Annotated in this window: 48 protein-coding genes and 1 pseudogene (1 of these 49 running past the window's edge); 27 read left to right on the top strand and 22 right to left on the bottom strand. The window is 62.4% G+C overall.

Annotation, left to right across the window (positions count from 1 at the left end; genetic code table 11):
- Nucleotides 1-411: the 3' end of a formyltetrahydrofolate deformylase gene (gene purU / locus AQS8620_RS12115; protein WP_085837172.1), read on the top strand. Its footprint begins 447 nt before the window's first position; 411 of the gene's 858 nt are visible here — the last part of the coding sequence; its start codon lies beyond the left edge, outside the window; the stop codon is at nt 409-411.
- A gap of 90 nt (nt 412-501) precedes the next feature.
- A complete protein-coding gene (locus AQS8620_RS12110; protein ID WP_085837171.1) occupies nt 502-3,063 on the top strand; it encodes a GcvT family protein in 2,562 nt (853 codons plus the stop codon).
- A gap of 47 nt (nt 3,064-3,110) precedes the next feature.
- On the opposite strand, the gene betA is transcribed toward AQS8620_RS12110, so the two are convergent.
- From betA to betI, 4 genes are read right to left on the bottom strand one after another with little or no spacing between them, the layout of a single operon-like run.
- Nucleotides 3,111-4,769, bottom strand: coding sequence for a choline dehydrogenase (betA, locus tag AQS8620_RS12105; RefSeq protein ID WP_085837170.1), 1,659 nt, complete (start codon nt 4,767-4,769; stop codon nt 3,111-3,113).
- Nucleotides 4,770-4,780: 11 nt separating this feature from the next.
- Nucleotides 4,781-6,244: a betaine-aldehyde dehydrogenase gene (betB, locus tag AQS8620_RS12100; protein ID WP_085837169.1), complete on the bottom strand. Its 1,464-nt coding sequence runs from the start codon at nt 6,242-6,244 to the stop codon at nt 4,781-4,783.
- 1 nt (nt 6,245) lies between these two features.
- Nucleotides 6,246-7,757, bottom strand: a complete 1,512-nt coding sequence (betC, locus tag AQS8620_RS12095; protein ID WP_085837168.1) for a choline-sulfatase — start codon at nt 7,755-7,757, stop codon at nt 6,246-6,248.
- 1 nt (nt 7,758) lies between these two features.
- A complete protein-coding gene (gene betI, locus AQS8620_RS12090; protein ID WP_085837167.1) occupies nt 7,759-8,442 on the bottom strand; it encodes a transcriptional regulator BetI in 684 nt (227 codons plus the stop codon).
- Between the two features lie 95 nt (nt 8,443-8,537).
- Here betI and choX point away from each other — a divergent pair, with 95 nt between their 5' ends.
- The 3 genes from choX (at nt 8,538) to choV (ending at nt 11,410) form a co-directional block, all read left to right on the top strand.
- Entirely contained in the window at nt 8,538-9,449 is a 912-nt protein-coding gene (gene choX / locus AQS8620_RS12085) for a choline ABC transporter substrate-binding protein (protein ID WP_085837166.1), read from the top strand.
- A gap of 81 nt (nt 9,450-9,530) precedes the next feature.
- A complete protein-coding gene (gene choW / locus AQS8620_RS12080) occupies nt 9,531-10,367 on the top strand; it encodes a choline ABC transporter permease subunit (RefSeq protein ID WP_085837165.1) in 837 nt (278 codons plus the stop codon).
- Nucleotides 10,364-11,410, top strand: coding sequence for a choline ABC transporter ATP-binding protein (choV, locus tag AQS8620_RS12075; protein WP_234990476.1), 1,047 nt, complete (start codon nt 10,364-10,366; stop codon nt 11,408-11,410). The genes choW and choV overlap by 4 nt, the downstream gene beginning before the upstream one ends.
- Nucleotides 11,411-11,414: 4 nt before the next feature.
- Here choV and AQS8620_RS12070 read toward each other — a convergent pair whose 3' ends face one another.
- Entirely contained in the window at nt 11,415-12,248 is an 834-nt protein-coding gene (locus AQS8620_RS12070; protein ID WP_085837164.1) for an amidohydrolase family protein, read from the bottom strand.
- A 436-nt stretch (nt 12,249-12,684) separates the two neighbouring features.
- On the opposite strand from AQS8620_RS12070, the gene cyoA reads away from it, so the two are divergent.
- Genes cyoA through cyoD form a run of 4 tightly spaced genes read left to right on the top strand, consistent with a single transcriptional unit; the run spans nt 12,685 to nt 16,684 of the window.
- A complete protein-coding gene (gene cyoA / locus AQS8620_RS12065; RefSeq protein ID WP_085837163.1) occupies nt 12,685-13,731 on the top strand; it encodes a ubiquinol oxidase subunit II in 1,047 nt (348 codons plus the stop codon).
- 21 nt (nt 13,732-13,752) lie between these two features.
- Nucleotides 13,753-15,696, top strand: coding sequence for a cbb3-type cytochrome c oxidase subunit I (locus tag AQS8620_RS12060; protein WP_085837162.1), 1,944 nt, complete (start codon nt 13,753-13,755; stop codon nt 15,694-15,696).
- Nucleotides 15,693-16,319, top strand: coding sequence for a cytochrome c oxidase subunit 3 (locus AQS8620_RS12055; protein WP_085837161.1), 627 nt, complete (start codon nt 15,693-15,695; stop codon nt 16,317-16,319). Before AQS8620_RS12060 ends, AQS8620_RS12055 begins: the two co-directional genes overlap by 4 nt.
- Nucleotides 16,316-16,684, top strand: coding sequence for a cytochrome o ubiquinol oxidase subunit IV (cyoD, locus tag AQS8620_RS12050; protein ID WP_085837160.1), 369 nt, complete (start codon nt 16,316-16,318; stop codon nt 16,682-16,684). The genes AQS8620_RS12055 and cyoD overlap by 4 nt, the downstream gene beginning before the upstream one ends.
- A gap of 54 nt (nt 16,685-16,738) precedes the next feature.
- Here cyoD and cls read toward each other — a convergent pair whose 3' ends face one another.
- The 3 genes from cls to AQS8620_RS12035 form a co-directional block, all read right to left on the bottom strand.
- Nucleotides 16,739-18,211 (bottom strand): cardiolipin synthase, encoded by a 1,473-nt coding sequence (gene cls, locus AQS8620_RS12045; RefSeq protein WP_234990474.1) that lies wholly within the window; start codon nt 18,209-18,211, stop codon nt 16,739-16,741.
- Nucleotides 18,208-18,888 (bottom strand): endonuclease/exonuclease/phosphatase family protein, encoded by a 681-nt coding sequence (locus AQS8620_RS12040; RefSeq protein ID WP_085837296.1) that lies wholly within the window; start codon nt 18,886-18,888, stop codon nt 18,208-18,210. The genes cls and AQS8620_RS12040 overlap by 4 nt, the downstream gene beginning before the upstream one ends.
- An 80-nt stretch (nt 18,889-18,968) precedes the next feature.
- A complete protein-coding gene (locus AQS8620_RS12035; protein WP_085837295.1) occupies nt 18,969-20,417 on the bottom strand; it encodes an NAD-dependent succinate-semialdehyde dehydrogenase in 1,449 nt (482 codons plus the stop codon).
- Nucleotides 20,418-20,847: 430 nt separating this feature from the next.
- Between AQS8620_RS12035 and AQS8620_RS17155 the strand changes: the two genes are divergently transcribed.
- Together AQS8620_RS17155 and AQS8620_RS12025 are read left to right on the top strand one after the other, a co-directional pair.
- A complete protein-coding gene (locus AQS8620_RS17155) occupies nt 20,848-21,540 on the top strand; it encodes a heme oxygenase-like domain-containing protein (RefSeq protein WP_200809626.1) in 693 nt (230 codons plus the stop codon).
- Between the two features lie 10 nt (nt 21,541-21,550).
- Nucleotides 21,551-24,157: an HWE histidine kinase domain-containing protein gene (locus AQS8620_RS12025; RefSeq protein WP_085837159.1), complete on the top strand. Its 2,607-nt coding sequence runs from the start codon at nt 21,551-21,553 to the stop codon at nt 24,155-24,157.
- 113 nt (nt 24,158-24,270) lie between these two features.
- Here the strand turns inward: AQS8620_RS12025 and AQS8620_RS12020 are convergent, their stop codons facing one another.
- Entirely contained in the window at nt 24,271-24,774 is a 504-nt protein-coding gene (locus tag AQS8620_RS12020) for a GbsR/MarR family transcriptional regulator (protein WP_085837158.1), read from the bottom strand.
- A 198-nt stretch (nt 24,775-24,972) separates the two neighbouring features.
- Here AQS8620_RS12020 and AQS8620_RS12015 point away from each other — a divergent pair, with 198 nt between their 5' ends.
- Nucleotides 24,973-26,262 (top strand): efflux RND transporter periplasmic adaptor subunit, encoded by a 1,290-nt coding sequence (locus AQS8620_RS12015; protein ID WP_085837157.1) that lies wholly within the window; start codon nt 24,973-24,975, stop codon nt 26,260-26,262.
- Nucleotides 26,259-29,327 carry an efflux RND transporter permease subunit gene (locus AQS8620_RS12010; RefSeq protein WP_085837156.1) on the top strand — a complete coding sequence of 1,023 codons (3,069 nt, stop codon included), beginning with the start codon at nt 26,259-26,261 and terminating at the stop codon, nt 29,325-29,327. The genes AQS8620_RS12015 and AQS8620_RS12010 overlap by 4 nt, the downstream gene beginning before the upstream one ends.
- Before the next feature lie 96 nt (nt 29,328-29,423).
- Here AQS8620_RS12010 and AQS8620_RS12005 read toward each other — a convergent pair whose 3' ends face one another.
- Nucleotides 29,424-30,815 carry an extracellular solute-binding protein gene (locus AQS8620_RS12005; protein ID WP_085837155.1) on the bottom strand — a complete coding sequence of 464 codons (1,392 nt, stop codon included), beginning with the start codon at nt 30,813-30,815 and terminating at the stop codon, nt 29,424-29,426.
- Nucleotides 30,816-30,898: 83 nt separating this feature from the next.
- On the opposite strand from AQS8620_RS12005, the gene AQS8620_RS12000 reads away from it, so the two are divergent.
- Nucleotides 30,899-32,845 (top strand): ATP-binding protein, encoded by a 1,947-nt coding sequence (locus tag AQS8620_RS12000; RefSeq protein ID WP_085837154.1) that lies wholly within the window; start codon nt 30,899-30,901, stop codon nt 32,843-32,845.
- Nucleotides 32,842-33,222 carry a response regulator gene (locus AQS8620_RS11995; protein WP_085837153.1) on the top strand — a complete coding sequence of 127 codons (381 nt, stop codon included), beginning with the start codon at nt 32,842-32,844 and terminating at the stop codon, nt 33,220-33,222. The genes AQS8620_RS12000 and AQS8620_RS11995 overlap by 4 nt, the downstream gene beginning before the upstream one ends.
- Nucleotides 33,223-33,583: 361 nt before the next feature.
- On the opposite strand, the gene AQS8620_RS11990 is transcribed toward AQS8620_RS11995, so the two are convergent.
- The 4 genes from AQS8620_RS11990 to AQS8620_RS17085 form a co-directional block, all read right to left on the bottom strand.
- Nucleotides 33,584-33,940 (bottom strand): response regulator, encoded by a 357-nt coding sequence (locus AQS8620_RS11990; RefSeq protein ID WP_085837152.1) that lies wholly within the window; start codon nt 33,938-33,940, stop codon nt 33,584-33,586.
- A 209-nt stretch (nt 33,941-34,149) separates the two neighbouring features.
- On the bottom strand, nt 34,150-35,616 hold the full coding sequence (locus AQS8620_RS11985; RefSeq protein WP_085837151.1) for a sensor histidine kinase: 1,467 nt from the start codon (nt 35,614-35,616) through the stop codon (nt 34,150-34,152).
- Nucleotides 35,606-36,280, bottom strand: a complete 675-nt coding sequence (locus AQS8620_RS16905) for a winged helix-turn-helix domain-containing protein (RefSeq protein WP_143267514.1) — start codon at nt 36,278-36,280, stop codon at nt 35,606-35,608. Before AQS8620_RS16905 ends, AQS8620_RS11985 begins: the two co-directional genes overlap by 11 nt.
- Nucleotides 36,281-36,460: 180 nt before the next feature.
- A complete protein-coding gene (locus AQS8620_RS17085) occupies nt 36,461-36,658 on the bottom strand; it encodes a hypothetical protein (RefSeq protein WP_159453239.1) in 198 nt (65 codons plus the stop codon).
- A 165-nt stretch (nt 36,659-36,823) separates the two neighbouring features.
- On the opposite strand from AQS8620_RS17085, the gene AQS8620_RS11980 reads away from it, so the two are divergent.
- Both AQS8620_RS11980 and dusA read left to right on the top strand, forming a co-directional pair.
- On the top strand, nt 36,824-38,857 hold the full coding sequence (locus AQS8620_RS11980; RefSeq protein ID WP_159453238.1) for a phosphatase PAP2 family protein: 2,034 nt from the start codon (nt 36,824-36,826) through the stop codon (nt 38,855-38,857).
- A gap of 114 nt (nt 38,858-38,971) precedes the next feature.
- Nucleotides 38,972-40,006: a tRNA dihydrouridine(20/20a) synthase DusA gene (dusA, locus tag AQS8620_RS11975; protein WP_085837149.1), complete on the top strand. Its 1,035-nt coding sequence runs from the start codon at nt 38,972-38,974 to the stop codon at nt 40,004-40,006.
- On the opposite strand, the gene AQS8620_RS11970 is transcribed toward dusA, so the two are convergent.
- Nucleotides 40,003-40,908, bottom strand: a complete 906-nt coding sequence (locus AQS8620_RS11970) for a MurR/RpiR family transcriptional regulator (protein WP_200809625.1) — start codon at nt 40,906-40,908, stop codon at nt 40,003-40,005. The two genes, dusA and AQS8620_RS11970, sit on opposite strands and share 4 nt — an antisense overlap.
- Before the next feature lie 132 nt (nt 40,909-41,040).
- Here AQS8620_RS11970 and AQS8620_RS11965 point away from each other — a divergent pair, with 132 nt between their 5' ends.
- From AQS8620_RS11965 to AQS8620_RS11940, 6 genes are read left to right on the top strand one after another with little or no spacing between them, the layout of a single operon-like run.
- On the top strand, nt 41,041-42,081 hold the full coding sequence (locus tag AQS8620_RS11965; RefSeq protein ID WP_085837147.1) for an ABC transporter substrate-binding protein: 1,041 nt from the start codon (nt 41,041-41,043) through the stop codon (nt 42,079-42,081).
- A gap of 51 nt (nt 42,082-42,132) precedes the next feature.
- On the top strand, nt 42,133-42,921 hold the full coding sequence (locus AQS8620_RS11960) for an ABC transporter ATP-binding protein (RefSeq protein WP_085837146.1): 789 nt from the start codon (nt 42,133-42,135) through the stop codon (nt 42,919-42,921).
- A 13-nt stretch (nt 42,922-42,934) separates the two neighbouring features.
- Complete coding sequence (locus tag AQS8620_RS11955) at nt 42,935-43,714, top strand: ABC transporter permease (RefSeq protein WP_234990473.1); 780 nt, start codon at nt 42,935-42,937, stop codon at nt 43,712-43,714.
- Nucleotides 43,711-44,457 (top strand): ABC transporter permease, encoded by a 747-nt coding sequence (locus AQS8620_RS11950; protein ID WP_234990472.1) that lies wholly within the window; start codon nt 43,711-43,713, stop codon nt 44,455-44,457. The genes AQS8620_RS11955 and AQS8620_RS11950 overlap by 4 nt, the downstream gene beginning before the upstream one ends.
- Before the next feature lie 26 nt (nt 44,458-44,483).
- A complete protein-coding gene (locus AQS8620_RS11945; RefSeq protein WP_085837145.1) occupies nt 44,484-45,065 on the top strand; it encodes an AAA family ATPase in 582 nt (193 codons plus the stop codon).
- Nucleotides 45,062-45,673: a nucleoside 2-deoxyribosyltransferase gene (locus AQS8620_RS11940; RefSeq protein WP_085837144.1), complete on the top strand. Its 612-nt coding sequence runs from the start codon at nt 45,062-45,064 to the stop codon at nt 45,671-45,673. Before AQS8620_RS11945 ends, AQS8620_RS11940 begins: the two co-directional genes overlap by 4 nt.
- A gap of 170 nt (nt 45,674-45,843) precedes the next feature.
- Here AQS8620_RS11940 and AQS8620_RS11935 read toward each other — a convergent pair whose 3' ends face one another.
- Nucleotides 45,844-46,413, bottom strand: a complete 570-nt coding sequence (locus AQS8620_RS11935; protein ID WP_085837143.1) for a helix-turn-helix transcriptional regulator — start codon at nt 46,411-46,413, stop codon at nt 45,844-45,846.
- Between the two features lie 221 nt (nt 46,414-46,634).
- On the opposite strand from AQS8620_RS11935, the gene AQS8620_RS11930 reads away from it, so the two are divergent.
- Nucleotides 46,635-48,227 (top strand): alpha/beta fold hydrolase, encoded by a 1,593-nt coding sequence (locus tag AQS8620_RS11930; protein ID WP_085837142.1) that lies wholly within the window; start codon nt 46,635-46,637, stop codon nt 48,225-48,227.
- On the opposite strand, the gene AQS8620_RS11925 is transcribed toward AQS8620_RS11930, so the two are convergent.
- The 4 genes from AQS8620_RS11925 to AQS8620_RS11910 form a co-directional block, all read right to left on the bottom strand.
- Nucleotides 48,224-49,498 carry a porin family protein gene (locus AQS8620_RS11925; protein WP_085837141.1) on the bottom strand — a complete coding sequence of 425 codons (1,275 nt, stop codon included), beginning with the start codon at nt 49,496-49,498 and terminating at the stop codon, nt 48,224-48,226. The genes AQS8620_RS11930 and AQS8620_RS11925 overlap by 4 nt on opposite strands.
- A gap of 118 nt (nt 49,499-49,616) precedes the next feature.
- A complete protein-coding gene (locus AQS8620_RS11920; protein ID WP_085837140.1) occupies nt 49,617-50,183 on the bottom strand; it encodes a hypothetical protein in 567 nt (188 codons plus the stop codon).
- Between the two features lie 196 nt (nt 50,184-50,379).
- Nucleotides 50,380-51,183, bottom strand: coding sequence for an IclR family transcriptional regulator (locus AQS8620_RS11915; protein WP_085837139.1), 804 nt, complete (start codon nt 51,181-51,183; stop codon nt 50,380-50,382).
- A 259-nt stretch (nt 51,184-51,442) separates the two neighbouring features.
- The gene (locus AQS8620_RS11910; RefSeq protein WP_085837138.1) at nt 51,443-52,405 is read right to left on the bottom strand and encodes an AraC family transcriptional regulator; all 963 of its coding nucleotides are present in this window, start codon (nt 52,403-52,405) and stop codon (nt 51,443-51,445) included.
- Between the two features lie 105 nt (nt 52,406-52,510).
- On the opposite strand from AQS8620_RS11910, the gene AQS8620_RS11905 reads away from it, so the two are divergent.
- The 3 genes from AQS8620_RS11905 to AQS8620_RS11895 all read left to right on the top strand — a co-directional run bounded on the left by AQS8620_RS11905 (nt 52,511) and on the right by AQS8620_RS11895 (nt 56,618).
- Nucleotides 52,511-53,461, top strand: a complete 951-nt coding sequence (locus AQS8620_RS11905; protein WP_085837137.1) for an alpha/beta hydrolase family protein — start codon at nt 52,511-52,513, stop codon at nt 53,459-53,461.
- Nucleotides 53,462-53,729: 268 nt separating this feature from the next.
- Nucleotides 53,730-54,803, top strand: a complete 1,074-nt coding sequence (locus AQS8620_RS11900; protein WP_085837136.1) for a Gfo/Idh/MocA family protein — start codon at nt 53,730-53,732, stop codon at nt 54,801-54,803.
- A 114-nt stretch (nt 54,804-54,917) separates the two neighbouring features.
- On the top strand, nt 54,918-56,618 hold the full coding sequence (locus tag AQS8620_RS11895) for an FAD-dependent oxidoreductase (RefSeq protein WP_085837135.1): 1,701 nt from the start codon (nt 54,918-54,920) through the stop codon (nt 56,616-56,618).
- A 23-nt stretch (nt 56,619-56,641) separates the two neighbouring features.
- Here the strand turns inward: AQS8620_RS11895 and AQS8620_RS11890 are convergent.
- Nucleotides 56,642-57,232: pseudogene (locus AQS8620_RS11890) on the bottom strand (IS3 family transposase); the annotation flags it as partial.
- A 4-nt stretch (nt 57,233-57,236) separates the two neighbouring features.
- Nucleotides 57,237-57,671, bottom strand: a 435-nt coding sequence (locus AQS8620_RS11885; protein WP_143267511.1) for an integrase core domain-containing protein, incomplete at its 5' end; no start/stop codon positions are given.

Below are 57,671 nucleotides of genomic sequence, written 5' to 3'. Positions count from 1 at the left end.
GCCCAGGAGGCCAAGCTGCTGGAACTGGTGCACGAAACCGGCGCCGAACTGGTGGTGCTGGCGCGCTACATGCAGGTGCTCTCGAATGAGTTGTCCACGGCGCTTTTTGGCATGATCATCAACATCCATCATTCGTTCCTGCCCTCTTTCAAAGGCGCAAAACCCTATCACCAGGCCCATGAGCGCGGTGTGAAACTGATCGGGGCCACGGCGCATTACGTCACCCCCGATCTGGATGAAGGCCCGATCATCGAACAGGAAACCGAACGGGTAAGCCATGCGATGGACGCCGAGGATTTCGTCGCCACCGGGCGCGATATCGAAAGTCGCGTGCTCGCGCGCGCCGTCAAATACCACCTTGAAGGCCGCGTGATGCTCAATGCCCATCGCACAGTGGTGTTTGCGCCCTGATCCGTCATTTTCGGGGGTCACAGCGGCCCTCAAACCGCGCAGAATTGCCCAACCGCCGCGCCCTCGCTCACTCAACAGGATTTACGAAACATGTCATCCTTCCCCTCCAAGGCCAAAGTTGTCATCGTCGGTCTCGGCGGCATTGTCGGGGCCTCTGTGGCCCATCATCTGGTCGAAAACGGCTGGGACGATATCGTCGGGCTGGACACCTCGGGCATCCCCACGGATGTCGGATCGACCGCCCATGCCTCGGATTTCTGCTTTACCACGGGCCATGATCTGCTGACGACATGGACCACGATGTACTCGATGGATTTCTACGAAAAGATGGGCCATTACGAACGCATCGGCGGCATCGAAGTCGCGCGCGTGGGGGATGATGCGCGCCTGCAGGAACTCAAGCGGCGCATCGACAGCGGCAAGGCCTTTGGCAGCAATGTGCGCATGATGAGCACGGCCGAGGCCAAGGAAAAATTCCCCCTGCTCGAAGAGGACCAGATCCAGGGCGCGCTTTGGGACCCCGATGCGGGGCTTGTGGTGCCGCGCTCGCAAACCGTGGCCGGCAAGCTGGTGGATCAGGCCGTCAAGGCGGGCAAGTTGCAGGCCTTTGCCAATACGCCCGCGCTGGAATTGATCCATGAGGACGGGCGCATCACGGGGGTCAAAACCCGTCGTGGCACCATCATGGCCGATTACGTCGTGGTCTGCGCGGGGCTTTGGGGACGCTTGATCGCGGAAATGGCCGGCGAGGATTTGCCGGTGATGCCCGTCGATCACCCGCTGACCTTCTTTGGTCCCTACGATGAATTTGCCGGCACCGGCAAGGAAATCGGCCGCCCGCTTTTGCGCGATCAGGGCAATTCGGCCTATCTGCGCGACACGGGCGACCCCAAATCCACCGAGGGCGGGCAGATCGAATGGGGCTATTACTACGAGAAAGAGGCGCGCATGGTCCATCCGCGCGACCTGCAAACCAAGGAAGAGGCGCGCCTGTCCCCCTCGCAACGCGATCTCGAGCTTGACGATGTGATCGAGCCGCTCGAACGGGCGATGGAACTGACCCCCGTGTTGGGCGAACTTGGCTTTAACGAAAGTCATTCTTTCAACGGGTTATTGCAAACCACGACCGATGGTGGCCCCTCCATGGGCGAAAGCCGCAAGCTGCGCGGGCTGTGGTATGCGGTGGCGATCTGGGTCAAGGACGGTCCCGGCATGGGCAAGCTGCTTGCCGATTGGATGACCACGGGGCGCACCGATCTGGACCACCATTCGATCGACTACGCCCGCTTCAACGATTTCGCCCTGACCGAGGATTTCATCGCAGGGCGCTGCGCAGAAACGGCCGCGAAAATCTACAACCCGCCGGTCCATCCGCGCGAACCCTTTGGCAACGGGCGCGGTATCCGCCGCTCGCCGTTTTACGAGCGCGAAGTGGAACTGGGCGGCTATTTCATGGAACTTGGGGGCTGGGAACGCGCCCATGGCTACGCCGCCAACGAACATCTGCTCGAGACATATGCAGACAGCGTGCCGCTGCGCGAAAACGAATGGGACAGCCGCCATTTCTGGCGCGTCTCCAATGCCGAACAGCTGGCCATGTCGAACGATTGCGGCCTGATCAACCTGTCGCATTTTCACATGACCGATATTTCCGGCCCCGACCACGTGGCGCTGATGGAATATCTGTGTGCGGCGAAAATCGGCGGCGATGCAATGATCGGCAAAGGGATCTACACCCATATGCTGGACGACGAGGGCATGGTGCGCGCCGATTTCACCGTTTTCCGCATGGCCGACCGCTGTCGCCTTGTGAACGGGGCGGATGCAGGCCCGCGAGACCTGCAATACATGGCCCGTATGGCGCGCGATCGCGGGCTGGATGTGACGATCAGCGATGTGAGCGAAGCCTACACCACCATTGGCATCTGGGGACCGAATGCGCGCAAGAAGCTGCAACAAGTCGTGGCCGATCCTGCCGCGCTGGAGCTGGACAACTTTGCCTTTGCCGCGATAAAACCCATTGAAATCGCAAACAAAACCGTCACGGCGTTTCGCATTTCCTATGTCGGGGAACAGGGCTGGGAATTGCACATGCCCTACGAGGACGGGCTGGCCGTCTGGGATGCCTTGCGCGACATCGGCGTGATGGTCGTGGGGGTGGAAACCTATGCCAACTCGCGGCGGCTGGAAAAATCCCTGCGCCTGCAAAACGCCGATCTGCACACGCAATACAACCTTCTGGAAGCCGATCTGGCGCGCCCAAAAGTCAAAGAGGCCGATTTTCGCGGCAAGGCAAAACATCTGGAATACCGCGCGCGCGACCATCAGCCTGCGATGTTGTGCACGCTGGTGATGAGCGACAATATCGACGCGCAAGGCGTTGCCCGCTATCCCGTGGGCAGCCAGCCGGTGATCGACCCCGAGACCGGAAAAACGCTGGTCGATGCGCTGGGGCGGCGTTCCTTTACCAGCTCGATTGCCTATGGGCCGAGCGTAGGCAAAAACATCGCGCTGGCCTATCTGCCGTGGGACTATTGCGAACTGGGGCGGAAATTGCAGATTTCCTATTTCGACGAACTCTATCCCGTCGAGGTCGCAGGCGTGGGCTATGCGCCCCTCTACGATCCAAGCAACAGCAAACCGCGCAGCTAAAAGAACGGCCCGCAGAACCTGCGGGCCGGTTCGGATTTCGACAGGTTCTAGCGCTGGGAGTCCTGCCAGTCGGGATTGATCCACGGCTGGGCATTGTCGCGCGCAAGCGGTTGTTTTCCCAGAATATGATCGGCCGCTTTTTCGCCGGTCATGATCGACGGGCCGTTGAGGTTGCCGTTGGTGATCTGCGGGAAGATCGAACTGTCGGCAACCCGCAACCCTTCCACGCCGATCACGCGGCATTCGGGATCGACCACGGCCATGGGATCGTCCGGCGCGCCCATTTTACAGGTGCCGCAGGGGTGATAGGCGCTTTCGGCGTGATCGCGGATGAAGGCGTCGAGTTGCGCGTCACTGACTTCGTCCGCGCCCGGCTGGATTTCATGCCCGCGGTAGGGCGCGAAAGCCTCTTGGGCGAAAATTTCGCGGGTGAGGCGGATGCAGGTGCGAAAATCCTCCCAATCCTCGGGATGGGACATGTAGTTGAACTGCACCTTTGGCGCCGCCGCCGGATCGGCCGAGCGTAGCGTGACCGCCCCGCGCGATTTCGAACGCATCGGCCCGACATGGGCCTGAAACCCGTGCCCCTCGGCCGCCGCCTGCCCGTCGTAGCGCACCGCGATGGGCAAGAAATGATATTGGATATCAGGGTATTGCACGCCCGCCTTCGAGCGGATGAAGGCGGCACTTTCGAACTGGTTCGACGCGCCGACGCCGGTTTTGGTGAACAGCCAGCGCGCGCCCACCCAGGCTTTGCCCAGCAGGTTCCAATATTTGAACAGCGACACAGGCTTGATCGCCGCCTGCTGGATGTAGAGTTCCAGATGGTCTTGCAGGTTTTGCCCGACGCCGGCGCGATCCGCGACCACCGCGATGCCATGCGCGCCCAGATGTGCCGCAGGGCCGATGCCCGAAAGCATCAACAGTTTGGGCGAGTTGATGGAGGAGGCCGACAGGATGACCTCTTTGGATGCCGCAATGATCTCGACCGCGCCTTTGCGTTCGATTTCAACACCGGTTGCACGCCCGTCCTTGATTTCGACCCTGCGCACAAAGCCACGGATCAGGGTGACATTGCCCGTGGCCAGCGCGGGTTTGAGGTAGGCTTTGTAGGCCGACCAGCGTTCGCCCTTGTGAATCGTCGCGTCGTAAGGGCCAAAGCCCTCTTGTTGCTGGCCGTTGTAATCGTCGGTCAACGGATAGCCCGCTTGCGCCCCCGCCGTGACAAAGGCTTTGACCAGCGGGTTGTCGCGCTTGCCGCGCGAGATATGCATCGGGCCGCTTTTGCCGCGCCAGTCAGGATCGCCGCCGTGACCGCCCGCGTCCCAATTTTCCATGCGTTTGTAATAGGGCAGCACGTCGGCATAGGCCCAGCCGCGCGCGCCCATCGCATCCCATGTGTCGAAATCCAGCGCGTGCCCGCGCACATAGACCATCCCGTTGATCGAGGACGACCCGCCCAGCACCTTGCCGCGCGGGGTGGCCAGACGCCGCCCGCCCAGCCCCGCTTCGGGTTCACTTTCAAAGCCCCAATTGTAGCGCGTCATATTCATCGGATAGGACAGCGCACCGGGCATCTGGATCAGCGGTCCGGCATCGGTGCCGCCATGTTCGATCACGGTGACTTTGCGCCCGGCTTCGGCCAGACGATAGGCGATGGCGCAGCCCGCCGAGCCTGCGCCGACAATGACATATTCAGCTTGCATGGGGGCTCTCCTCAGAACGGGGCTTCGGTATCGCCAAGACCGACGTAGACGGTTTTGACCTGGCTGTAATGGGCGATGGCCGCCTTGGAGTTCTCACGCCCCACGCCCGAGAGTTTCGAACCGCCAAAGGGCGCTTCGACGGGGGTGAGGTTATAGGCGTTGATGTAGCAGGTGCCCGCCTCGAAGGCGGCTGCCACACGGTGCGCGCGGGTCAGATCATTGGTGAACACGCCGGCGGCCAGCCCGAACTCGGTGGCATTGGCGCGCCGGATTGCCTCGTCTTCGCTGGAGAATTTCAGCACCGACATGACGGGGCCAAAGATTTCCTCGCGCGCGATGGCCATGTCATCGGTGACATCGGCAAACAGGGTCGGTTCGATGTAGAACCCCTGCCCTTCGATCTTTTGCCCCCCTTTGACCAGACGCGCGCCTTCGGCCAGACCCTTGTCGATATAGCCCAGCACGATATCGCGCTGGCGGGCCGACACCATCGGGCCGATGGTGGTCGCCTGCGACATCGGGTCCCCGATCACGGCCCCTGCCATCCGCTCTGCCACGCGGGCGACGAATTGATCATAGAGTGCTTCGTGCACAAACACCCGCGTGCCGTTGGAACAGATCTGGCCCGTGGAATAGAAATTGCCGTTGATCGCCGCGGAGACGGCGTTTTCCAGATCTGCGTCGTCGAACACCACGATGGGGGATTTGCCCCCGAGTTCCATCGTGACATGGCGGATGCCCTCGGCCGCTGCCGCATAGACCTTGCGCCCTGTCGGCACGGAGCCCGTCAGCGACACTTTGTCGACGCGCGGATCGACGACCAGCGCCGCGCCGACATCGCCGTAGCCCTGCACCACGTTGAACAGGCCCGCAGGCGCGCCCGCCTCCATCAGGATTTCCGCCAGTTGCAACGCCGACAGCGGCGTCATTTCGGAGGGTTTGAACACCATCGCATTGCCGCAGGCCAGCGCGGGCGCGGCTTTCCAGCTGGCGATCTGGATCGGGTAGTTCCACGCGCCGATCCCGACGCAGACGCCCAGCGGCTCGACACGGGTGTAGACGAAATCGCCCCCCGGAACGGGGATGTGCTCGCCGGTCAGCGTCGCCGCCAGGCCGCCGAAATATTCCAGCGCATCGGCGCCCGAGGTGGCATCGGCCACAAGCGTTTCGGACATCGGCTTGCCCGTGTCATGGGTTTCGATCACCGACAACGCGTGGTTGCGCGCGCGCATCAGGTCGGCGGCGCGGCGCAGCACCCGGCCCCGCTCGACACCCGAAAGCGCCGCCCAAGCCGTTTGGGCCCTGCGCGCGGCGTCAAGCGCCTGTTCGATGATCGCGGGCGTGGCGCTGTGCAGCCGGGCAATCACCGCGCCCGTGTGGGGGTAGATCACCTCGATCAACGCGCCGCTGGTGTCCTCGACATAAGCGCCGTCGATGAAATGGCTGGCCTTGGGGGTAAAATCAGGATGGGTCATATCAGTCTCCGGCGGGAAAGCGTTTGCTGGCCTCAAGCACGTTGAGGTCCATGTGGTTGCGCATGTAGCGCTCGGAGGCATCGCGCAGCGGCTGGTAGTCCCACGGGTAGTAGCCCCCTTCGCGCAGCGCCTCATAGATCACCAGACGGCGGGCCTGACTTTTGCGCACATCGGCGTCAAAGCGCTCCAGATCCCAATAGGACAGCGCCTCGGCGCGCAGCGCAGCGTGGGTGTCGGCATGGGCAGGATCAGCGGCAAGGTTGGTTTGCTCCTGGGGGTCGGCCTCGAGGTCGAACAACTGGTCGGGGTCCAGCGCGCAGAGGTTCAGTTTGAACCGGCCGCGGCGCAGGCACACCAGCGGCGCTTCGGAGGCCTCGGCGGCATATTCGATGCGCACCGGCGTGCTGCGCGTGCCCCCCTTGGCCAGCGGCACAAGGCTTTCGCCATCCGTCCAAGGTTTCACCTCGTCCATGTCCACGCCCACCAGATCGCACAGCGTCGGGCACACATCGATGGTCGACACCGGCGTCGTTTCCAGACGCGGTTCCAGATCCGGTGCGCAGATCATCAGCGGGACGCGCGCCGATCCCTCAAAGAGGCTCATTTTGAACCAAAGCCCCTTTTCGCCCAGCATGTCGCCATGGTCGGACACGAAGAGAATGATTGCTTCCTGCTCGGTGTCTTCGAGCACTTGCAAAATCTGGCCGATCTTGTCGTCGAGATAGGAAATATTGGCGAAATAGGCCCGGCGCGCCCGCGCGATCTCGTTTTGCGTAATCGTGAAGTTCTTCCAGTCGTTCGCGTCGAAAATCCGCTTGGAATGCGGGTCATGCTCGGCGTAGGGCAAGGCGGCTTCCTTGGGGGCCAACCGGTCGCAATCGGCGTAGAGATCCCAGTAGCGTTTGCGCGCCACATAGGGATCGTGGGGATGGGTGAAACTGGCGGTCAGGCACCACGGACGATCGGCATTGGTGCTGCGCGCGGCATCGTAAATCCACTGCTGCGCCTGAAATGCAACGTCATCGTCATATTCAAGCTGGTTGGTGATTTCGCCCACGCCCGCCTGCGTCACCGAACCGAGGTTATGATACCACCAGTCGATCCGCTCGCCCGGCTTGCGGTAATCCGGCGTCCAGCCGAAATCGGCGGGGTAGATATCGGTGGTCAGGCGTTCTTCATACCCGTGCAACTGATCGGGGCCGACAAAATGCATCTTGCCCGACAGGGCCGTGCGATAGCCCGCGCGGCGCAGGTGGTGGGCAAAGGTCGGGATATCCGCACCGAATTCGGCCGCATTGTCATACACACCGGTGTGCGAGGGCAATTGCCCCGACATGAAAGCCGCCCGCCCCGGCGCGCACAGCGGCGATCCGGTGTAGGCATTGGCAAACCGCACCGAGCGCGCGGCAAGTTTGCGCAGGTTGGGGGTGTGCAGAAAATCGGCAGGGCCGTCGGCAAACAGCGTGCCGTTCAACTGGTCCACCATGAGGATCAGAATATTCGGTTTGGTCATCTCAGGTCCTCGGATTAGGGGCAAGAAGCGCCGGAGGGCGCGTCGAAATTGTCAGTTCGCTGGCATCGCGCAGCACCGCACATTCGGCGGCGATCGCCCGCAGCACGTCTTTGGCCCCTTCGGAGCCATCGACCTTGCCGATCAGCGCGCGGCCCGTGCGATGCGCGCTGGCGGTGTCGAGCGCATAGCGCAGGTACAGCCCGTCGATCAGACCCGCCGCACGGCGCGCCACATCGGGGGCGTGACCGTCGATTTTGGGGCGCAGCGCGTGCACAAGATTGGAATGCAAGCGGCGGTGGTAAATGTAGAGCAAGCGGCGCGCGGGCACGGAGCGCAGCGCAAGGGCATAAAAGTTGACCCAGGCCGAAATCGCCTCGCGCCGGAAACTGGTCATGCCGAAGCTCGCGTGGACGATGGCGCGCAGCCGCTCGTCCTCTGAGCGGGTGCCTTTCAGCGCCAGCCGCACGTCGCGGCCGTAATCGGTCAGGATCGAGCGCATCGCCGCCAGGAACAGCCCCTCCTTGTCGTTGAAATAGTGGAACGCAAGCCCCGGAGAGACGCCTGCGCTTTTGGCGATCTGGCTGGTCGTGACCTCCAAAGTGCCGGACGCACCGATCTCGCGAATCGTCGCCGCGATCAGTTCGGCGCGACGCACATCCTCTGATTTCCGTGACTTAACTGACATTTAGCACCCTTTACGCCAATCGCTTGCTTTTGTGAGATAGGTCATTATTAATTGACTCGTCAATCAATAACTAAAAATTCAAAACAGGGATCTGTATGAAAATCTTGGTATCTTCCTCCGTTCTGGCGCTCTGCGCGACCGCTGCATTTGCCGATTGCACCGAGGTGTCCTTTTCCGATGTGGGCTGGACCGACATCACCACCACCACCACGATCGCCAAGCAGATCCTTGAGCCGCTGGGCTATAAGGTCGATGTGTCGGTCCTGTCGGTTCCGGTGACCTTTGCCTCCCTCTCGGGTGGCGATACCGACATCTTCCTTGGCAACTGGATGCCCGCGCAATCGGGCGCTGTGACCCCCTACCTCGAAGATGGCACCATCGAGTCCCTGCATGAAAACCTGCAAGGCACCGTCTACACCCTCGCCGTGCCCGCCTATACCTATGAAAAAGGCCTCAAGGATTTCGCCGATATCGCGACCTTCTCCGACGCGCTGGACGACACGATCTACGGCATCGAGCCGGGCAATGAGGGCAACGATTACCTCATCAGCCTGACCGAAGCCGACACCCACGGCCTTGGCGGTTTCGATGTCAAGGAAAGCTCCGAGCAGGGCATGCTCAGCCAGGTGCGCCGTGCCTATGACAAGAACGAGGACATCGTTTTCCTCGGCTGGGCGCCCCATCCGATGAACGTCGAATTCGACCTTGAATACCTCACCGGCGGCGAAGATTTCTTTGGCGGCGTGGGCGTGGTGAACACGCTGACGCGCACCGGTTTTGCCCAAGAATGCCCCAATGTGGGCAAGCTGCTGACCAACCTCGACTTCACGGTTGAAATGGAAAGCCAGATCATGGGGGCGATCCTGACCGATGGCGAAGACGCCGATGACGCGGTAAGCGCCTATATCACAGCCAACCCCGGTGTCCTCGACGCATGGCTTGAGGGCGTAACGACGCTTGAGGGCGACGCGGGTCTGCCGGCTGTAAAAGCCGCCTACGGGCTCTGAACAACAGCACGTCTGATCAGGCCTCGCCCCAAGGGGCGGGGCCTTTTTCGGTGATTGGTGAAAAGAATAAAGGAACTGGCTGTGGAGTGGCTCACTGAACGAAAACTACCGGTTGGGGATATTGCCAGCGCGGTGTTCGAATGGATCCGCGACAATGCCGAGGGCGCGCTGGACGCCATGGCGGTCGCGATGGAAACCCTGATCGACGCGATCCTTTGGGTTTTGCAATCGCCCCCGCCGCTTCTGGTCGTGCTGGCCTTTGTCGCACTGACCTGGGGGATGCAGCGCAACTGGAAAACCTGCTTGCTGGTGCTTGTGGGCTTTTTGTTCATCCTCAACCAGGACTATTGGGAAGAAACCACCGAAAGCCTCACGCTGGTGCTTTCGGCCTGCGTGGTCTGTATGGCCATCGGGGTGCCGATCGGCATTGCGGCGGCGCATCGCCCGAAATTCTATCGCGGCCTGCGTCCTGTTCTGGACCTCATGCAAACCCTCCCCACCTTCGTCTATCTCATTCCGGCCATTGTATTTTTCGGCATTGGCATGGTGCCCGGCCTGATTGCCACGGTGATCTTTGTGCTGCCCGCGCCGATCCGCATGACCCAGCTTGGCGTCGCCTCGACGCCCGACCGCCTGACCGAAGCCGTGCTGGCCTTTGGCGGCACGAAACGCGATGTCCTTTTGAAAGCGGAACTGCCCTATGCCCTGCCCCAGATCAAAGCGGGGCTGAACCAGACCATCATGCTCGCCCTGTCGATGGTCGTCGTCGCAGCCCTTGTGGGGGCGGACGGGCTTGGCGTGCCGGTGGTGCGTGCGCTCAATCAGGTCAACACCTCGCTGGGCTTTGAAAGCGGGCTGGTGATCGTGGTTCTGGCGATCATTCTGGACCGGATGCTGAACAAGGGAGACGCGTCATGACGCAAGCAACCGCTATGACATCGGGCAAGAATATCGCCGTCAAAATCGACAATGTGTCCATCGTGTTTGGCGACCATCCCCAGCGCGCCCTGCCCCATATGGACGCCGGTCTGGACCGCAGCACCGTGCAGGAGGAATGCGGTCAGGTGCTGGGCGTGCACAACTGCTCGCTCGACATTGAAGAGGGGGAAATCCTCGTGCTCATGGGGCTGTCGGGCTCCGGGAAATCCACACTGCTGCGCGGCATCAACGGGTTGAACCCCGTGGTGCGCGGCGCGGTTCATGTGCGCGATGGCGCGGATCTGGTCAATGTCACCGCCGCCGCCCCGGCCGACCTGCGCCGCATCCGGCGCGAACGTCTGGCGATGGTGTTCCAGCAATTCGGTCTGCTGCCCTGGCGCAGCGTGGTCGAAAACGTCGGATTGGGGCTTGAACTTGGCGGCACCGACAAGAAAAAACTGCGCGCCAAGGCGTTGGAGCAACTGGATCTGGTCGGCCTGTCGGATTGGGCGGACAACAAGGTCAGCGAACTGTCGGGCGGCATGCAGCAACGGGTGGGCCTTGCGCGCGCCTTTGCCACGGATGCGCCGATCCTGCTGATGGACGAGCCGTTCTCGGCGCTGGATCCGCTGATCCGCACCAAGCTGCAAGACGAGCTTTTGGAACTTCAGACCAAGCTGAAACGCACCATCATTTTCGTTTCCCACGATCTGGACGAGGCCTTCAAACTTGGCAACCGCATCGCGATCATGGAGGGCGGGCGCATCATTCAATGCGGCACGCCCAATGATATCGCCAGCAACCCCGCCGACGCCTATGTTTCTGAATTCGTGGCCCATTCCAACCCGCTGACCTTTTTGCGGGCCAAGGATGTCATGCAGGAGGGCAGCGGCGAGGTGCAATTCAGCGTCGAGGCCGAAACCCCCGTGATGGCCTTTGCCCAACGCATGACCGAACAATCCCTGCCCGTTGGCGTGCACAGCGAAGGGGCGCAGATCGGCGTGGTGACGGCGAAATCCCTGCTGGACCGGTTGCTGCGCTAGGCGCTCAATCGCCCCAATACAGGCGGCGCGCGGTTCGCGACATCACCTTGGCCCGCGTCGCCGGATCGGGCAAAAGCCGCTCGGCAATCGTGATCTGCGTGGCGTAATCCACCCGCTCGGGAACGCGCAAAAACGGCCAGTCCGACCCCCACATGCAGCGCTCGGGCGTGAAAGCCTCCATCAGCGCCTGCAGATAGGGGTCGGCCTGTTCAAAGGGCCACGGGAAAGCCGCATATTTATGCTGGCCGCTGATTTTGATCGCCGTTTCGCCCGCGCGTTCCGACAGGGCCAACAGCGCGCGAAACGCCTTGGACGAAAGGCCTTGCGCAAGATCGGGACGACCTGCGTGGTCGATCACGCAGCGCACGGGCGTTTTGGCCAGCAGTTGGGCCGCCTCGAACACCCCATCCCCCTCGAACTGGATGTCGAGCACCATGTCGAGCGCCACAAGTTTTTCCGTCACCCCGGCAAAGGCATCGTAATAGCCCGGCGCGTAAAACGGCATGTTATAGGCAACGCCAACCACCCCCTGCGCCTTGAGCGCGGCGAGTGCGTCATAGCTGATATCGGCCTCGACCACGGCAATGCCGCGCCATGCCCCCTGCGAGCGTGCCAGCGCATCCAAAAGTGCGCGGTTGTCCGATCCATAGCCCGAGGTGGGCTGGACCAAGAGCGCGCGGGTCACGTTATGGGCGGCGAAGACCGCGCGCATCTGGGCGAGCGTTCCGATCTCCTGTCCCGCTGGGCGGTACTTTGTGTCCGTGCGATAGGCAAAGCGATCCGGGTCCAAAAGATGCAAATGGCAATCGATGATATCCGGGCGGTGTGTTTCAGGCATCTGCGCAATCCTTGGGGTCGTAAGCAATATTTTGGTCCTGAATCGGAGGTCAGAGGGGAACGGGTTGTTCCCGATCACACCTCAAGGCATTGAAACAAAAGAAACAACACCACGCACCGACTATGTTGTGCAGTGTGCGGGGAAACGCGCGCCACCTCCAGCCCTAATTGCACGCGCCGCGCGCTGAGTCGGTTTTGGGGCTGTCAAAAAGCACAGCCAAGAGACAACTGTTCTGCTTAGAAACAATGCAGGTGCTCGATTTCGGGCGTTTTTCGGATCTCTGTACCGCTGGGCGAGCAACTTTCTTACCGAGACCGCCGCAGGATGGAAAATTTAAACCCTTTGCCAAAATGTCGCAGGCCGGATCGGCGGGAAATCGCGCCTCTGCCCCTTTCCCCTCAAAAGCGCAGGTCTAGAACGAGCCACATAGAACAACATGCGGAACAGGACCTTGGCATTTGCAAAACGCAGCGCTTCTTGGGCGCTAGGCTTCTCATTCACCCTGTTGTCAGGGTGCTCTTTTCTTTCGTCTCCGGTGATAGACGCAAAAGGCCCCGTGGCAATCGCCCAGCGCGACCTGATGTTTACCGCCCTGGGCATGATGCTGGTGCTCGTGATCCCCGTGATCGTGCTCACCATCGTTTTCGCGGTGAAATACCGCGCAGACAAAGGCGCGAAATACACCCCGATGTGGGACAATTCGCATCTGATCGAAACCATCTGCTGGACGGTTCCCGCCATTCTGGTGGTGATCCTTGGCGTGATGGTGTGGAATTCCACCCATGCGCTCGACCCCTACAAGCCGCTGGCCAGCGACCAGGAGCCGCTGCGGGTGGATGTGATTTCGCTCGATTGGAAATACCTGTTTTTGTACCCCGATCAGGATATCGGCGCCGTGAACGAGTTGGTCTTTCCCGTCAACCGCCCGTTGGAATTGCACATGACCTCGGGCACGGTGATGACGGCGCTGATGATCCCGACCTTGGGCGGTCAGATTTATGCCATGGGCGGCATGGAAACCGAACTCAACCTCATGGCGCATGAGGAAGGCAGCTTTATGGGCCGCAACACGATGTTCAGCGGCGACGGCTTTTCGGCCATGTCCTTTGAAGCGCGCTCGGTCAGTGACACAGCCTTTGACGCCTGGGTCGCGGCGGCAAAATCGCAGGGCAGCGAGTTGGACATGGCGCGGTTCCAGGAGCTCGCCAAACCCACTCAGGACGTTGCCCCCGAAGTCTACGCCGATATTCCCGACACCCTGTTCAAAACGGTGATCTACAATCTGGGCGGGGCCAGCATGGGCATGGCCGATCCCAACGCGCACACGAACATGGGCGCGATGCCCGGAGACGGCGAAGGCGTCAGCGCACAGGACACCAGCGCCTATGAGACCGACGGCGTCGCGCCGCCCGACGCGCAGGGCACGGCCACCGCCCCCGCGACGCAAAGCGCCGCCCCCCACTCACCTGATACGACAGACTGACGCAGAGAAAGTGACCACCCTATGGGACGTCTAAATTGGGATGCACTCCCCTTTTATAGCTGGGTTGCCTTTACCGGCGCCCTCGTAACGGTCGGAGGCGGGCTTCTGGTTGTGGCCCTGATCCTCTACAAAGGCTGGACGCGCAAGCTCTGGACCGACTGGCTCACGACCGTGGACCACAAGAAAATCGGCATCATGTATATCGTTCTGGCGATGGTCATGCTGCTGCGCGGCTTTATCGATGCGCTGATGATGCGCGCCCAACAGGCCATCGCGATGGGCAACGAGGGCTATCTGCCCCCCGAACATTTCGACCAGATCTTTTCCTCCCACGGCACGATCATGATTTTCTTCATGGCGATGCCGTTCCTGACCGGTCTGATCAACTACGTCATGCCGCTGCAGATCGGCGCGCGCGATGTGGCCTTTCCGTTTCTGAACGCGGTGAGCTTTTTCATGACGGCGGCGGGCGCGGTTCTGATGCTGCTCAGCCTTGTCATCGGCGTGTTTTCCACCGCCGGCTGGACAGGCTACCCGCCCTATTCGGGCGCGCAATATTCGCCCGGCGTAGGGGTGGACTACTGGATCTGGTCGGTGATGATCAGCGGGATCGGCACAACGCTTTCGGGGGTGAACTTTGTCACCACCATCATGACACAGCGCGCTCCCGGCATGCGTCTGATGCAGATGCCGATGTTCGTGTGGACGGCGCTGTGTTCGTCGATCCTGATGGTTTTTGCCTTTCCGGCGCTCACGGTGGTGACGATGATGCTGGCGCTTGATCGCACCTTTGGCTTTCACTTTTTCACCAATGCGGCGGGCGGCAACCAGATGCAATACGCCAACCTGTTCTGGATGTGGGGCCACCCCGAGGTCTACATCCTGATCCTGCCCGCCTTCGGGGTATTTTCCGAAGTCGTATCCGTCTTTTCGTCCAAGCGCCTGTTTGGCTATGTCTCGATGGTCTGGGCGACGATGGCGATTGCGGTCCTGTCCTTTACGGTCTGGCTGCACCACTTTTTCACCATGGGTTCAAGCGCCAACGTCAATGCCGCATTCGGCATCGCGACGATGATCATCGCCATTCCCACCGGCGTCAAAGTGTTCGACTGGCTGTTTACCATGTATCGCGGACGCATCCGCATCACCTCGCCGATGCTCTGGACCATGGGCTTTATGGTCACCTTCGGGATCGGCGGGATGACGGGCGTATTGCTGGCCATTCCGGCAGCCGATTATGTGATGCATAACACCACCTTCCTTGTGGCGCATTTTCACAACATGCTGGTTCCGGGCGCGCTATTCGGCTTTTTCGCAGGCTATATGTACTGGTTCCCCAAAGCCTTCGGGTTCCAACTGTCCGAAGTCTGGGGCAAGCGCGCTTTCTGGTTCTGGTTCACCGGCTTTTACTGCGCCTTCATGCCGCTCTATGCCCTCGGGTTCATGGGCATGTCGCGCCGGATGGAACATTACGATGTGGCCACATGGCAGCCCTATCTGATCTTTGCCTGCTTTGGCGCGGTGCTGGTGCTGCTTGGGATCATCTGCCTGGGAATCCAGCTTTGGGTGTCGGTGCGCGACCGCGTGGCGCTGGCCGATACCACGGGCGATCCCTGGGACGGGCGCACGCTTGAATGGGCGACCTCCTCGCCCCCTCCCGAGTATAATTTTGCCCATATCCCCGACGTCAGCGATCTGGATGCCTTCTACGAGATGAAGCAAACGGCCCGCACCGCCCCTGCCCCCTATGAGGACATCCACCTGCCCGCAAGTTCGGTCTATGCGCCCCTGATGGGGGTCGCAGCGGCGATCTTCGGCTTTGCGGTGATCTGGTGGATCTGGTGGCTGGCGGCGCTGTCGCTGGCGGCACTGGTCGCCCTGACCATCGCCCGCAATGTGACCGGCGAGCCCCATGTCACCATTCACGCCGCTGAAGTGGCCAAAATCGAAGGAGCGCGCACATGAGTTCTGCCATGACGCCAGAGGCGCAACCCATCACCGCCCCCCACACCAGCGCGCATCTTGAAGACCGCGCGCGCACCGAACAGATGGGCTATTGGCTCTATCTGATGAGCGATGCGATCCTGTTTGTGGCCCTTTTTGCCACCTATGCGGTGCTGCACGCCAATAGCGCGGGCGGCCCCGAGGCATCCGATATTTTCGAATTTTCCCGCACGGCGCTGAACTCGGCGCTGCTGCTGACCTCGACGCTGGTGCTGGGGTTTTCGGGCATCGGCTTTGCCAAGGGCAACAAGGGCGCAGGCTTTGGCTGGCTTGCGGCCGCCTTTGCCTTGGGCGCGCTGTTCGTCGGACTGGAAGTGCAGGAATTTGCAGCGCTGGTCGCACAGGGCGCAAGCCCCCAGACCTCGGGTTTCCTGTCGGCCTATTTCGCGCTGGTGGCCACGCACGGGCTGCATGTCACGGTCGGGCTGATCTGGATGCTGACCTATGTCGCTCTGTTGCTTTACGAAGGGCCAACGCGGCGCGTACTGGCCAATGGCAACCGTCTGGCGGCCTTTTGGCACATGATCGGGATCGTCTGGATCGGGATTTATTCTGTCGTCTATTTGCCGGGAATTTTGCAATGAGCGCCTCGCACACCTCTCCCACCGCCAATCCCCAGAGCCCGACATACACGGGCTATCTTACGGGCTATGTTCTGGCCGCAGTGCTGAGCGTAATCCCCTTTGGGGCCGTGATGCTGGGGGGGCTTTCGACCCACGCTGTGATGGTCATCATCGGGCTTACCGCCCTGATCCAGGCCGCGGTGCAGCTGAAATATTTCCTGCATATCGACTTTAAACACAGCCCCAAGGAAAACCTCTTTGCACTCGCCTTTGCCGTTGTGCTGGTGGTGCTGATGATCGGCGGCTCGCTGTGGATTGTGAGCGATCTCAACGCCCGCATGATGCCGGCGATGGGCGCCAACATGGAGATGCCGCAGGAATTGTGAGCCATGGTGCTTGTGTCAGACAAAGGCCCCGCCAGATGTGCGGGGCCTTTATCATTAAAGAACCGGCCCGATCGTGGCGATGACATTGTGCCAGATACGGGTGTAGAACCGCCAGGCGAGGACCGCATCAAGGTTGATTTCCTGCGCCTGTGCCAGATACACGTCCTGACGCGCCTCAAGCTGCGCACAGAGTGGCGCGTCCTGTAACAACAGGTTGTTTTCATAGTTCAAATCGAAACTGCGCAGGTCGAGGTTGCTCGATCCAATCAAAACCACCTGCCCGTCCAGTGTCAGGGTTTTGGCGTGCAGCAGCCCTGCGTCATATTCGAAAATCCGACAGCCGGAGGTCAGCAAACGCCGATAGTAGCTGCGGCTGGCGGCACTTACGATCCAGCTGTCGTTGCGCGCCGGAAAGATCAGCCGCACATCGACCCCGCGCTCGGCACAGCCGCAAAGCGCCTCCAGCACCGCCGTGTCGGGCACGAAATAGGGCGTGGTGATGGTGACACGCGCGCCCGCGCAGCCCAACAGCGTTGCAAACATCTGGGGCATGGCCCCTTTGCGTTCCGTCGGCCCGTCCCCGATCACCGTGGCCGCGAACCCTTGGCCTTGTACGCCATCTGCGGGGCCGACACGCGCCGCCAGCACGTCGATATCCGCCAGCTCCTCGCCCGTAGCCTGCATCCAGTCGCTGGCAAACAGCAATTCCTGCTGCGCCACCACCGGCCCCGTCAGGCGCAACATCACATCAACCCAAGGGCCGAAACGGGCTTTGGGCAAAAACGCAGGATCGGCGGCATTGCGCGAGCCGATAAAGGTCACGCGCCCGTCGATGACGGTGATCTTGCGGTGATTGCGCAGGTCCAGACGGCTGGTCACCATGGTGTGCAGCGGCCGGTCCAGCGGTAGGGCCACCGCCACCTCGACCCCCTTGTCGCGCATCTCGCGCCACAGCGCACTGCGGATCAAACGCCGTGACCCCAGCCCGTCCGCAAGCGCGCGGCAGGTCACACCGCGCTGCGCCGCACGGATCAGGGCCTGTGCGATCTGCCCGCCTGTCTCATCCTCGAGCCAGATGTAGTAGAGCACATGGACGTGATGACGCGCGCTGTCGATGTCGCGGATCATCGCGCTCACCGTATCCTGCGCCGAGGCCATCAGGGCGGCGCGATTGCCCCGCTCGACCGGAAAGCCGTTGACGGAAGCCGCATGGCGAAAGGCCGGCCTGTAGACCGGCGCGATGTCGTCCAGCGCCCCGTCGATGGCCTGTGTCTGACCAAAAATCGCGCGGGTCCGGTTTTGCAGGGTTTGCGTGATCAGCGCATAGCGCCGGTTGGCCTCGCGGCCCAAGGACACCTCGCCAAACAGGAAATAGATCAACGATCCAAAATAGGGCACCGCGTTCAGCACGGCAAACCATGCAAGACGCGCGGGCGGGCTGAGGTCATCGCGCAGGAGAATGCGCAGGGTGAAAATCGCCAAAATCACCAGATGCGCGGCGACAAACAGGCTGATGTGCCAGCTCAACGGTTCACCTCGAAATCAAGCACCACCGGCAGGTGATCGGAGGCGCGTGCCGCCTGCGTCGAGTGGTGGACATGGCTGCCAAGAACGCGCAGCCCCCCGAAAACGGCAAAACGATCCAGCCGCGCGCGCGGTCGCGACGTGTGGAAACTGGGGCCCGGAATGATCAGCTGGCACACATCCGAAAGCGGTTCAAGGTGGGCCACGCGGGCGTTGAAATCGCCTGCAACGATGGCCGGAAAATGACCACGGGTGACATGGTCATGCAGGGCCTGCAATTGTTTGCGCCGCATTCCGGCGGTCAGCGCAAGATGGGTGCCAATCACTTCAAATTGCCCCAGGCGCACCGATACCGCGCCGCGCGGCTCAAGGGTCGGAATGGGGACGCGCGTGGCCACCTGGTCAGGCGCGCCCTTGGGGAAAAGCGCATCGCGCAAGAAGATCGCATTGCCGTGCCAGCCGTGACTGAGCGGACGTTGCGCGAGGGGGACGATGTGGTAGCCCTGCTGGGCAAGGGCCGCATCGCTAAACACCCCTGCCCGCGCTCCGACGCGTCGATCCGCCTCCTGAAGGACCACGATATCGGCGTCGATTTCCGCGAGCACCTGCAAAATCCGCGCCGGATCGCGTTTCCAGTCCAACCCGACCGCTTTGCGAATATTATAGCTGACGATGCGCATGGGCGGGCTCCTTTTGATCGCAACCTGCCCCGCGCAGATCATTGAGCAGTCACAGGGCAGTCACAGGACAACCTAGGTCGTTACCGGGAAATTGCGCTGCAAATATATTTGATTTCAAGGTATTCCTCGATCCCGAATTTCGACCCCTCGCGCCCCAGTCCCGATTGTTTCACCCCGCCAAAGGGCGCGACTTCGTTGGACACAAGTCCGGTGTTATGCCCGACCATGCCGTATTCAAGCGCCTCGGAGACGCGCACGAAGCGATCATGGCTTTGGGTGTAGAAATACGAGGCAAGCCCATAGATCGTGTCGTTGGCGCGCGCGACGACCTCCGCTTCGGTGTCGAATTTGAACAACGGCGCGACGGGACCGAAGGTTTCTTCTTCCGTCACGATCATATCCGATGTCACCCCCGACAGAACCGTGGGTTGGAAATATTGCCCCTCAAGGCGCGCGCCCCCCGCGATCACCTTGCCGCCCTTGTCGAGCGCATCCTTGATGTGGCTTTCGATCTTTTCAATGGCCTTCATTTCGATCATCGGGCCAACATCTGTGCCCTCTTTCGTGCCGTCGCCCACCTTGAGCGCGCTGACTTTCGCGGCGAGCTTTTGCGCGAAGGCCTCATAGACCCCCGCCTGAACGTAGATCCGGTTGGCGCAGACACAGGTCTGCCCGCCGTTGCGGAATTTGGCCACCATCGCCCCCTCGACCGCCGCGTCGATGTCGGCATCGTCAAAGACGATGAAGGGGGCGTTGCCGCCAAGTTCCAGCGACAGCCGTTTGATCGTGGGCGCGCATTGTTCCATCAGCAAGCGCCCCACTTCGGTCGAGCCGGTGAAGGAGAGTTTGCGCACCACCTCGCTTTGGGTCAGCACCTTGCCGATCACGCTGGAACGACCGGTGATGACCTGCAACACGCCGTTTGGCACACCGGCGCGCTGCGCGAGTTCGCCAAGGGCAAGGGCGGTCAGGGGCGTCAGATCCGCCGGGCGCACGATCATCGTACAGCCCGCAGCCAAGGCAGGCGCGGCCTTGCGGGTGATCATCGCGGCGGGGAAATTCCAGGGGGTGATGGCGGCGGTGACACCGACAGGCTGGCGAATGACGCTCAGGCGCTGGTTCGATTTGGGCGCAGGGATTGTGTCGCCGTAAACGCGTTTCGCTTCCTCGGCGAACCATTCAATGAAGGAGGCGGCATAGAGCACCTCGCCCTTGGCTTCGGCCAGCGGCTTGCCCTGCTCGCAGGTGATGATCATCGCAAGGTCATCGGCGTGCGCGACCATCAGGTCGAACCATTTGCGCAGGATTTTCGAGCGCTCCTGAGCCGGGCGCGCCGCCCAGGGGGCAAAGGCCGTTTGCGCCGCTGCGATGGCCTGCGTGGCCTGATCCTCGCCCATCACGGGCACGGTCGCGATCTGCGCGCCCGTCGCGGGGTTGATCACCGCTTTGGTGGCGCCATCTTGGGCCGCGACCCATGCGCCATCCAGCAGGCAGGACTGTTTCAAAAGGGTTTTGTCATTGAGATGCATGTGATTTCTCTCTTTTTTGCGACCATCCCAGACGGATCGCCGGCGCGGCGCGCTTGATTTGTGACGCAAACGCGCGACTTTGACCATTGGTTTCATCACAGGCCCCTCGATGGCGCAGCGCCGCGGGGCCATCAGGGCGCGCGCAAGCGGCTCGATGCAAGGGTTTGCAAATTCACCCGCATGACACGCATGAAAGCCGCACCAAGCCGACGTTTTTGCGCAACTAGCGGTGACAGAAGACCCCCCTCACAAAAAGGTGAGAACGCAGGGAACCATTCCTACGCTCGCGCGTTTCCACTTTTGAATTACCTGCACGCTCATGACTGGCAGGACTGTAGGGAGCAGGCTTGAGGCGGCCCATGAGGGGCGTTACCGACGCCCAAGCGCGCCAGAAGCGACAGTAAAGAAAAGCGAAAATGGTGGGGCCATTTTGACGAACAAGACAATCCACGACCTCCAGCCCGCGTCGCCGGAACCGCGCGCGCGCCGTGATGCCGCCCAGACGGAGGCGACATTTCGCCACCGTTTGCGCCGCGAGACCGCGGTGCAACATGCGCAAACGGAAGACGCCTTTGCCCCGTTCATGGCCGATCCCCAGCCCCATCTTGCGTGGTTTCTGGCCGCGCAGCGCGCTGGCCTTGTGGCTGTTTTTGACAGTCGCGAGGTTGCGAGCACCCCGGGTTGCACCGCTTTGATGGCCCAATTAACCGACAGGCTTGATGCCGATCTTGCGCAGCTTGGGGCCCGATGTGTCGCGACCCCGCCCGACAGCGGGCTTGACCCGCTGGCGGTTGACTACCTCGTGCTCGGGTCGCGTCTGGGCACCGAAGTCATGCGCCGCCAACTCTGGCCACAGGACACGGGCGCTCTTCCCCCAAGCTATTTTCTTGGCGGTGATGCACGCGATTTGTGGCGTGCGCATTGCAGCGCACTCGACGCCATTGCCCCCCAAAGCCCGCGCGCCGAGCGCGTCATTTTTGACTCCAGACGCGGGTTCGCGCTATTCCATCGCGCCGCTCTTGCGCAACGAACACCGTCCCCGCGCCCTGCCCCCAGCGGCGCACACCCCATTGAACTGCAAGGGCCGCGCGGCGCAGCGGCCCACCTGCGTGACGCAAGTTAAAGGACCTGACGTGAACCATCCCACCGGCCCTCATTCCGACTCTCTTTCCGGCTCTCATGCAACGCAGCCCGTCACCCTGACCAATTGCGACCGCGAGCCGATCCACCAATTGGGCCGCGTGCAATCCTACGGCGCGCTGGTAGCCGTGTCGCAAGACTGGATCGTCCAACACGCTTCGGAAAATCTTCCCGAAATTCTGGGAATTCCGCTGGAACACGCAATCGGCCTGCCCTTGGGGCAGTTGATTTCAGCCGAAGGGTTCCAGCGCATCCGGCGCAATCTGCGCAGTGTCGAACTCAAGGACGGCGCGGCGCGGCTGTTCGGGGTCGAGTTGCTTCAAACACAGGGACCGCAAAACGGCTTTGACGTTTGCCTGCACCAGTCGGGCCGGCATCTGATCATCGAATTCGAACCCAAGATCACGCGGCGCGACAGGGATGTCCTGACCGAGGTCTACCCGCAAATCGCGGCGCTGCGGCGCGAGAAAGGCATGGATATTCTTGCGCGCGACGCCGCGCGTGGCCTGCGCGAGATTTGCGGATTTGACTCAGTGATGGTCTATCAGTTCCAGCCCGATCATTCGGGCAAGGTGATTGCCGAACAGCGCGCCGACGGGCAAAGCAAATACAACGGCATGATGTTTCCCGCCTCCGATATTCCGGTGCAGGCGCGCGCGCTTTACAAACGCTCGCTGCTGCGGCTGATCGCGGATGTGAACGATCGCGGCAGCGCCGTTTACCCCGCTCAGGATATCAACGACGCGCCGCTGGATCTGTCGCTGGCCGTCACGCGGGCGGTTTCACCGATCCATGTCGAATACCTGCGCAACATGGGGGTTGCGGCCTCGATGTCCGTGTCGATCATGAAAGACGGCGAACTCTGGGGGCTTTTTGCCTGCCACCACCACAGCCCGCGCTATATCGACTATGAACGCCGCACCGCGATTGAAATGTTTGCGCATCTTTTTTCCTATGAAATCGCGCGCTTCGAGGAAGGTCTTCGCAAGAAAGTCGAAGCGCAAACCAGCCGGATGCAAAGCCGCCTGATGGCGCAGATGGCCGAAGGTGCCACGCTGTCGGACAGTCTTATGGCCGTCTCGCACGACATCGGGGATGTGATCGCCCATGACGGTCTGGTGCTCTATGAGAACGAGACGTTCCATGCCACCGGCGCGGCCCCCACCGAGGATGAATTTCGCGCGATTGCCCGCCTGCTCGACACCCGCGCGGGGGCTGGCACCTTCGCTACCGACAGGTTGGGTGCGTTGCACGATCCGGCGCGCGACTACGCCGATCGCTGCGCGGGGATGATGGCCATTCCCGTGTCAAAACGTCCCCGTGACTATCTGATTTTGTTTCGCAAACCAGTGGCAAGCACCGTTTCCTGGGCGGGCGATCCAAGCAAAGCGGTCGAAGTGGGCCCCAACGGCACGCGCCTGACGCCGCGCAAGAGTTTCGATGTCTGGCGCGAGACCGTAGAGGGGCAATCGGCCCCGTGGTCGGCGCAGGAGTTCCACGCGGCCGACCTGTTGCGCACGGTCCTGTTGGAAATTTTCCTCAAGGTGACGGATGCAGCCAATCTGGAACGCAAGCGGGCGCAGGAACAGCAACAGCTGCTGATTTCCGAGCTGAACCACCGCGTGCGCAACATTTTGAACCTGATGCGCGGGTTGCTTGCCCAGTCGCGATCCTCTGCCGGAACATTGGAAGAATTTACCAAGAACCTGGACGGGCGCATTCAGGCCCTGGCGCGTGCCCATGACCAGCTCACCTCGGAGCAATGGGAACCGACCTCGATCAAATCGCTGATTCAATGCGAATTTGACGCCTATGCCGATGCCAAAGCCAGCCGTGTCGAGATCAGCGGATCTGATGCGATGATCTCGCCCAATGCGTTCACAACCCTGGCGCTGGTGCTGCATGAGATGGCGACCAATTCGATCAAATACGGTGCGCTGTGCGATCGCAGCGGGCGCGTGCTTGTGTCCTTGCGCGAGGACGCCAGCGGCGGGCTTGTGATCGACTGGGTCGAGCGCGGCGGACCGCCCGTCACCCCGCCCAAGCGGCGCGGTTTCGGGTCGCTGATCATCGAAAGTTCGATCCCCCACGAGCTCAAAGGCGATGCGGAAGTCTCCTACAAAATGAGCGGGCTTGAGGCCAGGTTCCGCCTGCCCCCGGCAGTGATTTCCAGTTTCGAGCGCGAGATCGAAGATGCGGCGCCCGTTCCCGACGACGCCCCCCCGAGCGAGACCTTCACCCTTTCGGGTCAAGGCTTTGTGCTGGAGGATACGCTGATCATCGCCATGGATGCTGCGGGCATCATGGAGGATATGGGCGCACAGGAAGTGGCGATTATTTCCACCGTCGCGGCGGCGATGAAACATCTGGAAACCGCCCATGTCGATTTTGCGGTGCTGGATGTGAACCTGGGCGATGAACAATCCGTTTCGGTGGCCCATGCGCTCTACGAACGCGGCACGCCCTTTGTGCTTGCGACGGGCTATGGGGCGGCCGCGGATCTGATGGACACCTACCCGCCCTGCGTCGTGGTGCAAAAGCCTTTTTCCACCACCTCGCTGCAATCCGCGCTCGCGCAGGCCTTTGCCAAAGCGCGCTAGGGCTTCGTTTCAGAGCCGTCAAACCGCGCCCCTGTAGAGCGCGCGCACGGCGCCCGCGATTGGGAACGCGCGCAACAGGACGCGCCGTTTCTCACTCGACGCTGTCGCCGGTCTCACTCGACGCTGTCGCCGGGCCGCAGATGCGCGGTTTTGCCTTCGATTTCGTCCGAGGCGGTCGCAATGGCCTTGGCGACGATATGGTGAAACGCGGCGTAGTCGCGCAGCCGGGCGCAGGCCCCGTGACCGCTGTCGCCGCCGCTGTGCGAAAGGCGCGCACAGATATCCTCGATCCCCGTTCCGGTCCGGTCGAGCCGTTGGGAAATTTCGCGCAGCAGCGTGGCGGAATGAACGTCAACCAGTTCGAAATAATCCTGCCGCTCGCCGCTGCGTTGCACCCGCGCCAGCACGCCGCGCGCCTCGAGGGTCCGTGTGTTGGTGCTGATGCTGCCCCGGCTGACGCCCAGCGCCACCGCAAGTTCCCCAAAAGACAGCGCGCGCCCCTCGAACACCAAAAGCGCAATGATCTGGCCGGAAATGCGCGATTTGCCCTCCGCTTCCGATGCGGCGCCGATCAGCGCAAGAAACTCTTGTTGTGCGGTGGAAATATGATCTGTCATCGGCTCTGGCTCGTAGGTTGAGGGACTGTAGCGGATGGGGTTTGTTTACTCAAGACTGAACGCGCCATTGACAGTTCCGCGCCACGTTCCTATCTACCGTTCAGTCAGAATTGAACAAACCGCGCACCGCCTGTTTTTTCGCCCGCCCGCGCCGCACCGCTTCATTTTATTTCGCCGCAAATCTTTTCGGAGACCACCATGCCGACCTTTTCCCTTTCTCGCGGCGCCGTCGCATTTGTCCTTGTTGGTCTGCTGGCGCCCCTGCCCGCAGTGCTTTTGCCCGCCAGTGCCGCAGCCGAGGACGCGCAAAAGCCCGCCAGCCAGAGCAGCGCACGCATTCCCACCGTCACCACCGCACAGGCGCAGCCGCGCGATCTGGTAGCCCGCGTGCCCGTGACCGGAAGCCTCGTGGCGCGCGGCGAAGTGCTGGTGTATCCCGACACAGGCGGCTACGCGGTGACGGCCCTTGAGGCGGATATCGGTGACAGCGTGGCCAAGGGCGATGTCCTGGCAACGCTGGACGCGCGTACCCTGACCCAAAAACTTGCGCAGGCGCAGGCCGAACTTGCCCGCGCGCAGGCCGCCGCGCGTCAGGCCGAAAGTCAGGTGATTTCAGCACAATCGGCCCGCACGCAGGCCGCCCAGACCCTGTCGCGCAGCCAGAGCCTGCGCGACAGCGGCGCAACCACCCAAAGCGCGCTGGATGATGCGCTGACAGCCGACCAGACCGCACAGGCAACTTTGCAAAACGCGCAGGACGGTGTGGCTGTCGCACAGGCACAAACGCAACAGGCGGAGGTCGCGCTGGCCATCGCGCGGCAGGATCTCGACGCCGCGCAGATCAAAGCGCCCGCTTCCGGTATCATTTCCGCGCGCAACGGTCAGATCGGCGGCATCGCCTCGGCCAGTGGCGAACCGCTGTATCGCATCATTCGCGACGGCGAGGTGGAGGTCGAGGTGGAGGTCACCGAAACCGACCTTGCCCAGCTTGCGGTCGGCCAGAGGGCCACCCTCGACATCGCCGGTCTTGCGCCCGTCGAGGGCCGGTTGCGCCGCCTTGCCCCCGTGGTCGATGCCACCAGCCGCCTCGGTGCGGTGCGCATTGCGACCCCCGCCCAAGCCGGCCTGCGCCCCGGTCTGTTCGTGGGCGGCTGGATCACCACAGCCGAACGCAACAGTCTGGCCGTGCCCGCCACGGCGGTGATTTCGGATGCGAGGGGCGACTATGTGTTGCTGGTGCGCGAGAGCGCGCAAACTCCCGGGGTCGGCACGCTTGAGCGGCGCGATGTGACGGCGGGGCTTTTGTGGCAGGACTGGCGCGAAATCACCGACGGCCTGAGCGCGGGCGATGTGGTTCTGGCACGTGCGGGGGCATTTTTCGCCCCCGGCGACACGGTGCGCAGCGCGGCGGAATCCGCCCAAGACAGCGGCCCAACGACAGGCGCCGCCGCTGCAGATCAAACCGCTGACGCAGGGAGCGCCCAGTGAATATTTCCACCCTTTCGATCCGAAACCCCGTTCCGGCCATTGCGCTTTTCCTTGCACTGGTGCTTGTCGGGCTCGTCAGCTTTGCGCGGATGCCCGTCACCCAATATCCAAACGTCGATTTGCCCGTGGTCACGATCAGTGTCGGCCTGCCCGGTGCGGCCCCCGCCGAGATCACCTCGCAAGTCGTGCAACCCATTGAAAGCGAAGTCAGTGACATTGCCGGGATGCGCCATGTCACGGCCACGGCCTCCGATAGCGCGGCCAGCCTGACGGTGGAATTTGCCGTTGGCACCGACACCGACCGCGCCCTCAACGACGTCAAAGATGCCATTACCGCCGCGCGCAGCGAAATGCCCGAAACCATCACCGAACCGGTGGTCAAGCGCCTGGACTTCAGCGGTGCGCCGATCCTGACCTATGCGGTCTCCGATCCCACGCGCAGCACCGAGGACCTTTCGACCTTTGTCGACGACGTGATCGTGCGCGACCTGCAAACCGCCGGGGGCGTGGGCAGTGTCGCCCGTCTGGGCGGGGCCACCCGCGAAATCGCCGTCGATCTTGACCCTGACCGTTTGCTCGCTTTCGGGCTGACGGCCGCGCAGGTCAGCAGCCAGCTTGCCGATGTGAACCAGGATCAGGGCGGCGGCGGCGGCACGCTTGCGGGGCAGGACTATTCGATCCGTGCGCTTGGCTCTGCCGACAGCATTGCCGCGCTTGGCGCGACCCCGATCCGGCTGGGCGGCGGCGATGTGATCCGCCTTGACCAACTGGGCACCATCAGCGACGGGGCCCAGGAGGCCACCAGTTTTGCGCTGTTCAACGGGCGTCCGGTCGTGGCCTTTGGTGTGTTTCGCGCCACGGGGGCTTCGGATCTGGATGCGGGCGAAAACGCCAAGGCCCGCATCGCGGCGCTCAGCGCGCAATATCCCGATATGCAGATCGATCTGGTCGATGATGCGACGATCTACACCGAGGCCAATTTCCAAGCGGCCATGTCCACCCTTTACGAGGGCGCCATTCTCGCGATCATCGTGGTGTTCTTGTTCCTCAAGGACTGGCGCGCGACGGTGGTGGCCTTTGTGGCGCTGCCGCTCTCGGCCATTCCGACCTTTATCGTGATGGATATGCTGGGCTTTTCGCTCAACACCATCAGCCTGCTCGGGATCACCTTGGTGGTGGGTATTCTGGTCGATGACGCGATTGTGGAAATCGAGAACATCGTGCGCCACATCCACATGGGCACCCCAGCCTATCAGGCCTCCGAAGAAGCGGCCTCGGAAATCGGCATGACGGTGATCGCCATCTCGCTCACCATCGTCGCCGTCTTTGCCCCCGTCAGTTTCATGGGCGGCATCGCGGGACAGTTTTTCAAGCAGTTCGGCATCACGGTCGCCGTGGCTGTGTTGTTCTCGCTGCTCGTGGCGCGGATCATCACCCCGATGTTCGCCGCCTATTTCCTCAAAAGCAAAGCCGTGGTCGAAGAAACCAAGGACGGCTGGCTCATGCGCCGCTATCTGGGCGCTCTGGCCTGGACCCTGCGCAACCGCACGGTGACGCTGTTGCTGGGGGTTGCGATTTTTGCCGGTTCGATCTTTTCGGCGACGCTTTTGCCGACCGAATTTATCCCGCCCTCGGATACGGGGCGCGCGGTGGTCACGGTGCAATTGCCCCCCGGCACGACGCTGGCCCAAGCCCGCAGCACCGGTGCGCAGCTCAACAGCCTGATCCGCGAAACCCCGGAAGTTCAGGGCGTGTTTGTGGACGGAAGTTCGGCCACCTCGTTGAATGTGCAGGTCAATTTCGGCGACAAATCCCACCGCGACCGCAGCTCGGACGCGATCAAGGCCGAATTGGCGACCCGTCTTGCCGCGATCCCCGATGTGCGGCTGTTCGTGCTGGACGAGGACGCGGCACGCGCGCTGTCGATCAATGTTCTGGGCGATACCGAAGCACAGGCGGCCGAGGCAGCGGCCCAGTTGATGGCCCAGATGAAAACCCTGCCCGATCTGCGCGATGTCTCCTCGGATGCCGCCCTGATGCGCCCCGAGATCCAGATCACGCCCGATCCAGAACGTGCCGCAGAGCTGGGCGTCAGCGCGGCGACACTGGCCAATGCCATTCGCATCACCACCCAAGGCGACACAGATGCCAATCTGGCGCAGTTCAGCGCGGGCGAAAAACAAGTGCCGATCCGCGTGCGCATCGACGAGCAGGCCCGCGATGACCTCTCGCGTCTGGCGGGGTTGAAGGTGCAATCGAGCACCGGATCGCTGGTGGCGCTGGCCACAGTTGCCGATCTGCGACTCTCTACCGGCCCCGCTACGCTGGAACGCTACGACCGCCGCTACCGTGTCGCCATCGAGGCCGATCTGGCAGAGGGGGCGATTTTGGGACCGGCAACGCAGGCAGTCAGCGCACTGCCGCTGGCCCAAGACATGCCCGCGGGCACAACGCTGCAACCGGCGGGCGATGCGGAAACCATGAACGAGGTGTTTTCCAGCTTTGCACTGGCGATGGGCGCGGGCATCTTGTTGGTCTACGTGGTTCTGGTGCTGCTGTTTGGCAGTTTCGTGACCCCGATCACCATTCTCTTGTCCCTGCCCCTTGCCATCGGCGGCGCAATCTTTGCGCTTTATCTGTATGGCGCGGGCATTGGCCTGTCGGTGGTCATCGGCTTTTTGATGCTGATGGGGATCGTCACGAAAAACGCCATCATGCTGGTGGAATTCGCCCTTGAAGCCATGAAAGGCGGTGCAACGCGCGCCGAAGCCATGCTGGATGCGGGCCATAAACGCGCCCGCCCGATCATCATGACCACCATCGCGATGGTCGCGGGCATGATCCCCTCGGCGCTGGCCCATTCCACCGGCGGCGAGTTTCGCGCCCCGATGGCCATAGCGGTGATCGGCGGGCTGATCCTGTCGACCCTGCTGTCGCTTCTGTTTGTGCCGTCGCTGTTCAGCGTGCTGGACGGGCTGAAAACCCGTCTGCGCTGGGTGCTCGGACGGGTTTTGGGGGCCGACACCCATGCCCGCCCGCGCACCGGCGACACCCACCCAAACTAGGCACGCCCCCTCAGCCTCTCCCTGCGCCTGTCGCAATCGGGGCTGAGGGGTCAGTTTTTCACAGGTTCCGCCCTGTGACATCCGCCGCAGCCCCCGCTAGTCGATGGCCTTGAGATCCGACCAGCGTTGATGCTGGTTGCTTTGCCCGACCTCAAGGGTGATCAACCGCCACTCCGATGCTGCAAGCTCCAGTGCCACTTCGGGGCGATGCGTCCCCTCGATTGCGAGGGCAAGATATTCGTTCAACGAATTCATGTAGTTGGAATACCCCGGGACATAGAGGTTCAAACTGGCATTGCGCATCGCGGCGCGGTGGACCTTGAGGAAGGCACTCGAATAGACCTCCTCGATCACCGGATCGGCATAGTGAACCTCGTTGAAGGGGTCGAAATAGCCCTCCGCTTCGCGCACCGCCAAGGTCGACACGCTGTCAGACACCGCAAACCGGGCGAAAAGATAGCCAAGTTCTGCCAATTTTGCCGCGCGCGGAATGACGTAGGACCACCCCCAGTTGAAATAGGCCGACGACCTCCCCTGACCCGCAGGCAGCTGGGCGTGGATCATATTGCCCCGCAGCGGAGAGCCAGGCACGTTAAACATCTTTTGCGAGCCGCCCCACCCGACATTGGCGTAGATTTTCGTGTTGCGGTACAGGTCCCAATTTTCAAAGAGACCCGATGTTGCGGTCGCCGGATGGAGAAAGGCGGTCGCGCGGATCATGTCCTCAAGCGCCTCGACCGCCGCATCGCTTCCAAAATTCGGCTCGAACCCGGCACCGATGATGCGCGCGCCCTTGTCATTGAGGCGCGAAAGATATTCCCAAGCCAGATAGCCGGCATTTCGAAACAGCGCACCGCCGTAGCACCCTTCTGTCGGGTCATGAAAAAACGCCATCTGCCGGTCCAGTTCGGCCCATGTGTCTGGCGTTGCCAAAGGATAGCCATGCTGCGCCGCATAGGCCCCGGTTGCATTTGCCTGCTCTGCCAAATCCTTGCGATAAAAAGCAAGATAGACATCGCCATCGGTTTGGAACCCGTAGCGCGCGCCATCGACAAAATCTCCGTCGCTATAGAGCACCTGCGGACCGAGAGCCGGCGCCAAGCCCGCGGGCGCAAGCGCATCGAACGGTTGCAACGCATTGCCATGCACCAGATCGGCGATGCCGAAAGTCGCCGGAAGCGCCACATCATAGGTCGTCATACCGGTGAGGGAATCCGACAGAATGCGCCCGTTGATGTCATCAAGGCTCTCTGTTTCAAAGGTCACATCAAGCCCCGTCTGGCGGGTCCATTGCGCAAGGACGGCGTCTATGTTGGACTGGCTTCCTTCGGGAAAAAGGCAGTGCAAGACGGGCTTTGTCCCGCCGGCCAGGGCCTTCGCCGCCGCAGCTTCGGGCAGCAGGGGGTGCGCAACGCTTGACGCGCGCACAGCCGCGGGCATCGCGGCGGCAAGCGCGGCCGAGTTTACCAAAAACTTCCGTCTGTTCATTCTATGTCCTGCTCCCTCGGAAAATTTACCAGCAATTAACTCTCGCCCAGTATTGATGAAGGCGAGTTAATATTTGGCTAATCATGAAACATCTGAACGCGACCAGTCTTTTGCGCCTCTGCGTCATGCTGTTGACGGCCATCGGCCTTTTGCTTTTTTACGTTTCTTTCCTTGTAATTGCGGACGCAGGAACCCGTTTTCTTTCCCTGACGCAAAAAACCGTTCCCGTTTTGCTTGATCTCGATGAAATGAGCGAATCTGCCTTTGAAGGGGCCGGTTCGGCCGTTCTGATCATGTCGGCCAACTCGAAGGAGCAGCGCCTTGCCGCGCTTGAAGAGACACGTAAAAGTGTTGATCTGTTGAATGAGAAAGCCGTTGCCGCCCTTGAGGCCGATGCATCGCTTACGCCCGACATCCGCAACCATCTGGCAATCATCCAGACACAGGTCGATCAATTGTCTAACGACATCCAGCTATTGCCCGATGATAGGCATACAACGGTTGCGAACCTGCGGGAGATGGAGGCCAAGTTGAAACTTCTGTCGGAAAAACTTGAATATTCCAAATTGTCGGCGCGCAATATTCCAAATGGCACTGAAGCGCCCCTGTTGACCAGCACCCTGCAACGCCTTCTCAATGCCTCCGCCGATCTGGCATTCATCCAGGACGGGGTCCGCGATTTGATCGACGCGGAATCTCTGGGCCAGATTGCCCGCGTCAATGACTCCGTCAAGCGTCGGTTCGTGGATTTCTACGCCACGATCTCGCGGATGCCCGACACGCCGCTACGGACCGAATTGGGCACCACCATCGCCCCGTTTTACAGGGCCTTTTTAGACGGTTCCGCAACGCGCAACAAGGTCGAGGACCTCACACGCGAAGCCGACATTCTGGCGGCGGCAGGCAATCTGGTTGCGCAGTATTCCCTGTTGAAAGCCGATACCTCTGCCGTGGTCCAAGCCCAAAGGGCGTCGGTCAAAACCTCGACAACCGAATTGGAATCAAGCCTTCTGTCGAGCAAATTGTTTTTAATTTTTGCCGCATTCGTCTTTTTCGGCCTTTCGAGCCTTATCATCTTCTTTGTGATCGAACGTAAAATCGTGCGCCGTTTGCGCGGAGTCGAGCAGCAGGTATATGCGATTCAGCAGGATGATTTTTCCGATATGGGGCGTTTGAGCGGTCGCGATGAGATTTCCGCCTTGAGCGCTGCGGTAGATCAACTGCGGTGTCTCAGTCAGCAACGCAACGAATTTGAAGAACAGTTGAAAAAATCTAAAATTGAAGCGGAATCTGTCGCCAAAATTAAAACAGATTTCCTTGCGATGATGAGCCACGAAGTACGTACGCCCCTCAATGCCATTATGGGAATGTTCGAATTGATTGAAGCCGCCGACATTCCCGCGCGCCAGAAAAAGCGCGCCCATCACGGTCGTGCCGCCGCTGAAGGATTGTTTCATCTTTTGACGAATATTTTGGACGCAGCACGGATTGATGCCGGTCGCCTTGAGTTGAACGTGTCGGATTGCGCGTTGCGTGGGATCGCAGATCAGGTTGCCCTGCTGATGGAAGGGACAGTGGCCAAATCCCAAAAGCCAATCACCCCGAAAGTCGAGGTCGATCCCGGATTGCCGGAAACGATGCAATGCGATCAGGACCGGCTTATCCAGATTCTTGTCAATCTCGTCGATAATGCGGTGCGCTTTACGGATGAGGGCATGATCCGCATTCGCATTGCGCCCGCGATGCTCAGGGGCGCAGAGGCTGTTTTGTTCGAGATATCCGATAGCGGGATCGGCATCGAGGCGCATCTGCACGACCAGATTTTTGAAAAATTCCGCCAGATCGACGGAGGCCCGTCGCGTAGCGTTGGCGGAAGCGGTCTTGGCCTTCCGATCTCGCGCGAACTGATCGAGATGATGGGCGGAGAAATCCACCTGCAAAGCGCGCCCGGGCACGGGACCACCTTCTTTGTGTCCCTTCCCGTCCATGAAAGTCACATCAACCCGTTAAACATTGGGAAAGCTGCATGAAATCGCACATTCTAATCGTCGAAGATGATCCCACCAGCCGGTTTCTGATGAGCGAAATGCTTGATGATCTTGGCGTGGGGTGTGAAGAAGTCCCCAACGGCCAGGCCTGTCTGGAAACGCTCTCGCAAAATAGCGGTCGCTTTGACGCTATTTTCATGGACATCCACATGCCTGTCATGACCGGCGACCATGCCACGCGTGAAATTCGCCGCGCCCATGACGACCCGCCGCGCAACCTGACGGTCTTTGCGGTCACCGCAGATACATTTTGGCATGATTCCCAAGTTGCCAGCGCAGCAGGGTTCAACGGTGTCATTTCCAAGCCGATCACACGGGCAAAGATTGCGACGGTGCTGGAGAGTTTGCGCGCCACCTAAGGGTTCTGGCCGCCCCATGCGGGCGCAAGGCCCGTTTCGCGACTGCGGGGACGCGATAGGCTGGGTTTTAAACGATTGGGCTAAACGGGTCCGGGCTTAACAGGTCCGGGCTTCAACGGGTCCGGCGTTTAAAGGGTCCGGCGTCTAGCGGATCACTGACCGCCTGTGCGCGCCTGACAGGGCGCGCCATGCCCTCCGCCTTGACCATCGGGCGCTACTTCGCCCGGGCCGCTTGTGTCCATGTGGCTTGTGTCCATGTGGCTTGTGTCCATGTGGCTTGTGTCCATGTGGCTTGGGCCCGTGTCGCTTGTGCCCGTGTCGCTTGTGCCCGTGTCGCTTGTGCCCGGGCAGCGGCGGAAGTTCACCCGACCAGATAATTCGCCATCGCCGCAAGGTCCTTGGCCTGGACAGGCTTGCGCAAGAACCAGTCAGGACTTGAGGCGGTTTCAAAATGTTCGTTGTTCAAGAACACGTCCGATCCGGTCAGCATGATCATCTTGGTCGCGGGCGTGCGGATTTTTACCCAATCCGACAAGGCGATCGTATTGCCATCGGCCACAAACAGGTCCAGCACGACCAAATCAAAGGGACGGCGCAACAAGGCCTGCATCGCCAGACGGCAGGAATCGACCGACAACACCTCGAAGCCTTCGCCTTCAAGGGTTTCTTCCCACATGAATCGCAGATTTGGATCATCTTCGACTATGAGTGCCTGCATCGCTCGTTCCCACTTCCTGATGCACAATCTTTGTCCAAAAAACCTGAATTTCAGGTTAAGCCCCTTAGAACTGTTTCATTTTTTTGATTATGGCCTGAATCACGGCGCGCATCGCCGTCTGCATCGCCCCCCGCAGAAGGGCCTGCCAAGCGCGCCCTGACCGACCGGCAACGCCGCAGTGCGCCCTAGTTGCAAGGGGGCTGGGTGCGCTACTTCGGCAGCGCCGCAAACAGGATGCGCACCTGCAACCCGCGCCCCTTGGCGCTTCCCTGACCGTTCGGCGCCGCCTCAAGGGTCAGTTTTGCACCGTGCAAGGCGCAAATCGCCGCCACAAGGCTCAGGCCCAGCCCATTGCCCTCGGTGGTGCGGCTTTTTTCCATCCGGTACAGGCGGCGCAGCACTTTGTCGCGCTCACCCGCCGGAATGCCCGGCCCGTCGTCGCAGACCAACAGTTCAACCTGCCCTGCCGTCGCACCGGCGATCCGGCGCAGCGTAACGCTGATCAGCGCGCCGCGAGGCGTGTGCCGCATGCTGTTTTCGATCAAATTCGCCAGCACCTGCGCCAGCAAATGCCGATCCCCCGCCACCTCGAACGGCCCTGCCCCCGCGATATCCAGCGACAGGCGGTCGCCCAGCGCCTCGGCTTCGGCCTCAAGAAACTCAACCACATCCACCGTGACCTGACGCAGATCGGTGCGGGTCAGACGCTCGCGCACCGCGCCGCCTTCGATCTGGGCAAGTTGCAGCAGCGCCTGAAACGTTTTGACGATCTGGGCGGTTTGATCCTGCGCTTGCCCGACCAGCGCCTGCTGCGGCGCGCTCAGATCCGACTGGCGCTCAAGCCGGTCCAACAGCACCGCCACCCGCTGGATCGGTGTTTTCAAATCATGGGCAATGTCGGCGGTGACCTGGCGCATCGAGTCGATCAGCGCCTCCTGTGCGCTGGCCATCGTATTCACCGCCGCCCCGATTTGCGAAAGATCGTCGCGCGCGGGATGTGCGTGGGGGACGCGCGCGCGCATCTGGCCCGAGGTCAGTTGTTCCAGAACCGTTTGAATGCGCGCAATTTTACGGCCGGACACGCGGGCGAGAAATCCCCCCGAAACCGCGGCCACCGCGAGGCTTGGCAAGAGACCAAGCAGCACGACCCCGAGCATGATTTCCCCCATCTCGATCACCTGCGCGCGCGATTTGGCGATGATCAACTGGCCCGCGCCCACCCGCAGGCTTCGGGCCAGATAGCTGTCGGCAAGATCACCTCTTCGCCCCTTCAGCGCCCGCTCTGACAGGACGCGCGTTCCGTGAAACGGCGCAATCGGTGCGACATTCGCAAGGGTCATGCCCCTGTCGGGCTGGTACTGAAGCAGCGTCAGCTCGGGATCGCTGGTGCGGATATCGCTCGCCAGGCGCTGTTCCAGGGCTGCCTGCGTGCCAAGCTGTTGGTAGAGCGTGACCTGCTGCTCGATCTCGCTTGCAAACGCGCTGTCCAGAGTGCTGCGAATGACGAAATAGGCGCTTGCAAAACTTGCGCCAGAGGCGACCACGAAAATCGCCACAAGGATCATCGTCACCCGCATCGGGGTCGAGCGCGCCAACCAGTGGCGCGCGCCGCACAGGCGCGCCACTGCGCCACGGGGCGCGCGCAGGAGGGCGTGCAGAGCGGCGTCAGGGCGCATCAATACGATAGCCCGATCCGCGCACGGTCTCAATCAACTCGCGCGCAAAGGGTTTGTCCACCTTGCTGCGCAACCGGCTGATATGGGTGTCGACGACATTGGTCATCGGGTCGAAATGGATGTCCCAGACGCTTTCCATCAACATGGTGCGTGTCTGGACCCGTCCCTTGCGCCGCAGCAGCACCTCCAGCAGTGCAAACTCGCGCGGCAAGAGGTCGATCACCTGCCCTGCCCGCGTGACCTTGCGCGTCAAAAGGTTCATTTCCAAATCGCCCGCCGTCAAAACCGTCGGCGTGTCCTGCGGTTGCGGACGACGGCCCAGCGCCGCGATCCGCGCGCTCAATTCGCCAAAGGCGAAGGGTTTGACAAGATAGTCATCGCCCCCCGACTCCAGCCCCTCGATCCGGTCGTCCACACCGCCAAGCGAGGTCAAAAACAGCACAGGCGTCCAGTTTTTCGCACCGCGCAGGGTTTTCACAAGGCTGATGCCGTCAAGTTCGGGCAACATCCGGTCCACCACCAACACATCGTACTGGCCCACGGTCGCTTGGATCAGGCCCTGCGTTCCGGTGGTAAACAGATCAACCGAATGCCCCAGTTCGCGCAGCCCGTCGCAAATATAGGCGCCGGTTGTCGCGTCATCTTCGACCACGAGAATTTTCATATCACGTCCTGTCACATGCCACTGGCCAGTTTGCACCGCCGCCCACCGGAACCATCAGGGGCCATCGGGGGCCATCGGGGGCCGCCCTGCCGGCAAAGCATTGCCACGCTTTGCCCCCTGTATAGCAGATCCGCGCCCCTTTGGCAGAGCGCATGTGCCCGATCGGCCCCAAGCTTGCCCCTAGGCCGCAGCTTCTTCGCAGGGCGCGGGCGCCTCAGGCGCCGCTGCGGGGCGCGCGGCAAAGGTGATGCGCGCCGCCAAGGCCAACATCGCGCCGATGACAACCGCAGTGGCAACGAACAAGATCCCCGCCCCCAAGGCCGCCAATGCGGCAAGGCCAGCCAAAGTCGCGCCCAGAATGTTTTTCAGTTTCGTCATGTCAGATCTCCTGTGTGGTGTTGTGATAGATTTGCGCCCTGCCCGTTTCATTTACCCGTCAACGACATTACAAATTTGCAATGCCGCCGATCCGATTTGGTGAGAAACCGCGCGCAGATATCACAGGGCCGGAAACAGGTCCGGCCGCTTACCTTGGAGACCTCTGTGCCCCACAGCCTCGATCAACTTTTGCCGTCCTTGCAATCCCTGGGCATCTGGACCTACTGGTTTCTCGCGGCCTGCGCCTTGCTGGAGGCCGTCGTGCTGACAGGGATGATCGCCCCGGGCGCCTTGGCGGTGATCGCGGGTGGCATTCTCGTCCAGCGCGGCGTCATCGACTTTTTCGATCTGGCGTGGTTCGTCGCAGGTGGCACCATCCTTGGCAGCGAAATCAGCTATCGCCTCGGGCGTCTGGCGACCCGCGGCCTGGCCACAAAAGAGGGCGGCGCGCCCAAACTCCCGGGGGCCGCGCAACTGGTGCGCGCGCGCGGCCTGCTGCAACGCTACGGCGGCTTTGCCATGGTTGTGGGGCGGTTTTTGGGGCCACTGTCGGCCTTTGTGCCCTTTGCGGCCGCGATGGCGGGCATGGAGCGACGCCGCTTTACGCTGTGGAATATCGCCAGTGCGCTGCCCTATGCGCTTACCTTGCCGGCTTTGGGATATTTTTTCGGCAGTGCCGCGGCGACCATGGGCGCGGCCACGCCGCGCCTTCTGGCCTTTGGCGGGGCGGTGGCGCTGATCACCGGCGCGCTGTGGCTTTTGGTTTGGCAGGTCCGGCGCAGCCTGCCCCCTCTCATCGCGCTGTGCCGCTCCCTGTGGCACGAGATACGCACCCACCCGCGGGTCGAACAGAGCGTCGCGCGCCATCCCCGCAGCGCCGCCGCCCTCAAAGCGCGCCTGCGCAGCGACCGTTTCAGCGGCCTGCCTGCCACGTTTCTGGCGCTGGTCTTTGCGTATCTCTGCGCCGCCTATGCGGAATCGACCTTTGATTTCGTCACCTCAGCACAGGTCACCGAGACCGATTTGCGCGTGGCCAATGTGTTTTTCGCGCTGCGCAGCCCGCCGCTGATCACGCTCTTTGGAACGATCACCGATTTTGGCAGCTGGCGCATCCTTGTCACGCTGCTGATCGGCATGACCCTGACCCTTGCGCTTTTGCGCCGCCGCGCACTGGTTCTGGGGCTGTGGATCGTGGTGATCGGCAACCAATGCAGTGTCACCTTGCTCAAAATCCTGTTCAACCGCCCGCGCTCGCCCTTGGGGTATTTTGTCGAAACCTCCGGCAGCTTTCCCAGCGGCCATGCCGCCGCCTCGGTCGCGATCTGGGGGATGTTCTTTTATGTGCTGTGGAAAATTCGCGCCCTTAGCGGCACGCTTGCGGGGCTTTTGGCACTGACATTTGCGTTTTTCATCGGCCTGAGCCGCCTGTATCTGGTCGAGCATTACCTCTCGGATGTGCTCAACGGCTATCTTGTGGGCGCGCTTTGGCTGGTGGTCGGCATTGCCCTGTGCGAAGCCCTGTCGCGCCGCCCCCGCGTTAAAAGCCCCCAAGCGCAGCCTCTGTCGCTGCGCGCCCTCAGCCCGTTTGCGCTGGCCATCTGCGCCGCCGTGAGCCTCACCGCGCTGCACAAAAGCCCCCTCAACAGCCTGCCGCCCCTCCCCGCGCTCACGCTGAGCGATCCGGCCCAAATCCTGACAGAAAATCGCTGGCCGCAGGCGACCACCACCCTGCTGGGCCGAGCGCGCGCGCCCCTGTCCAGCGTGTTCGCAAGCCCCGATGCCGCCACGCTTGGCGCGGCCCTTGCGACAGCAGGATGGCAGGCAGCCCCGGTGCCCACGCCGCGCCGGCTGGCGCAGGCGCTTTGGGCGCAGTGGACACAACAGCCCCTGCCCGCGCCCTTGGTGGTGCCCCTGTTCTGGCGCGACCTGCCCCAAGATCTGGCCTTTGCCCTGCCGCCCGACCCTGCGAGCGCGCGAAAGCGCTGGCATCTGAGGCTGTGGCAAACGGATGTCATGCTGCCCGACGGACGCGCCCTGTTTGTTGCCAGCCTCACCTTCGAGGACCCGCTTGAGGACGACCCGTCAGACGACCCGGCAAACGCAGTGGCCCAGGCCGCGCCCCAGCCGTCCCCCCAGGCTTTGCCCTTCGCCTTTGCACCCGCAAGTGCCACCACGCGCACGGCGCTGCCTGCCCCTTAGGCGCAGGGCTTGGGGGTTCCTTTTGCGCCAGTTTGGGCTATATCGGCGCGATCCGTTGTCAAAGTGTCCTGACACGCCTCCCCCTTGTCCGATCCTGCCAGAGAGGTCACCGCCATGCCCGTCTCCCCCCGCCCCCTGCAAACGGCAGCCCGTCTGTCCGTGGCTCCGATGATGGATTGGACCGACCGCCATTGCCGCTATTTCCACCGGCTCATGTCGCGCGAGACCCTGCTCTACACGGAGATGGTGACCGCCCCCGCGCTTGTGCGGGGCGGGGCGTTGCATTTGCTGGACCACAGCCCCGAGGAACACCCTCTGGCGTTGCAGCTTGGTGGCTCCGATCCGCAGGAATTGGGCAAAGCCGCCGCCTTGGGCGCTGCTGCGGGCTATGACGAGATCAACCTCAACGTCGGCTGCCCCTCGGATCGCGTCCAATCGGGCTGTTTTGGCGCCGTGCTGATGAAATCGCCCGATCTGGTCGCCGATTGCCTGCACGCGATGCAGGACGCAAGCAGCGTCGAGGTCACGGTGAAATGCCGCATCGGCGTGGATGATCAGGACCCCGCGCAGGTGCTTCCCGCCTTTCTTGAACAGCTGTCCAGAGCCGGTGTCCGCCGCGTGCAAATCCACGCCCGTAAGGCGTGGTTGCAGGGCCTCAGCCCCAAGGAAAACCGCGACATTCCCCCGCTCGACTTTGATCTGGTCCAACAGATGACCCAGAGCTTTCCCGACCTGCATCTGTCAATCAACGGCGGGATCAAAACGCTCGATGAGGCGGAGGCGCAGCTTGCTGCGGGGCTGGACGGGGTGATGGTGGGACGGGCGGCCTATCACCAACCGTGGGACATTCTGGGCACCGCCGATGCGCGCATCTATGGCGCGGCGCAGCCCCCCAAAACCCGCACCCAGATCGTTCACGAAATGGAGCCCTACATCACCGCCCATCTCGCCGCGGGCGGCAAGCTGGCGCAGATCACGCGCCACATGCTCGGGCTGTTTGCCGGTGCGCCCGGAGCGCGCGCCTGGCGGCGGGTGCTGTCGGACAATGCCCATCGCCGCGATGTGGATTTCACCCTTTTGGTGGCGGCTTTGGCGGCGCGCGATGCTGCGGCCCCTGCCGGTGCGCCCTCCCCAAACGCGCGCGTTTAATCGCGCGACGCCCAGCCTTTTTCGCCCGCCGTCATCCACGGATAAGCCGCTTCGGAAAACCGCCGCCCCGCCTCGGTCGCATCGGGCTTGCGCATTGCCACGGCGGCTTTCAGCCCCTCAAGCAGTCCCAAAATCACCGTAGAAGAGGCCGATTGCCCGTCGGGCGCGGGGGGGACAAAGAGGCTGGTTTGTGCCATCGCCGCAAGGGGCGAGGCCATTGTGTCGGTGATGGCGAGCACCGGAATGCCCGCCCCGCGTGCCCATTGTGTGATGCGCAAAGTGTCGGTGTAGTAATGCGGAAAGGCGATGGCGATCACCAGATCCTGCGGGCCGAAATCGAAAATATCGCGGATTGCCCCGATGGACCCGCCGCCGTTGGTCGCTGAGCTTGCCCGACAGCCCACCATCGCCAATTCAATCGCGAAGATGCCGCCCAAATGCGCCGCAAGGTCGAAACCGGCGATGTGAATGCGCGCCGCACCTGTAATCATTGTTACAGCCGCGTCCAGGTCCTGCGCGGATAGCGCGCCCGACGTGCGCTGAAGGCTGGCCACATCCGACGCCAGTGCGGTGCGCATGACCCCCACGGGTTCGTCATGTTCGGCAAGGTCGCGTTCGAAGCGATCAAGGGGGGCAAACAGCTGCTCGAACCCACGGATCAACTCGTTCTTGAAATCGGCGTAGCCCTCGAACCCCAGCGTTGTCGCAAAGCGATTGGCCGTCGCAACCGACACGCCCACAAGGGAAACCGCATCATGGATGCTGAGACGGGCGACTCTGAGCGGCGCGCTGCGCACCAGTTCGGCAAACCGACGCTGGGCTGTTGTCAGCTCGGGATAGGCCTGCTGAATTTTACGGGCGACCAAAGTTTGAGCGGGAAGGCCATAGTGCGCCTGATCCATAGGCATCTCCAAAAGTTCTCGCGGGTCCATCGGCATACTTGGTAACAAATGGCACATTTTAATTGAATTGATGTAACCACAGTCATACGGACCTTCATAGATGTAACCACAGTTACGGGACCTTGACCGCAAATGACACCTTTCTCTGCGCTCTCGCGCCGCAATTTCATGGCAGGCACCTCTGCCCTGCTCGCCGCTTCCGCTGTGCCCGCCCTGTCGCGCGCTCAGGGGGCGCACGCTCAGGGGCTGACCCCCTTGACCACCGCGCTCGGCTGGATTCCCAATGCCGAATATGCCGGACTTTGGGTGGCGCTGGAACGGGGATATTTCGCGCAGGAGGGCATCGAAGGCCTCTACACACCGGGCGGCCCGAATGCGCCGGGGGTTCTGGTGCAACTGGCCGCCGGTCAGGCCGATTTTGCAGGCGGCGACTGGGTGCCGCTGCTGGAAGCGCGCGCAAGGGGCAATGATTTTATCGTGCTCGGCTGCAACTTTCCCACCAGCCCTGCCGCCATCATGTCGATGGGCGATGCCCCCGTGCTGACGCCTGCGGATCTTGTCGGCAAACGCATTCTCAGCCAGTTGCCTGCCGATGCGAACACCCTCAATTTCGTGCTCGACAAAGCGGGAATTGCGGGCGATTTCGAACTCGTGGCGACCGGATTTTCCCCCGAGCCGCTGCTGGCGGGTGACGGCGATGCCTATATGGCCTATGCGACGAACCAGCCGATCACCTTTGAAAACATGGGGTTGGTCGAGGGCAAGGATTTCCACGTCACCCTCTTTAGCGATCTGGGCTACACCGTGCCCGGTGCGCCCATCGTCGCCAGCCGCGCCTTCGTTCAAGAGAACCGCGCCCTTGTCGTGGGGTATCTGCGTGCCCTGCTGCGCGGCTGGATCGAGAACGGCAAAGACCCCGCATTTGGCGCGACCCTGGCTGTGGAAAAATACGGCGCGGATTTCGGCCTCGATCTGGACCAGCAAATCCGTCAGAGCACATTGGGCCAGCCGCTGATCAGCGCAAAAGAGGGCCTTGGCCCGTTCTGGTTCGACCCCGCGCTGGTCGAAAGCGTCATCGCCCCGGTTGCCGCCGCCTCTGGCATCGAGCAGCCGGTTCTCGCGGATGAGCTTGTCGATCTCACGCCGCTCCAAGAGGCGCTTGCCTCTCTTTAAAGCCGCCCGCCCCTTTCCTCTTTGTAGACGCGCCCAACGGAGCGGAGCCCCATGCCCGACATCCCCCAGACCGAGTGCCGCGAGGCCATCGCGCTGCGCGCTGCCGGCAAGGCCTTTGCGCTTGATGATGGCGGCAGCGTTGTCGCGCTCGATGGCATCGACATATCGATCCGCGAAGGGGAATTCGTCGCCATTCTGGGGCCCTCGGGGTGCGGCAAAAGCACTGTTTTGCGCCTGGTTGCCGGTTTGGAAACCGCGACCAGCGGGACGGTGCACATCGAGGGTCGCGCCCCGGCCGAACTTGCGGCGCATCACCGCCTCGGCGTGGCCTTTCAGGACCACGCGCTGCTGCCGTGGCTTTCGGTGTCCGACAATGTGGCCCTGCCCTTTCGCGTGGCGCGCAAACCTGTGGCGCGCGACACGATCGCCCGTCTGATCGCATTGGTCGGCCTGTCGGGCTTTGAAAACGCCCGCCCCAGCCAGCTTTCGGGCGGGATGCGCCAACGGGCGTCGATTGCCCGCGCGCTTGCCCTTGATCCCGATGTCTTGCTGCTGGACGAGCCCTTCGGGGCGCTCGATGCGGTCACGCGCCGCCACATGAATATCGAATTACAACGGATCTGGAGCGCGCGCACCCTGACCACCGTTCTGGTGACCCATTCCGTCGAGGAAGCGCTGTTTCTGGCGGACCGTATCATCGTGATGACGGGGCGGCCGGGGCGGGTTTTGCGCGACGTTGCGGTGCCCTTTGCGCGCCCGCGTACCCCCGAGGCCCTGCGCACCGCGCAGTTTCATGCGATGGTCGACGACCTGACGCGCGCCCTGGAACCGCAGGGTTGATCGGGTGGCGGGCTTGACCTCTCTGCCCACGCGCCTGCGCCGCCTCAAGCGCAGCTGTGCGCAACGCGCCCCTGCGCTGATCGGGATCGGCCTGTTTTGCCTCGCGTGGCAGCTCATCGGGTCCTACCGCCTTGCCGGGCTGACCTGGCCGCCGCTGAGTGTCGTGATTGGCTACCTTGTCGACCCTGACCACCACCGCCTTCTGACCCGCGCGGCCAGCACAACCCTGCGCGCCGTCGCGCTTGGCTATCTGATAGGCGCGGGCATCGGGCTGTTTCTGGCACTTGCGGTGCGGCTGTTTCGCCCCGCGCGCGCCGGTATCGACACCTTTGTCGCGCTGATCCATGTCACGCCGGCCATCGCGCTGGCCCCGGTTTTCATGATCCTGATGCACCGCGATGCCATTCCTGTTGCGATCTGCGCGCTGGCGGTGACCTATCTGATCTATGTCGCCGCGACCTCCGGTCTGGACGGCGCGAAACGCCATCACATCGACCTGTTTGCGGTGATGGGCGCGCGGCCCTGGCAGCGGTTCTGGCTGTTGGAACGGCCCACCGCCCTGCCCGCCATCGCCTCCGGCCTGAAGCTTGCGATCCCTGTGGCCTTCATGGGCACCATCGTGGGCGAATGGTTCGGAGCCGCGCGCGGTCTGGGGCTGTTGATGGTGTCGGGGATGCAGAACTTTCAAATCCCGATGCTCTGGGCCGCGGTGCTGCTGACCACGCTCACCTCGCTCGTGCTCTACGCACTGATGGGTCTGGTCGAGCGCGCGGTAGAAAGGCGGTTCGCATGAACCGTCTTGTGCCCTTTCTCAGCCGCTACTGGGCCGTGCTATTGCTGGTCGTTGTCTGGCATGCCTGGGTCACGCTGGGCGACTTGAATTCCATCGTTTTGCCCGCTCCGCTTCCGGTTCTGGCGGATGTCGTGACCCATCCAGCACTTTACCTCACGAATGCGGCGCAGACCATGGCGACAGCGCTGGCCGGGGTCGCCATCGGTGTCCTTCTCGGTGCTTTTGTGGCCATTCTGGCTTGGGCCTCGCGCCTCTTGGCGGGTCTTCTTACGCCGCTTGGCCTGATCTTTTCGTCCGTGCCCATCGTGGCGCTGATCCCCATTCTGGCGCGCGTGCTGGGCTATGATATCTCGACCGTTGTGGCGATTGTGGCTGTCTCGGCCTTTTTCCCGACCTTCGTGTTCACGGGCGCGGGCCTGCGCGATCTGCCGCGCGCAACAGACGATCTGTTCAAGGTGTTGGGCGCGACGCCTTGGGGGCGGCTGCGCCACCTCGTTCTGCCTGCCACCGTTCCCAACGTCATGATTTCCTTGCGTTTAACCGTGCCAGAAGGCGTCCTTGCCGCAATCCTTGCGGAATTTTTGATGGGGCGCAGCGGGCTTGGTTTCATGTTTCGCGAGGCGGCCAGCCGCTTTGCGATGGAACGCGCGCTTGGCACCTCTTTGGTGGTTACCCTTGCCGCCGTCCTGTTTTTCACCCTTGCACATCGGGCCGAACGCGCCGTGAAGGCGCGTTGGTCGTAAGCGCATCAATCCCCTTGGAGTCCAAGATGATCAACGTCCAACAACCCCCCGACCCCTGGCAGCGCACGACGACCGACCACGGCTTTGCTGCCGATGAGGTGATTTCCGCGCTGCAAAAATGCCTGCGCCGCGGGATGCTTGAAAACGCCATTCTGCTGGGCTGGGAAATGTTTCTCACCAGCCCCGAACTGGAAGAAATGATGTGGTCGCGCCTCTGTGTGATCGCAGTCGAAGATGTGGGCGCGGGCAATGCCCAACTGCCGGTGCTGATCGAGACGCTCTACCAGCAGCACGCCCGCTATCCGCGCCCTGCGGGGGACCGGTTTCTCTTTGCCGCCCATGCCATCCGCCTGATCGCGGGCAGTGAAAAAGACCGCACCTCCGACGATCTGGTGAACTGGGCGCGCCGCTCGGTCGAGCTTGGCGAACGCCTGCCCCAGATCCCCGATGTGGCGCTCGACATGCACACGCGTCAGGGGCAAGAAATGGGCCGCGACTACCGCTTTTTCATGGAGGAAGCCTCCAAGGTGATCCCGGAAATCGCCCACAAGGACCAGACGTGGAAAAACTGGATTCTGGCGGCACTGGATGCGGGGAAATTGACATGAGCACGCCCGAGACCACGCATAAAGTCTATCTTGCCGGACCGGATGTCTTTTTTCGCAACGCCGCCGCGGTGATGCGGCGCAAAGGCGAACTGGCGCTGTCCTACGGGTTCCTGCCCTCCTCTCTGGCCGAAGACAGCGGCGCCCTTGGCGGGGACACGCCCTTTGACTTTGGCATGTCGATCGGCGTTGCGAATGAGAAAATGATGGACAGCAGCGACTTCATCCTCGCCAATCTTACCCCCTTTCGCGGCATCTCTGCCGACATCGGCACCGCCTTCGAGGTCGGCTACATGCGCGCGCAAGGAAAACCCTGTTTTGGCTACACCAACAGCGCGCGCGACTATTTCACCCGCCTGTCGGATGATTTTTACGCAGGGAGCGCCTTTGAAAGCGATGGCGCGCTGACCCGTGCCGCTGACGGTCTGATGATCGAAAACCACGGGATGCGCGACAACCTGATGCTCGACACGGCCATCGCCAAAAGCGGCGGGCGGTTTGTCGCAGGCTCGGTGACGGGGGCAGCGATGGGGGCGCAGATGCTTGAGGATCTGACCGCCTTCGAAGAAGCGCTCGTCGCGGCGCGCGCGTTTTTCGATCACGCCGCCTGATCGCCGCACCGCGCCGATCACCTCCGCAGGCCGCGCCTTTCAAAAGGGGCGGCCTACTGCGCCACCGGCTGGATCAGGCTGGATCCTGCTGGATCAGACCGGATCAGGCTGGCCGAAAACGACATCGGCGGCGGATCGCACCCGCAGGCCGTTCAGGGCGCTCATGCCGTTCAGGCCGGCAGGATTTCGTACCGCAAGGCGACGGCGACCGCTTCGGACATGGTGAGCGCCGAAAGTTTGCGGCGCAGATTGCGGCAGTGCAAATCGACCGTGGGCAGCGAGATATTCAACTGATGCCCGATCCGGTCGCGCCGCAGTCCCGATGCGGCCAGTTCCAAAACCCGGTATTCGCGCGCGGTGAGGGCGGGGAATAGATCACGGGCCTGGCCTGTATCGGGATCGTCCCAGAACACCAAGATCCGCGCGCGTTCCGGCTGAAACGGCAAGACATTGATCTGGATGACGCTCTGCGCGTGGGGGAGGCCTTGCGAAAAGATGGTCGCATCGGGCGCAACGGGGCGGCAGGCGGTCCAGAGCGCCGCATCAAGTGCCGCCGGTGGAGACATCTGGAACCGCTGTTGAGAATCGCAATGCTGGGGATAGCGGTCCAGAAACCGGCGCGCCGTCGCATCGCAAAACACAATACGCGACGCGGGATCGACATCAAGACAGGCCATCGCCAGGGTCTCGGCGGGCGCGCCAAAAGCCGCCCCGGCGGGCAGGGTCACCCTCTGCGTCATGGTCAAACCTCCCAAATTCAAGGGTCATTGATCCAAGGCTAACGCGCTCCCCCCTGCCCAGCGCCCCCCTCAAGGGGGGCAGATTGCAAAAACACGCGCGCGCCGGGGTGCTTTTCCTTGTGTCCTGAACCATTCTGGGAAACCCTTGCAGCGATAAAAACCACGGTCCTTGCGCGCAAACGCCGCGCCGTGACCCCGAGCGGAGACAACACAGGGGCCCCATGGCGCGCTCATCCCAGTTCATCCAGATCCTGTCGAGCGCGCTGAAAACGGCGCCCGTCGCCCTGCCCTCGGAAGAGGCCCTTTTACACCCTCCCCACAGCGAAGCGCAGAGCGCAGGGTTTTTCTATCGCCATTTTGACCAATGCCGCCTGCCCGTGACCCTATATGATCGCGCGGGCAGACGGCAAATCAACGCCGCTGCGGCCGACAGCGACCCGGTGTTCCCCGCGCAGCTGCGCATGCCCGCGCAATCGCTTTCGGGCAGTTCCCTCGTCGTTGTCGAGGACAGGTTGTTCTTTTTGTATGATCGTGTCGAACGCTGGCCCGATGTGCCCGATCCGGTCGCCTTTCTGGCCGTACATCTCGACGCCTCCCATCTGGCCGCGTTGTCGCAGGCGACACCAGGCCTGTCGCTGTCGCAAGCGACACCAGGCCTGTCGCTTGCGCCGTCGGAATATGTGCTGCTGGCCCATCTGTTGAGCGGCAAGGATTTGCAGGCCGCGGCCACGGCGGTGGGGGCAGCCTACGACACGAAACGCAAACAGATCCGCCTTGTGCTGGACAAATTCGGGGCCAAAACCCAAACCGCGCTGCTGCGCGCGCTGACGCTTGAGATCACGGCAGCGGTCCTCGACGAGATTTTACCCCAACACCAGCGCCGTCCGGAAACCGTGCAACTCAAACGCCAATTCGGCCGCGATGTGGTGATAAACCACCTGTCGATCGGCGCGCAGGACGAGGTTGCGATCTGGGAATTTGGCGCTAGGCGCGGGCAGCCGGTCCTGTATTTCCACAGCATGTTGTCCCCCATCCTGTTCGATATCGACATGGTGCGCCGGCTTCAGGCGCAAAATCTTCGCCTGCTTTTGGTGCCACGCCATTTCTCGGGCTTTGCGCGCGACATCGACCCGCAGGTGCGCATGGACCGCTTTTCCAACACGCTGGCCGAGATCGCGGCGTCCCTCAGCGACGCCCCGATCCTTTGTCTGGCCGAAAGCGCAGGGGTGCCCTGGGCCGCCCATTTTGCACATCACCACCCCGCGCAGGTGTCCAAACTTGTGCTCTGCGCCACGCCGCAGCTTTACAAAGCCGTCAAAGCCGATGCCGCACCGACGATTTTCGTCGAAATGTCGCAACGGTTGCGTTCGGATGCGCGGGTGTTGGGGGGGCTGACGCAGGTCTACAACGCCGTCAGCCGCGTTCCGGCCTTTGCCCAAAAGGGGCTGGGCCACATGTTTCGCAAATCCGAGGCCGACACCGCCTGCCTTGCCGCGCTGTTTGCGCGCGCCGCTCTGGCCGACTGGCTGCGCCTCATCGCAAATCACGCAACTCTGGCCTCGATCGACGAGATGATCAGCCTGCAACGCGATTGGCACGCAGACCTGCTGGGCGCGGCGTGTCCGGTGGTCATGCTGCACGGGGTTGAAGATCCGATCAGCCCCTTTGGCGATGCCAAAGCCCTGTCCGAGCGCAGTCCAAACGTCACCTTCGAGCCCGTCGAAAATGCCGGACATCTGGTGCTTAGCCAAGCTGTGGATCGCGTGCTGCCCCATCTGGTCTCTTCGCGCATCGACACCGCCACGCGCAGCTAGAAGCGATAGGCCCAGCCAAGCCGGCACTCTGTCGTTCTGGACGCATAAAGCGCGACATTCGAGGTCTGGACCTTATAGCCGCAAGACAGGGTCGGCGTTGCCCCCATAAGGGAGAGGCGGCTGTCCGACAGCATCCCACCGACCCGATAAACCATGTCACGTCGGGCATAATCGAGGGATGGGAAATCAGTGTCATAGCGGCGCAGGGTTGCACTGGCATCGATCCCCGCACGCAGCGTGTCTGACAGATCAAACCGATAGTCCGCGCGCAGCCCCGCCCCCCAATAGCGGTGGTAGGCCAGCGCGGGGGTGCTGCGCTCGATTGTCGTGCCAAACGCGAGCGCCTGTGACGGTCCAAGGGCCATGTGCCCCCCAAGAGAGAGAGCGCCAAAAGGCCCCGACAGGGCGGGTTTGTCGAGATACGCGCGGGTTTCAAACCGCCCCGACAGCGTGAGCGATGCGCTTTGGGACAGGCGCGTGGACCAGCCTGCGTGCAGGCCCCGTGTCAGCCGGTTGGCGCCGCTTTGCGCGCCCGCGTCGAAACGGACACCCGCGACATGCACCCCTGCGCGCGCGCTGGTCTGGCGGGTCTGCGATGTCACATCCGCAAAAAGCCGCCCGCGCCAGTACCGCAGCTCCTGTGCGCGATACCAGACGCGGCCAAGGTTTGCGCCGATCTCGAGCGATTGCCCTGCGCCAAGAGGCCGACGATACAGCACCTGCGCGCCCGCATCGACTCCGACACCGGAGGTCTGCGCGCCGCCATCTTCGATCGCAAACCGCCCCCAAAGCGTGTCGAAATAGGTCTCGGAGGAGGTGTTCTTGATATTCGAGCTCGGCAAAAACGCCAGCGATGCGGAAAACTGGAACGGGTAGCGCCGCGCAAGCTCGTCCAGCGCCGCAAGATACAGCGCCGCATTTTCCTGTTGCGTTGCATCGCGCAAAAGATGGTGCAAAAACGCCTCGGCGCGGCGCGGCTGTCCCGATTGGGCCCATGCCTGCGCCATCGCAAGCTGCGCGCGCGGATCGCGGGGCGCCAGACGCAGGGCCCGGGAAAAAGCGGTCAGGGATGTGTCGGGGTCGCCTGCGGCCAAAGCCGCCCGCCCCGCGTTCATCAGCTGCGCATGCACCGCCTGCGCACTGCCCGACGGATCGGCCAAGGCGCTCTGGCTCAGGGAGAAAACCATCACGGCCAGCAGCGCGCACAGCCTGCGATACATGCGGTCCAAGCGGCCCATGCGGTCCAAGCGGCGCGACGTGAAAGAGTTCATGCCAGTCCCCCTTTGCGTGAGGGCCGTGACGCAGCACCCCGCGACACGGCCCGTTTGACAGTGCACTCGTTAAAATCGAGGCCGTTGAAATCGAGGCCGTTGAAATCAAGGCGGGGGATCAGTCCTCGATCGCCCCGAAGCCGCCTTCGTAGGTTTCGCTGTCGATCGTCCCCTCCAGGTCGCCGTAAAGCGCAAGTTGACCGTCGTAGTCGTAGAAGGTGCCACTCAGATCCAGATCGACGCTGTGGTCTTCGCCATCGTTGACCGTCCCGATGGCATCGGCGGTCAAAGACGTGCCAGCGGTCGTCCCCGAAATCGCAAGGGAGCCCGAGAGCTCCTCTTCGAGAGCCTGCGTGTCTTCGTCATACAGCCCGAAATTATCCGCCGTCCCCGTCACGGTGCCGCCGGTGAAATCTGCGGTCAGGCTCAGGTCCCCGATGGCTTCGAGCTCCTCGTCGTCGCCAATGTCACTGATGGCCAAAGCCCCCGACAGGTTGGCGGTGCCGCTCATCATGGTCTCGGAAGCGGTGGCAAGGTCCCCATTTTCCGCCGCCGTCACGAGTCCCTCGAGGCTGGCGTATTGATCGGGAAGGTCAACTTCGGACAGATCCCCCACAGAGGACCCTCCGCAAGCCGCCAAAGAAAGAGAGGCCGCCGAACAGGCCGCCAGTGCAAAAATCCGCATGTCATGTCTCCTAAACCCTTGCGCGTCATTTCGTTCAGATCCCTTGAGACCCGATGAAATTCAGCCCGCGAACGGGGGGCAAAACAACCTATGAGAACCTATAGGTGCGTTGATTTCATGCGCAAATTTAGTGACCTGTGGCGTCGGTTTCGCAGGGACGATCGGGATTTCGCCCCAAAAGCGGCGCACGCTGCGCTTAGCGCGCAGCAGGGTCAAGCGCCCTGCGAAAGAACTGCGAGGCATAGGCCATTTTACCGAGCTCGCGGGCGGCCTGCATCAAGGCCGCACCATGGGCCTCCATCCGCTCGGGCACAAAGCGCACCGAGGGGCCTGCCACGCTGAGCGTCCCGATGCTTTGATCGGTATCGGGATGGCGGATCGCCGCGGCCATCGCATTCATCCCCGGCATGAAACAATCGACAACCATCGAGAAGCCGCGCGCGCGGGTCTCGGCCAGACGCTGCAACAGATCGCCAGCACCCGTGGGCGCGTTCGGCCCATTCGTGTCAATACGAAACCCCTGTTGCGCCGCACGCATCAGCGCGGCGTCATCGGGCAATGTTGAAAGCCACACAAGCCCGCTTGCAGAGGATGCCAGATGGGCAACCACCCCCTGATCTTCGCCCGGATCGTAGCGCAGGCCCATTGTTGCGCCCTGCGCCACGCCGATCCAGATCAGGTCATTGGTGTCGACCACGCTCAGACGCACGAGTTCATGCGTGGACTGCGCCAGCGCATCCATGACCGGTTGGGCAATATCGACAACCTTGCTGCGGCGCAAAAAGCTCATGCCGATGGCGGCTGCCTTCATGGTCAGCCCGTAGTCACCCTGCGTGCGGTCCTGGGAAACATACCCGCTTTGGACAAGCTGGTTGAGCAAGCGGTGCGTGCCGCTGGCCGGCATGTCCAGATGCTCGGCAATGGCGGAAACCGACAGCCCGTCCGGTGCTGTGCTCAGCAATTCCAAAACGGCAAAGGTGCGCTCGACGACAGACCCCATCGTGTTCCTTTCACGGTCTGCGGCCCCCCCCGGATGGTCGGCGCGGTGGGCGCAGGATGTCCCCCCGGTGCACCTGCGCGCCCGGATCAAGGTGCCGCTAAAATCTATGCGCCAACCATAGAGCGCCGCGATGCAGACACAAGAAGCAGACTTAAGGAAAAGCGCCAAAGGCCCCTGCCCGCCGGCCCCGCCAGCCAGTCGCGCCCGCCGTGAAGGCGGTGCCTCTGCGCAGGGGGCAAAGGCCGGACTGCGGCACAGGTCAGGCTTGGCCGCTGTCCCCCACAGAGGAGGCTGATGCAGTTTCGGCCCTGGCAAACCGCGCCGGCGACATGCCGACCCGTTTGCGAAACGCCGTGCCAAAGGTCGCCGGAGAGCTGTAGCCCACCCGCTCGGCCACCCGCGCGATGGGCACATTGTCGCGCAGCAACCATTTGGCAAGCGCCATCCGCCAGTTCGACAGATGCTCCATCGGTGGCACCCCCACAAGGCGGGTGAAGCGGTCAAAAAAGGCCGAGCGCGACAGCCCCGCCGCGCGGGCAAGCTCGCGCACGGTCCAGGCCTGCGCAGGGGCTTCGTGCATGCCGCGCAGGGCGATGGCAATCTGGTGATCCGCCAAGCCGCGCAGCAGCCCCGTATCGCTTGGCTCGGTGGCCCCGCGCAGACCCTCGATCAGCAAAACCTCCAGCAACCGGTTCAAAATCACCTCCCGCGCGGGGCGATGCGCGCCCGTTTCATCGCGGATCAGCTGCACCAACATCGCTAGCCGCGGATCGGCGCGCACATGCACCAGCCGTGGCAACAAGGACACGAGGATCGGGGCATCGGGCGTCTCGAAAGCACAATAGCCAACGAGGAACCGCGCCGAAGCGGCCCCTGTCGCCGCGCCCAGCCGGAACACGCCCTCGGCCAGTTGCACCGGTTCGCAGGCGACCCGCGCCCCGCCCTGTGCCCGCTCCTGTGCCCCGTCCTGTGCCAGCCCCGCCGCATCGTGCGACATGACAAACTGTTGTGCCTCGGGGATCAGCACGAAATCCCCTGTCTGCACCTCGATCGCCGCCTGCCCCTCGCCTTCAAGGCGGCACTGGCCCTCCAGCATCAGACAATAGAACGGACGCCCCGCCTCGGCGCGATGAACCCGCCACGGCGCATAGGCCACGACCTGTTTCGAAAACACCGCCCGTGGGCGCAGCATGGTGACGATATCGGCCAGAGGATCGAGCATATCGGACCTTTGAGATATTTTTACGGATGAACAACTATAGATCGTCCGAACCGAGCCGTCCATATTGATCAGCGAAGTCACCCTTAAACACCAAGGACCCTTGCTATGCCGCTTCCCTCCCTGATCCCGGACACCGCCCCCCTTCCCCAAGCAACGCCCTACCTGAGCTACACCTTCACGCTAAAGGTTGCCGATCGCCCGCGCCCGATGGAGCTGCGTGTCTGGGCCCCCCAAACGGGCGAGAATCTGCCCGTGATCTTGCTGTCGCACGGCCATGGGGCCTCGAATTACCTGTCGTCGATCCGCGGCTATGGCCCTCTGGCGGAATTCTATGCAGCCCACGGGTTTGTCGTGATCCAGGTGACCCACCTCGATTCCACCACGCTTGCGCTTGCCCCGACAGGGCCGGAAGGGGCGCTGTTCTGGCGGTCCCGCGCGCGCGACATCAGCACGTTAATCGACCGGATCGCCGAGATCGCACAGGCCGTGCCCTTCCTTGGCACGCGGCTGGACAGCACCCGACTGGCGGTTGTGGGGCATTCGCTGGGGGCGCATACGGCAACCCTGCTGTGTGGCGCGCAAATGAGCGATGCGCACGGCGGCGAGGTCGTGGACCTGCGTGAACCCCGCCTGAAAGCTGCCGTGGCCATCGCCCCGCCGGGCAAAGGGTCGGATTTGGGGGGCTGGGCGTCGGAGCATTTTCCCGCCCTCAAAGCCACGCGCTTTGACACCATGACCCAACCCGCGCTCATTGTTGTGGGTGATGCGGATTACACGCCGCTGTTTTCAGCGCGAAAGGATTGGCGCAGCGATGCCTATCATGCGGCACCGGCCCCTAAAACGCTGGCCACACTGTTTGGCGCGCAGCATATTTTTGGCGGAATTTCAGGCTGGGATGCCAGCGAAACCTCCGACGAAAGCCCGCAACGTGTGTCGGATGTGCAGCGCCTGACATGGGCCTATCTGCGCAGCGCGCTCTACCCGGAAGACACCGCCTGGGTCGGGGTCTCCGCCGACATCGCCGCGCGCAACGTCGGTCGGACCGACCAGAAGTAGCCGCCCGAGCGCAGCCACCTGCGCGAATGATCCCGCCGGCACGGCCCACACTTTCCCTTTTGGCGGCTTTGAGCGCCGCCAAAAGCGCCCATAGCAAAAGAAACGGCGCGCGCATGTCGCGCATGAGCAGCCCATCCGGCCGCGTCTTGAAGCCGCCGCGCATAAAAATGGAAACCTATTCAACTTTTAAATATTGTTTTATTTTACCCAGACCTGTTATAGTAGCCCCAAGTCCCCACAGGCAGAGGACCAGGGAGGATCTATACTCATGCGACTGGCGATCATCGGCGGCGGCATCATTGGCCGCACCCATGCAGAGGCGATCCGCGCCTGCCCGACCAGCGATCTGGCGGCCATCGTTGATCCGTTCGAGACGGGCAAAGCCCTGGCGCAAGAATACGGCTGCGCCCATTTTCAATCCCTTGACGATCTCATCGCATGGACCAGCGGACCAGAGGCCGGCGCGCGGGTTGAGGGCGTTATCATCGCCACGCCGAACGCGCTTCATGTGCCCCAAGCGACCCGGATGATCGAAGCGGGCCTGCCCGTTCTTGTCGAAAAGCCGCTGGGCGAGAGCCACGCAAAGTGCACAGCGCTCGTGGCACTGAGCGAAGAGACGGCCGTGCCCGGTCTGGTCGGGCACCATCGTCGCCACAACCCACTTTTGCAAGCGGCGAAAGCCGCCGTTGACAGCGGGGCGTTCGGCCAGTTGGTCAGCGGCACGATTTCTGCCACACTCTACAAAGACAGCCCCTATTTCGATGTGCCCTGGCGCCGCGAAGCCGGGTCCGGTGGCCCGCTGCTGATCAACCTCATCCACGAAATCGACCTTGCGCGCTACCTGTTTGGCGAGATCACCGAAGTCTCGGCCCTGAGCGCCAATGTCCAGCGCGGCTTCGCGGTCGAGGATACCGCCGCTGTCATCTTGCGCTTTCAGGAGGGCGGGCTGATCACCATCGCCCTCACCGATGCGGGCGTCGGGCCGTGGTCTTGGGATACAACCGCGGGCGAGAACCTTGCCCGCTTTCCGGCCATGCCCGCCGTATCGCATATGTTTTCGGGCACGCGTGCGGGCATGAGCCTGCCGGATCTGGCGTTCTGGACCCATGAGGGGGCGCAAAACTGGACCACGCCGCAGGTAAACCGCCCGCGCTCCGTGCAGCCGGCCGATAGCTACATCGAACAAATCCGCCATTTTTGCGCAGTGATCAGCGGCGAGGAGACGCCGCGCATCACGCTTGCCGATGGCGCGCGCAACATCGCGGTGATCGAGGCCATCCAGCGTTCCGTGCAAGACAGATGCCCCGTCATTCTTGACCCCGGCCAAAGCCGCGCCGTGTAAGCACTTGCACGGACCAAGGCATTGATTTCACAAGGCTCCTAGCCCCACCCCGCCCCCCGCGCACAACCGGCGGGGGAACGACCGACCTGTTAGCGATCTGCTCAAAGGGCCCCCATGACACCGCAAACCGCCGCCTCGCAAGAAACCTTCGACCTCATCGTGATCGGCGCAGGCGCAGGCGGGCTTGCTGCCGCCGTGACCGCTGCACGGATGGGGGCCAAGGTCGTGGTGCTGGAAAAAGAGCCCGTCATGGGCGGCACCTCGGCCTGGTCGGGCGGCTGGATTTTCGCGCCGCGCAACGCGCTGGCGCAGCGCGCCGGCATCAATGAGGACATCGATGCCCCGCGCCGCTACCTCAAGGCTGTCACCGGCCCGTTCTTCAAAGCCCAAAAGATCGAGGCATTTTTGACGGCGGCCCCGGAGATGGTGACGTTTTTCGAGGAAAATACCGCCCTGCAATTCGAGGGCGGATTGCACATTCCCGACACCTACGGCCATCAGCCCGGGGCGGGGATGGGCGGGCGCTCGGTGATTGCCAAGCCCTTTGACGCGCGCGAACTGGGTGACAATATCCGCCTCTTGCGCAAACCCCTGCCCGAAACCACCTTCAAGGGCATGACGATCCAATCGGGGCCGGACCTCAAGGCCTTCATGACGATGACACGCTCGCTCCCCGCCTTTGCCCATGTCACAGGCCGCGTTTTGCGCCATTTTCGCGACCTGATGCTGTACGGGCGGGGCATGGATCTGCGCAACGGCGCGGCACTTATCGGGCGGTTGTTGAAATCCGCAACTGAGGCCGGTGTCGATTTGCGCGTCGGTCAATCCGTCGCCACCCTGACCGGCGAGACAGGTCACATCTGTGGCGTGACGCTTCGCGATGGTCGCCGCCTTCTGGCACGGCGCGGCGTTGTGCTGGCTTGCGGCGGCTTTCCCCATGACCCTGTGCGCCGTGCGAAAACCTTTGAGCGCAATAGCGAAAACCTGACCTTGGCGGTGCCTTCGGCAACGGGCGACGGTCTGCGATTGGGCGAGGCCGCCGGCGCGACGCTGGACCTCGACATGGCAAGCCCCACGGCCTATTGCCCGGTGTCCCACGTCACCTGGCCAAACGGTGCCAGCGGGGTGTTCCCCCATATCATCGATCGCGGAAAGCCCGGCGTGATCGGCGTGCTTGCAAACGGAAAACGGTTTTGCAACGAGGGGCATGGCTATCACGACTATGTCACGCAGATGCTCGCCGCGACCCCGCCGCAGGAGGCCGCGCGGTCCTGGCTGATCTGTGACCATCGCTTTGTGCGGCGCTACGGCTTGGGCATTGTGCGGCCTGCGCCAGTGCCAATGGGCTACTGGCTGAAATCCGGCTATCTCAAAACCGCAAAGACCCTTGGCGCACTGGCTGTGGCCTGCGGCATCGATCCGGTCGGACTTGAGACGACGGTGGCCACCTGGAATGCGGGCGCGCGCCAGGGCGAGGATGCGGCGTTCGGGCGTGGCACCACCGCCTATATGCGGCTGCAAGGCGACCCCGAGCAAAAGCCAAATCCCACCGTCGCGCCCCTCGAACGCGCTCCGTTCTATGCGGTAGAGGTTGTCCCGGGCAGTTTTGGTACCTTTGCCGGGCTCACCACCGATGGGCAGGCGCGCGTGCTTGGCACGGATGGGGAGGTGATCACGGGGCTTTATGCGGCAGGCACGGATAACGCGAGCCCCTTTGGCGGCTTCTATCCGGCAGGGGGCATCAACCTTGGACCCGCGATGACCTTCGGCTTTATCGCAGGGCGCCACGCGGCCACCCGCGCTGCGAAGGAATAGACCCCTGAGGTGCCCCTACTTTCCTAGACACCTACCTTTTCCAGTTTGAGCTGTCTTTCTTCGAAGTCAACGGGCGACAGCATGCTGTTGTTCGTGTGCTTGCGCTTTGGGTTGTAGAACATCTCGATGTATTCAAAGACGTCTCGCCGTGCTTCCTCGCGGGTCCGGTATTTCCTGCGTCTGACCTTCTCCCGCTTCAGGAGTTGAAAGAAGCTCTCTGCGACAGCGTTGTCGTGGCAATTGCCCTGATGGCTCATCGAATGTTCCAATCCATGTTCGCGCAGGAAGGCGGCCCATTCACGGCTTGTGAATTGCGCGCCTTGGTCGGAGTGGATCAGCAGGCCTGGCCCGGGCTTTCTCCGCCAGATCGCCATGAGAAGGGCCTGCACAGCGAGTTCTGATGCCTGGCGGGACTGGACAGCTCAGCCGATGACCCCGCGTGAGAACAGATCGATGACAACGCAGAGATACGCAAATCCTTCGCGCGTGCGCAGATAGGTAATATCCGTTGCCCACGCCCGATCCGGAGCATCAACCGCGAATTGGCGATCCAGCGTGTTGTCGACGACGACTGTATGGGGTAATCCCCCCATTTTTAACGGGGTGCATCCGTAGAACTTACGCGGCCATTGCCAGTTTCATTGCGGGTGTGATGCCGCCGATGCCCATGTTGGGGCGGTCGTTGTTGTAAGTCCAGAGCCATTGTGTGGCCTGATCCTGAGCCTCCTCGATGGTTTCGATGATGTATTGGTCCAGCCATTCATGCCTGACGGTGCGGTTGTAGCGCTCGATATAGGCGTTTTGCTGGGGCTGACCGGGTTGGATGTGCTGGATCGTTACACCCTGCTTCTCAGCCCATATTCTGAGCTTCTCGCTGATGTATTCGGGGCCATTGTCCACCCGAATAGTGCCGGGCTTACCGCGCCATTCGATGATGCGGTTCAGGCTGCGAATGACCCGTTCTGCGGGCAACGAGAAGTCAACCTCGATCCCCAGCCCTTCTCGGTTGAAGTCGTCCAGCACGTTCAGCAGCCGGAACTGGCGGCCATCGCC

Origin of the sequence: Aquimixticola soesokkakensis, assembly GCF_900172375.1 — a bacterium.
In the GTDB taxonomy this organism is placed as follows: domain Bacteria; phylum Pseudomonadota; class Alphaproteobacteria; order Rhodobacterales; family Rhodobacteraceae; genus Aquimixticola; species Aquimixticola soesokkakensis.
Note: the sequence above shows the minus strand (reverse complement) of the source record. Positions and strands in the feature narration are given on the sequence as shown.

Coding starts and splice junctions, on each gene's coding strand:
- AQS8620_RS12110 (WP_085837171.1), top strand. CDS start 502: ATGTCATCCTTCCCCTCCAAGGCCAAAGTTGTCATCGTCGGTCTCGGC.
- betA (WP_085837170.1), bottom strand. CDS start 4,769: ATGCAAGCTGAATATGTCATTGTCGGCGCAGGCTCGGCGGGCTGCGCC.
- betB (WP_085837169.1), bottom strand. CDS start 6,244: ATGACCCATCCTGATTTTACCCCCAAGGCCAGCCATTTCATCGACGGC.
- betC (WP_085837168.1), bottom strand. CDS start 7,757: ATGACCAAACCGAATATTCTGATCCTCATGGTGGACCAGTTGAACGGC.
- betI (WP_085837167.1), bottom strand. CDS start 8,442: ATGTCAGTTAAGTCACGGAAATCAGAGGATGTGCGTCGCGCCGAACTG.
- choX (WP_085837166.1), top strand. CDS start 8,538: ATGAAAATCTTGGTATCTTCCTCCGTTCTGGCGCTCTGCGCGACCGCT.
- choV (WP_234990476.1), top strand. CDS start 10,364: ATGACGCAAGCAACCGCTATGACATCGGGCAAGAATATCGCCGTCAAA.
- AQS8620_RS12070 (WP_085837164.1), bottom strand. CDS start 12,248: ATGCCTGAAACACACCGCCCGGATATCATCGATTGCCATTTGCATCTT.
- cyoA (WP_085837163.1), top strand. CDS start 12,685: ATGCGGAACAGGACCTTGGCATTTGCAAAACGCAGCGCTTCTTGGGCG.
- AQS8620_RS12060 (WP_085837162.1), top strand. CDS start 13,753: ATGGGACGTCTAAATTGGGATGCACTCCCCTTTTATAGCTGGGTTGCC.
- AQS8620_RS12055 (WP_085837161.1), top strand. CDS start 15,693: ATGAGTTCTGCCATGACGCCAGAGGCGCAACCCATCACCGCCCCCCAC.
- cyoD (WP_085837160.1), top strand. CDS start 16,316: ATGAGCGCCTCGCACACCTCTCCCACCGCCAATCCCCAGAGCCCGACA.
- AQS8620_RS12040 (WP_085837296.1), bottom strand. CDS start 18,888: ATGCGCATCGTCAGCTATAATATTCGCAAAGCGGTCGGGTTGGACTGG.
- AQS8620_RS12035 (WP_085837295.1), bottom strand. CDS start 20,417: ATGCATCTCAATGACAAAACCCTTTTGAAACAGTCCTGCCTGCTGGAT.
- AQS8620_RS12020 (WP_085837158.1), bottom strand. CDS start 24,774: ATGACAGATCATATTTCCACCGCACAACAAGAGTTTCTTGCGCTGATC.
- AQS8620_RS12015 (WP_085837157.1), top strand. CDS start 24,973: ATGCCGACCTTTTCCCTTTCTCGCGGCGCCGTCGCATTTGTCCTTGTT.
- AQS8620_RS12005 (WP_085837155.1), bottom strand. CDS start 30,815: ATGAACAGACGGAAGTTTTTGGTAAACTCGGCCGCGCTTGCCGCCGCG.
- AQS8620_RS12000 (WP_085837154.1), top strand. CDS start 30,899: ATGAAACATCTGAACGCGACCAGTCTTTTGCGCCTCTGCGTCATGCTG.
- AQS8620_RS11995 (WP_085837153.1), top strand. CDS start 32,842: ATGAAATCGCACATTCTAATCGTCGAAGATGATCCCACCAGCCGGTTT.
- AQS8620_RS11990 (WP_085837152.1), bottom strand. CDS start 33,940: ATGCAGGCACTCATAGTCGAAGATGATCCAAATCTGCGATTCATGTGG.
- AQS8620_RS11985 (WP_085837151.1), bottom strand. CDS start 35,616: ATGCGCCCTGACGCCGCTCTGCACGCCCTCCTGCGCGCGCCCCGTGGC.
- AQS8620_RS16905 (WP_143267514.1), bottom strand. CDS start 36,280: ATGAAAATTCTCGTGGTCGAAGATGACGCGACAACCGGCGCCTATATT.
- AQS8620_RS17085 (WP_159453239.1), bottom strand. CDS start 36,658: ATGACGAAACTGAAAAACATTCTGGGCGCGACTTTGGCTGGCCTTGCC.
- dusA (WP_085837149.1), top strand. CDS start 38,972: ATGCCCGTCTCCCCCCGCCCCCTGCAAACGGCAGCCCGTCTGTCCGTG.
- AQS8620_RS11970 (WP_200809625.1), bottom strand. CDS start 40,908: ATGGATCAGGCGCACTATGGCCTTCCCGCTCAAACTTTGGTCGCCCGT.
- AQS8620_RS11965 (WP_085837147.1), top strand. CDS start 41,041: ATGACACCTTTCTCTGCGCTCTCGCGCCGCAATTTCATGGCAGGCACC.
- AQS8620_RS11960 (WP_085837146.1), top strand. CDS start 42,133: ATGCCCGACATCCCCCAGACCGAGTGCCGCGAGGCCATCGCGCTGCGC.
- AQS8620_RS11950 (WP_234990472.1), top strand. CDS start 43,711: ATGAACCGTCTTGTGCCCTTTCTCAGCCGCTACTGGGCCGTGCTATTG.
- AQS8620_RS11945 (WP_085837145.1), top strand. CDS start 44,484: ATGATCAACGTCCAACAACCCCCCGACCCCTGGCAGCGCACGACGACC.
- AQS8620_RS11940 (WP_085837144.1), top strand. CDS start 45,062: ATGAGCACGCCCGAGACCACGCATAAAGTCTATCTTGCCGGACCGGAT.
- AQS8620_RS11935 (WP_085837143.1), bottom strand. CDS start 46,413: ATGACGCAGAGGGTGACCCTGCCCGCCGGGGCGGCTTTTGGCGCGCCC.
- AQS8620_RS11930 (WP_085837142.1), top strand. CDS start 46,635: ATGGCGCGCTCATCCCAGTTCATCCAGATCCTGTCGAGCGCGCTGAAA.
- AQS8620_RS11925 (WP_085837141.1), bottom strand. CDS start 49,498: ATGAACTCTTTCACGTCGCGCCGCTTGGACCGCATGGGCCGCTTGGAC.
- AQS8620_RS11920 (WP_085837140.1), bottom strand. CDS start 50,183: ATGCGGATTTTTGCACTGGCGGCCTGTTCGGCGGCCTCTCTTTCTTTG.
- AQS8620_RS11915 (WP_085837139.1), bottom strand. CDS start 51,183: ATGGGGTCTGTCGTCGAGCGCACCTTTGCCGTTTTGGAATTGCTGAGC.
- AQS8620_RS11910 (WP_085837138.1), bottom strand. CDS start 52,405: ATGCTCGATCCTCTGGCCGATATCGTCACCATGCTGCGCCCACGGGCG.
- AQS8620_RS11905 (WP_085837137.1), top strand. CDS start 52,511: ATGCCGCTTCCCTCCCTGATCCCGGACACCGCCCCCCTTCCCCAAGCA.
- AQS8620_RS11900 (WP_085837136.1), top strand. CDS start 53,730: ATGCGACTGGCGATCATCGGCGGCGGCATCATTGGCCGCACCCATGCA.
- AQS8620_RS11895 (WP_085837135.1), top strand. CDS start 54,918: ATGACACCGCAAACCGCCGCCTCGCAAGAAACCTTCGACCTCATCGTG.